Consider the following 54,253-nt stretch of genomic DNA (forward strand, 5'->3'; position numbering starts at 1 on the left):
CACCGCCGCGCCGCGCGCAGACCGGCTCGTATTGCCTGGTGCAGAATTCCGGTTCCGGCCGTGGCGGGCGCGGACGTGGTCCCGGCCCGTCATCGACGACGACGGTGCAGGCCGCAAGAAGACCCGACAGGAAGAGAATAGTAAAACCCTGGCGCGAGAAGATCGTCGCAAGAAATCTCATGAATATGCCTCCCTCGAGACCCCCGTCCCCGGCGCAAAACGCGCCTGTCGATCCTCGCCATTCCCTTGCCAAATGCAACCCCCGTTTGCGGCGCGGGAGCCATGCGATGCCCGGCCCGCGCATTGCTTTGGCCCTGGACCAAACCGCTGGACCATGCGTGGCCGGGCTCTGGCTGATGAACTCTTAAGAACCCAGGTTTATCGAAGCGCCTTCGTTGGGATGCGTCGATGGACGCGGCCCGCGGCGCTATCTTGCAACGATCACGTTTCCGTGCGATAAATTTTGTGTTCGGGCATTTGCGACCCGGAGAGCGGAACGTTTTGGACGACCTTTCCCCGATACTGTGAATCTCTGACGGCCCCATTTTCGGCGGGGGGTTTTACCATGCGCAAATGCAGGACTGCCGAAGCAACCACCGGGACTTGCCCACGATGCCAGGCGGCGGGCAAACCATAAGACTGACACGGGTGAAGGAGTTTCCCCAATGGCCCAGACCGGCACCGTTAAATTCTTCAACGCGACCAAAGGCTTCGGCTTCATCACGCCCGACGGCGGCGCCAAGGATGTGTTCGTCCACATTTCCGCGATCGAGGCCTCGGGCCTGCGTACCCTCGTCGACGGCCAGAAGGTCACCTTCGACGTTGAACCCGACCGCATGGGCAAGGGTCCGAAGGCGGTCAACCTCCGCGCGGCCTGAACCGGCGGTGCCCGCGCGCCCGTCAGGGCGCTCGAAAAAGCACCTAAAGCGTGTTTGAACCGGCTTTGTCAGCCGTCCAGAGTTTCGAAGGCGCGACGTTTCCCGTTGCGCCTTTTTCATGACCGCCGTCGCCGGAGGCAAAGGACGCTTTATCGGTCAATGCCGTGGCTGATCGCCGGAGCAATCGTCTGGCGCGAATTGCCTTCGGTGCCACGATCTATTTGACCAGCCTTCAGCGTTGCCGCCGTCGCCAAAACTTTCTCTTGCCGATAGCGCTAAAATAAAGGACAAATTTCCCTTCGGGCATTTGCCGGCCCGAAACTGGACTTTATGGGATCAAAGGGAGCTTCCCATGCCGCAGACCGGCACCGTCAAATTCTTCAATCATGCCAAAGGCTTCGGCTTCATTACGCCCGACGACGGGCAGAAGGATGTCTTCGTTCATATTTCGGCCGTGCAGGCTTCGGGTCTTTCCGGTCTGGAGGATGGACAAAAAGTGACATTCGACACCGAGCCGGACAAGCGCGGCAAGGGTCCAAAGGCCGTCAACCTGTCGGTCGGCTAAGCCGGCTCAAGACAGTCCGGACGGAGATTGACGAGGCGGAGCGCCTTGCGTACGCGCTTGGTTTTGCCGCAAGAACTGGATCGTATCAGCCAATTCCGTTCAGCCCCCGTTCAGCCACGGTCTTCTATTAATCGTCCCCTAGGCTGGACCGCATCCCCGAAAACTATCCGGGCCGGCACGAAGGAGACCAAAATGAATCGCATTTTCAAGACCGCCATCCTGGGCGCCGCTCTCGCCGCGACCACCCTCGCCACCTTGCCTGCCGCCAATGCCAAGGACTGGAACCGCTGGCATCATGGCCATGGTCGTCATCATAATGGCGACGCGCTTGCGGCCGGTGTCGTCGGCCTTGCGGCCGGCGCTCTGATCGCCGGTGCGCTGAGCAACCCGCAGCCGCGCTACAGCAGCTATGATGACGATTACGACTACCGCGAAGTGCGGCCGGCGCCGGTGCGCCGTTACTATGCCGAACCGCGGGTCGTCTATGCCGACCGCTATGCCGAGCCGTGGACCCGCGACTGGTACGAATACTGCTCGGACCGCTACCGGAGCTTCAATGCCCGCAGCGGCACGTTCACCGGCAATGACGGTGAGCAGCATTTCTGCGTCGCGAATTGAGCTTCCCTGTCCCACAAAAAGCGCTGACCGCAAGGCCAGCGCTTTTTTTTGGCAGAAAGACATCGCTAAGTCAGGAAGGGATTGGTCCGCCTCTCCTCGCCAAAGCGGCCACCCGGGCCGTGGCCGCAGATGAAGCCGATCTCGTCACCGAGCGGCAAAAGCTTGTTCTTAATCGAGGCGATCAGCGCCGCATGGTCGCCGCCCGGCAGGTCGGTGCGCCCGACCGAGCCGCGAAACAGCACGTCGCCGACATGAGCGAACTTCGCCGCGCGATTGTAGTATACGACATGGCCGGGCGCATGGCCGGGGCAGTGCAGCACCTCGAACATATGTGAGCCGAACGAAACCGTCTCGCCCTCTGCGAGAAACCGGTCGGGCACGCAGTTGCGCGCCCCGGCAATGCCGTAGCGCTGGCCCTGGTTCTCGAGATTGTCGAGCAATAGCTTGTCGGCTTCGTGCGGGCCGATGATCTCGATGCCGAGTGCTTCCTTCAGCTCCATGGCGCCGCCGGCGTGATCGATGTGGCCATGGGTGATCCAGATCGCAGCGGCGGTGATCGCATTGTCCTTCAGCACCGCCAGCACCTTGTCGATGTCGCCGCCCGGATCGACGACGACGCCATGCTTGTCATCCATGTCGAACAGGATGGTGCAGTTCTGCTGGAAAGGCGTGACCGGCACGATGCCGGCATTGAGCTGACCCATGATTGTCCTTTCGCTGTTCCAGCGTGATGTAGAGGCGCGGGCGAAGGCCGTCCACTGCTGAAAGGCAAACAGTCCGTCCTAAAACAGAAATGGGCGGCCCAACGGCCGCCCATTTGACGAAGCCTCAGTCTCAAGCAATTCCAGGAAAAGTGTAAAGCGGTTTTCCGTCCGGAATTGCGTAAAACAACAAACTAGATCATTCGCCGTGAAACGGTGAATGATCTAGTTGGCTTACTTCTTCATCGCGCCCATGACCGCACCGATGATGCCGGTCAGGATGGCGCCGCCGCCGGCGCCGCCGAGCAGGTTTTTGAGGTTCAGCGTATCGCCCAATCCGCCCGCTGCCGTTGCAGCCGCTGCCGGGTCGGCCGTGCCGCCGAGCAGGCTGCCGAGGATCGCCGCCCCGCCAACGCCGCCAACCGCGCCGCCGAGGATTTTGGTCAACTGGCCCATCGCCGCATTCTTCAGCGCAACGCCGACCGCCTGACCACCGACAACACCTGCAATTACCTGTACAACGAGCGCAATGAGCGTATTCGTATCCATGTACCTAGTCCCTCCATAGCTGCCAGCCTCCCGGGCCGACACCATCATGAGACGCTGAATTGTACGAAAGTCAAATGCACAGATGCTGAAATAAAGGGGCCGGCCTCAAAACCGCCCCTGCTTGCGAAAAAAGCTGTGACTTTCGTTATTCTGCGGCTATCGCATGCTTAGGTTGCACCGCAGCAGAATAGTCGTTCATCAAAGTCTTGTCGATCTCGCCGACCTCGAATCGGTACGGACCGATCTCGGAGACCGGCGTCACTTCCGCTGCCGTTCCGGTGAGGAAGCACTGTTCGAAGCCTTCGAGTTCCTCAGGCATGATGGCGCGCTCGACGACTTCAAGGCCGCGGTCCTTGGCGAGGCCGATGACGGTGCGGCGGGTGATGCCGTCGAGGAAGCAATCGGGCTTCGGCGTGTGGATCTTGCCATCCTTGACGAAGAAGATGTTGGCGCCCGTTGCTTCGGCGACCTGGCCGCGCCAGTCGAGCATCATGGCATCGGCATAGCCCTTGGCCTCGGCGGCATGCTTGGACATGGTGCAGATCATGTAGAGGCCGGCGGCCTTCGACTTCGACGGCGCGGTGCGCGGATCGGGCCGGCGCCATTCCGCCAGATCGAGACGGATGCCCTTGAGCTTCTGCGCCGGGTCGAAATAGCTCGGCCATTGCCAGATGGCGATGGCGCAGTTGATGCGGCTGTTCTGCGCCGACACCCCCATCTGTTCGCTGCCGCGCCAGGCGATCGGCCTGACATAGGCGTCCTGGAAACCCTGCTTCTTCAGAAGCGTGGTCGAGGCGTCATTGAGCTCGGCCACGGAATAGGGAATATTGAAGCCGAGCAGGCGCGCCGATTCATGCAGACGCTCGGTGTGCTCATTGAGCTTGAAGATGGCGCCGCCATAGGCGCGCTCGCCCTCGAAGACGGCGCTGGCATAGTGCAGGCCGTGGGTCAGCACGTGGATCTTGGCGTCGGCCCATTTGACGAACTCGCCGTTGATCCAGATGAAGCCGTCCAGTTGGTCGAAGGGAACGGATGCCATGGAAACCTCCCGCGGGCGGCGACCCGCACATCATTAGTGTTGTTTTTTGTTGCGCGACAGCCGCGTCGGGCGGCCCTTGAAGCGTAAGCGGAGAATCGAACTCTGGCAAACTCAGGAAGTTCCGGAAAAACCGCACTCCCTTGCCTTTTCGTTCGCATTCACCCGAAAAGCTTGTCAAAAATTACCATTGCGGGGAAATTACGTCAATAGTACTGACATAATTTCCCTCTATGGACGGAGAAATGATGACGGATCGAAGCCCAGCTGCCGGAAAACCGATCAAGACGCCGATCACCGACGAGGACGGCATCGACTTCGCCATCATCGAACTGTTCTTCTTTGCGTATCGCGATTTCACTTCCGATCCGGACCAAATCCTGGCCGATTACGGCTTTGGCCGCGCCCATCACCGTGTGCTGCATTTCGTCAACCGCCGGCCGGGACTGACGGTCGCCGAACTGCTCGACGTGCTCAAGATCACCAAGCAGAGCCTGGCGCGGGTGCTCAAGCAGCTGATCGACACCGACCATGTCGTCCAATTGCAGGGTCCGCGCGACCGCCGCCAGCGGGAGCTCTATCCGACAGCCAAGGGCCGCGCCTTGGCGCTGGCCCTGGCGCGGCCACAGTCACGCCGCATCCGTGCTGCATTGGAAGATTCCGGAGCCAGCGAGCGTCCCTTGATCGAACGATTCCTGGAAGCCATGGTCAATCCGGAACTAAGGGCGCAGATCGACATTGTGCCTGCAAACATGTCAGGGAAAAGCCATGGAGACCATTGAGAGGGTGGACCAGCCGACGGCGCCGGACGATGACGCGCCGCATCTGCTTGTGGTCGACGACGACACCCGCATCCGCAATTTGCTCAAGCAGTATCTGACCGAAAATGGCTTTCGCGTCACTGTCGCCGGAAATGCCGGCGAGGCCAGGCGCAAGCTCGCCGGGCTCGACTTCGACCTCCTTGTCCTCGACGTCATGATGCCCGGAGAGACCGGCGTCGACCTCACCAAGGCGCTGCGGGCGGAGAAGAACGTGCCGATCCTGATGCTCACCGCGCTATCGGAAACCGACAGCCGCATCACCGGGCTCGAGGCCGGCGCCGACGACTATCTGCCCAAGCCCTTCGACCCGCGCGAACTGATCCTGCGCATCAACAACATCCTGCGCCGCGGCGGCCCGGCGACGACGCCCAAGGTCGAGCAGCTGGTCTTCGGCCCCTACACCTTCCAGATCGCCAGGCGCGAGCTGAAGCGGGGCGGCGAGGCTCTGAAGCTGACCGACCGCGAGCAGGAGATCCTGGCGATCTTTGCCGCGCGGGCCGGCGAAACCATCCCGCGCCATGAGCTTGTCGGTGACGATTCGGAAGTCGGCGAGCGCACCATCGACGTTCAGATCAACCGGCTGCGCCGCAAGATCGAGCGCGATCCGTCCAATCCGGTCTGGCTGCAGACGGTGCGCGGTATTGGGTATCGGCTCAGCGTGGAATAGAATGCCGCTGACGGCCGCCTTTGGCCATAGATATGTGGCCATCGACCAGCGGCGATTGACCCAGCGGAAGGACAAATGGCGACCACGCAACTGGAACGGCCGGAACAGGGCGGCTTTGGCGCGCGCGTATCACGGGCGCTGAAAGCAATGCCGCGTGCCTGGAAGCGGTTCTGGCGGCTGGTTGCGTTCTATATGCCCAAGCGGCTTTATGCCCGCTCGCTGATCATCGTCATCGCGCCGATGATCCTTCTGCAGTCGGTCGTCGCCTTCGACTTCATGGAACGCCACTGGGCAACCGTGACGCAGCGCCTGTCGCAGGCCACCGTGCGCGACATCGCCGCGATCATCGACATGATCGAGACCTATCCGCACGATGGCGACTACGCGAACATCATCCGCATCGCCCAGGACCGCATGCAGTTGAAGGTCGACCTCTTGCCGCCCGACCCGTTGCCGGCGCCTGGACCCAAGCCCTTCTTCTCGATCCTTGACGACGTCCTTTCCACCGAGATCACCCGCCAGATCAACCGCCCGTTCTGGATCGACACGGTCGGCAATTCCAACATCGTCGAGGTTCGCATCCAGCTCGAGGGCAAGGTGCTGCGCGTCTTCGTGCGCCGCAGCCAGGCCTATGCCTCCAACACCCACATCTTCCTGATCTGGATGGTCGGGACGTCACTGGTGCTGCTGACGATTGCCATCCCCTTCCTTCGCAACCAGATCCGGCCGATCCTGTCTCTGGCCGAGGCCGCCGAAAGCTTCGGCAAGGGCCGGCCGATGCCGCGCGATTTCCGCCCACGCGGCGCCGAGGAGGTTCGCCGGGCCGGCTTTGCCTTCATCCAGATGCGCGAGCGCATCGAACGCCAGCTGGAACAGCGCACCGCCATGCTGACCGGCGTCAGCCACGATCTCAGAACCATCCTCACCCGCTTCAAGCTGCAGCTGGCGCTGGCCGGCGGCAAGCCCGAGACCAAGGCCGCGCTCAACCAGGACATCGACGACATGCAGTCGATGCTGGAAGGCTATATCGCCTTTGCCCGCGGCGAAGCGTCGGAAGATGCCGGCCATTTCGATCTCGAGGCCTATTTCCAAAAGCTCGGCGAGGAGGCGTCGCTGCACAAGCGCAAGCTATCGACCGTGCTTGCCGGTGATCCGGACGTGCATGTGCGCCCGCACGCTTTCGCCCGGCTGTTGTCCAATGTCGCCGGCAATGCCTTGCGCTATGCCAAGACGGTGGAGATCAGCGCCGATCACGGCCGCGGCTCACTCGTCGTCACCATCGACGATGACGGTCCGGGCATTCCGCTGGAAAAGCGCGAGGACGTGTTCAAACCGTTCGTGCGGCTCGACGAANGACGATGACGGTCCGGGCATTCCGCTGGAAAAGCGCGAGGACGTGTTCAAACCGTTCGTGCGGCTCGACGAAGCGCGCAACCTCGACGCCAGCGGCACCGGCCTTGGCCTCTCCATCGCCCGCGACATCGCCCGCAGCCATGGCGGCGACATCACGCTGGAAGACAGCCCGCTCGGCGGCCTGCGGGCGGTGATCAAGGTGCCCGCCTGACCAAAGCATGATCTGAAAGGCGGGTTCAGCCAAAACCACCTTCATCCGCCCGTCATGAAACCATGGTCAAGAGCGCGCATGAAGCGCGCGACCTCAGTTGATTCAGCTCAGCCGGCTCACTTCGACCTCGTGCCTGCCCGGGTGCGCTGGAGCGAAGCGAGGGCAGCCGGGCCGTACCGCTATCGCATCAAGGCAACTGTCGACCCGAGCAAAGGACCGCCATGCGCATCCTGATGGTCACCGACGCCTGGCGGCCGCAAGTCAACGGCGTCGTCCACACGCTGGAGCGGCTCACCGAAACGCTGAAAACCTTCGACGTTGCGGTCGACTTCCTGACCCCGAACATCTTTCGCACCTTGCCGTTGCCGACCTACCCCGACATCAGGCTGGCGCTGACCACGCCCGGCCATGTCGCGCGGCTGATCGAGGCTCGCAAGGCCGACCATATCCATATCGTCACCGAAGGCCCGCTCGGCATCATGGCGCGGCGCTATTGCCGCAATGCTGGCCGTCCCTTTACCACCAGCTATCACACCCGCTTTCCCGAATATCTCAGCGCCCGCCTGCCGGTGCCGGAGAGGTGGGCCTATCGCTGGCTGCGTGATTTCCACAATTCCGGACAAGGCACGCTGGTCGCCACCCAGTCGCTGGCGGAGGACCTTGCGTCGCGAGGCTTCACCAAGCTCAGGCCGTGGACGCGGGGCGTCGACACCGATCACTTCCGCCCGGACAAGAAGAAGGACCTCGGCTTTCCCGGCCCGGTATTCCTGTGCGTCGGCCGCGTCGCCATCGAGAAGAACCTGAGCGCCTTCCTCGATCTCGACCTGCCCGGCAGCAAGGTGATCGTCGGCGAAGGACCGGAACTGGCCAGGCTCAGGGCGAAATACCCGCAGGCGCATTTCCTCGGCCATCGCCCGAACGATGAGCTGGCCGAGATCTACGCCTCGGCTGATGTTTTCGTTTTCCCCAGCCGCACCGACACGTTCGGCAACGTGATCATCGAGGCGCTGGCCAGCGGCACGCCGGTGGCCGCCTATCCGGTCACCGGACCGATCGACATTGTCGGCGACGGCATCGGCGGCGCGGTGTCGACCGATCTGCGCGAGGCCTCGCTCGCCGCGCTCAATGTCGACCGCGCCGAGGCGCGCGAACGCGCCATGCGCTACAGTTGGAAAGCCTGCGCCGAAATGTTCATGGACACGGTCGAAGAGGCGCTGAGCACAAGGCGCAAGCTGGCCGCCTGACGCAATCTTCCTAAAACAACCTGCCGCCGTCCGGCACCTTGCGCTCGATGGCGCCAAGGACCACGGCGCCTTCCTCATCAGGGAAGCCGAGCGTGAGCACTTCCGACATGAACGGACCGATCTGGCGCGGCGGGAAATTCACCACCGCAAACACCTGCCGTCCCACCAGCGTTTCCGGCGCATAGTATTTCGTGATCTGTGCCGAGGATTTCTTCACGCCGATCTCAGGGCCGAAATCGATCTTCAGCTTGAACGCGGGTTTGCGCGCCTCGGGGAAAGGCTCGGCCTCGACGATCGTGCCGGCACGGATGTCGACACGATCAAAATCGGCAAAGCTGATCTCGGGCTTGCGCGCGCTGCTCGAACTCATGGAAGCTCAGGCGTTGCCATAGGTCTCGAACAGGACACCGGCCAGCGCATCCTTGGCCGAGGTTCCCGACCAGACAACGAACTGGAAGGCCTGGAAATAGCACTCGCAGGCTTCAAGCGCCGACGACAAAAGCACCTCGACCTGCTGGCTCGACGGTTCGACCCCGCCGGCAAGCAGCAGCGACTGGCGAAACATGATCGCGCCCTCCTGCTCCCAGAGATCGAAATGGCCAAACAGCATCTGCTCGTTGATCAGCGACAACAGCCGCATTACTTCCAGCGCGCGGGCTTCCGGCACCTTGATGTCGAAAGCACAGGCCAGATGCAGCGCCTCGAAATCCTCCATCCATGAGAAGGAGACGTGATAGTCGGTCCAGCTACCGGCAACCGAGATCGAGATTTCGTCGTCGCCGGCCCGTTCGAAGGACCAGTCATTGTTATGGGCGACCTGCTCGATGACATCCACCGGATGGATTTCGCGGGAGAATTCGAGTTCGAGAAGTTCCATGGAATGCTTCCTGTGTTCAGGGGAGCGCCACACGCTCCGCGGGGCACACACGACGAACAATCTTGTCTTGAACTCGGACGGCCAGGACTTCACGACACAAAGACCCCGGACCGGACCCCACCGCCCGGCCGCATGACCCTGCTCCGAATCATGCAACAAATTCAGTCTATTGATCGGGAGTCGCGTGAACAGCCTAATTTTTCGCACTGCGTCATCAGCATGTGGAAAGGCGCTGTCACAAAGATTCATGCATTGCCGGTAAACGATTCACGGCAAAGCATTTTTTCGGATTGTGCTTTGTGGAAAAGTTCAAATTTTATTTTTTTGCTTTGGGCTTTGCCGCAGCCGCAGGTGCGGCCTGTCCGGTCAATTCGGCAAGCCTGGCCTCGAGCGCGTCGATGCGGGCGGCCAGCCTGGTGTTTTCTTCGCGGGCCTTGGCAGCCATGTCGCGGGCAGCCTCGAACTCCTCGCGCTGCACCACATCCATGGTGTTGAGGATGCGCTCGGCCTGCCCCTTGAAGGCAGTCTCCACCTCGCGGCGCACGCCTTGTGCGGCACCCGCAGCATCGGTCATCAGCTTGGCGAATTCATCGAGAATGCGGTTCGGTCCGGTCGACATGGCAAATCCTCGCTTGCTGGAATTGACGTAGTGACACTGCCTGCGGAATGCAAGAACGTTGAAGCTGGTGCGGCTTCATGTCGGACGCGATTTGGCTCACGGTCCGGCCGACAGATTGCTATTATCGCAAATGGATTCTTGGAACGACGGTTGCCGTGACGGACAGTGCGGACTTGGAGAAGCGCTTTGCAGCACTCGATGCAGCACTCGCAAAGGGCATTTCGGATGCCAGTGCTGGCCGGGTCTAGCCTGGCGACGAGGTGCTGGACAGGCTTGAAGCCAAATACAGGGCAATGGCAGAGAGAACCAAGTGAAGTTACTGGTCTTCACAGACCAGCGGCCTAGTTTTCCTCACGACTTGCTCCAGGCAAGAGTCACTCTCATTCAGGATCAACCAATGGCAACGCCCCCGCGCCGACCGACCAATCCGATGGAAGCCGCTGAAGCGGCCTTCAAGCCGGTCAAGAAACCCGCGCCTCCCATTCGCGAACCCTCCGCCGCACCAAACGTTCGCGAGCTTGTCTCGATCAGGATCGATCGCGCCGTGCTCGACCATTTCCAGGAAGATGGCCCCGGCTGGCATGACAGGATCAACGATGCGCTCAGGCAATTGGTCGCCGGCAAGCCGCAGGGTTGAGCCCATTATCTCTGACGATCAGGCTGTCGTCACCTTGCCTTGACCCCGCCAAAACCCTGCCGCATGGTCCGCGCCCTAACGCGAGCCCTCCCAGGAGATCCTGTTGAACGACTATTTCCCGCTGCCGATGGCGTCGCTGTCCTTCCCCAACATCGACCCGATCCTGGTTCAGATCGGTCCGCTGGCGGTGCACTGGTACGGCATCGGCTATATCGTCGGCATCCTGTTCGCCTGGTGGTACGCCAAGCGGCTCGTCACCAACACAAGGCTGTGGCCTGATGGCGTCTTGCCGATGAAGCCGATCGACCTCGACGATTTCATCGTCTGGGCTGCCGTCGGCGTCGTGCTTGGCGGACGCACCGGCTATGTGCTTTTCTACGATTTAAAGCGCTATATCGACCACCCGCTCGACATCTTCGCCGTCTGGCAGGGCGGCATGTCGTTCCATGGCGGCCTGCTTGGCGTCATCCTCGCCATGACGCTGTTTTCCCTCAAGCGCGGCATCCGCACCTGGACGCTGTTCGACGTGGTGGCAGCCGGCGTGCCGGTCGGGCTCGGCCTCGTCCGCATCGCGAACTTCGTCAATGCCGAACTCTGGGGTCGCGTGACCGACGTGTCGTGGGCCGTCGTCTTCTGCAACGAGCGTCTCCAGCAGACCGTGGCGGGTTGTGTCGCGGGCCTGGAGCCTCGCCATCCGAGCCAGCTCTACGAAGCGCTGCTCGAGGGCGCGGTGCTGTTCCTGGTCCTGCGCTTCCTCACCCATTCGCGGCTGAAGCTGAAGACGCCGCGCTTCGTCGGCGGCGCCTTCATCTGCGGCTACGGCCTGTCGCGCATCTTCGTCGAGTTCTTCCGCGAGCCTGACCAGCAACTCGGCTACCTCCTTGGCGGCTGGCTCACAATGGGCATGGTGCTGTCGCTGCCGATGGTGCTGGCCGGCATCTGGGCGATGGCCACCGCCAAGCCGGCGCCGCAGCCACAGCCGGCATGACACGGCTGAAAACCCGCATCGTCGACCTGATCGGCGCGCTTGGCCCCCTCCCCGTCAACGAGTATATGGCGCTCTGCCTGTTCGACCCCAGCGACGGCTACTACACGACGCGCGAGGCATTCGGCGCCGCCGGCGACTTCGTCACCGCGCCGGAGATCAGCCAGATGTTCGGCGAACTCGTCGCCGTCTGGTTGTATCAGGCCTGGCAGGCGATCTGCCGGCCGCTGCCGGTCACCGTCGCCGAGATCGGCCCCGGTCGCGGCACGCTGATGAACGACATGCTGCGCACCCTGGCGCGGCTCGATCCGGCGCTTGCCGAAGGCGCGTCGTTCGCCCTGATCGAGACCAGCCCGAGGTTGACCAAAATCCAGAAACAGACGCTTGCCGAAAGTTCAGCCGATGTCGGCTGGCACGAAACCATCGCCACGTTGCCGCAGGCGCCGTTGCTGATTGTCGGCAACGAATTGTTCGACGCTGTGCCGATCCGCCAGTTCATCCGCGCCGGCGCCGGCTGGCGCGAACGGGTGATCGGCCTCGATGTCTCAGACGAGTTGAGCTTCTTCGCCGGCGCCGGCTCGGTCGAGGCGATGCTGCTGCCGGAAGACGCCGCCGAGGCGCCACAAGGCTCTATTTTCGAAATAGCACCGGCCCGCGCGGCACTGATGGCGACCATTGTCGAACGCATAGCCGACCACGGCGGCGCCGGGCTGTTCCCTGATTACGGCCATCTCCAGCCCGGTTTCGGCGACACATTGCAGGCCGTGCGCAGGCACGCCCCCGAAGATGTGCTGGCCAATCCCGGCGAAGCCGATCTCACCGCCCATGTCGACTTCGCGGCACTGGCCGCCGTCGTGCGGGCGCATGGCCTCGATGTGGAATTGGCGACGCAGGGCGACTTTCTGCTTGGCATGGGATTGCTTGAGCGAGCTGGCCAGTTGGGCAGCCAGGCAAGCCAAGAGGCACGACAAACCATTGCCGATGCCGTCGAGCGCCTGGCCGGACCCGACGGCATGGGCACGCTGTTCAAAATCCTGAAAATCCTGCCGCATCAGCCAGTCTGACCCTCAGAGATCGTTACAAGCCGTCCCGCCATGTCGCTTGTGGTCGCATGCCTGCTTTTGGCCAATGCAAAGTCGACGCGGCAGCACTGTCGCAATCACTCGGCCGAACTTCGCCTTGACGAAAACGCCGGCGCGGACAACAAACCCATCCATGCTGAATCAGACCAAACCGGATCCTGTTCGCTCGCCGCTGCTGGAAGCGGCCAAGCCACGAGGTATCCGCCATGGCTATTTCACCCGTATCGGCGGCGTCTCCGGCGGCATCTATCAGGGACTTAACATCGGCACCGGGTCGGATGACGATCAGATGCTGGTCGCCGAGAACCGCCGCCGCGTCGCTGCCTGGATGGGTGTGCCGGCCAGCCATCTCCTGACCGCGCATCAGGTCCACTCGCCCGATGTCGTTATTGCCAGGGAACCCTTTCCCGGCCCGCGGCCCAAGGCCGACGCCATCGTCACCGACCGGCCGGGCATCGCCATCGGCGCCTCGACGGCCGATTGCGGCCCGGTGCTGTTCGCCGATGCGCAAGCGCGCATCATTGGCGCTGCACACGCCGGCTGGAAGGGTGCTTTCACCGGTGTGCTTGAAAACACCATTGCCGCGATGGAAAGCCTCGGCGCCCGCCGTGAGCGCATCATTGCGGTTCTCGGTCCTTCGATCGGCCCCGACAATTACGAGGTCGGGCCGGAATTCGTCGCCCGTTTCGTCGAAGCCGATGCCGAAAACATCGGCTATTTCGCGCCTTCGGCCAATCCGGCGCATGCAATGTTCGATCTCAACCTCTATACGGTCGACCGGCTGAAGAAGGCTGGCGTGACCGCCGAGGGGCTTGGCCGCTGCACCTATGCCGAGGAGGATCTCTTCTTTTCCTACCGGCGCGCGACGCATCGCAAGGAACCGGACTACGGTCGGCAGGTTTCGGCAATTGTTTTGGAGAACGGATAATGGCGCTGCATTTCGAACGGTCGGAATTTGACGCCCGGCGTGACCGGTTGATGATCGAGATGACGGAAAAGAAGCTCGATGCTGTACTGCTTTTCGCCCAGGAGAGCATGTACTGGCTAACCGGCTACGACACGTTCGGCTTCTGTTTCTTCCAGTGCCTGGTTGTGAAGGCTGACGGCTCGATGGTGCTGCTCACCCGCTCGGCCGATTTGCGCCAGGCGCGCCACACATCGATCATCGACAACATCGTGCTGTGGACCGACCGCGACGGCGCCAACCCGGCGGTCGACCTGCGCAACCTGCTCAACGACCTCAATCTCCTCGGCGCCCGCATCGGCGTCGAATACGACACCCATGGCCTGACCGCCTTCAATGGCCGCCGCGTCGACGAGCAGCTGCAGACCTTCGGCCAGATCGCCGACGCCTCCGGTATTGTCGGCCGTCTGCGCCTGTTCAAGAGCCCGGCTGAAATCGCCAAGGCCGAAAAGGCCGCCAACCTTTCCGACGACGCGCTCGACGCGGCCCTGCCGCTGATCAAGCAGGGCGGCGACGAAGCGCTGATCCTTGCCGCCATGCAGGGCGCGGTGTTTGCCGGCGGCGGCGACTATCCGGCCAATGAATTCATCATCGGCTCGGGCATCGACGCGCTGCTCTGCCGCTACAAGGCCGGGCGCCGCAAGCTGACCAAGAACGATCAGCTGACGCTCGAATGGGCCGGCGTGTTCCATCACTATCACGCGCCGATGATGCGCACCGTGCTGACCGGCAAGGCGTCGAAGCGCCATCAGGAGCTGTTCGACGCCGCCCGCGCGGCTCTTCTGGCGGTCGAGAAGGCGATGACGCCCGGCAACACCTTCGGCGACGTCTTCGACGCGCATGCCCGCACGCTGGAGGCGCACAGCCTGACCAAGCATCGGTTGAACGCCTGCGGCTATTCCGTCGGCGCCCGCTTCACCCCGTCCTGGATGGATATGCCGATGTTCTACCAGGGCAATCCCGAGCCGATCGCGCCCAACATGACATTGTTCGCGCACATGATCATCATGGACTCCGAAACCGAGACGGCGATGACGCTTGGCCGCACCTACCTGACCACCGAATCCCAGCCGAAGCCGCTTTCACGCCATGATCTCGACTTGATCGTACAGTGAATCCATAATGGTTGGTCCACGCGGGGGCGTTCGCGACTAAGGAGTTTTCGGGCAGATGAGACGATCGCATGTGACGACCGTGTCATTGCTCGCAGCGCTTGTGCTGGCCGCTTGCACCAATGCCAAGGACGTCCTTGAGCCGTCCGCCATCACGCCGCCGGCAGCCTCGGCCCAACCGGCTCAGCCCTTCACTGCCCCGGGCATCGCGCCCGCCGCCACACCAGCGCCGGCCGTCGGCGCCACGACACCCGCCAACCCCGCGCAGAGCGCCGCCGCTTTGTCGAAGACCCGGCTGCAGATCGCGCCGATCGTCGGCGCCTCCGTGGAAGCGGCAACGCCGCTGACGGCCGAACTGCAGACACGCGCCAAGCAGCGCGGCATCACCCTTGCCGGCAGCGCCGACCAGGCCGCCACCCATGTGCTGAAGGGCTACTTCTCGACCATGACGGAAGGCAAGGATACCACCGTTATCTATGTCTGGGACGTCTATGACCCCGCTGGCAACCGGCTACACCGCATCAATGGCCAGCAGAAGGCGCCCTCGGTCAATGCCGCCGAAGGCTGGCCCGCGGTTGCACCCGCTACCATGCAGGCGATCGCCGACCAGACGATCGACCAGTTCGCGGCCTGGCTCGGCGGCAGCGCCGGCTGATCCGCCTGTTACCGGCTTCCGTTCACTGTTGACGTTTTTGAGATTAGCCGGCGGATTCCCGTCAACGAGGCTTGCAATACCGGCACGGCTCGCTACAAGCCCGATTAAGAGGACCTCCCCATCCTTCGCCAGGAACGGTGCATGAAGCTTTTCGCGGGCAATTCCAACCGGGTGCTGGCCGAAGCGGTCGCCCGCTATCTCAATGTCCCGCTGGGCAAGGCCAGCGTCAGACGCTTCGCCGATCAGGAAATCTTCGTCGAAATCCAGGAAAACGTGCGCGGCGAGGATGTCTTCATCCTGCAGTCGACCTCGTTCCCGACCAACGATCATCTGATGGAACTGCTCATCATGATCGATGCCTTCATGCGCTCCTCGGCCAAGCGCATCACCGCGGTCATCCCCTATTTCGGTTACGCCAGGCAGGATCGCCGGGCCTCGGGCCGCACACCGATCTCGGCCAAGCTGGTCGCCAACATGATCACCCGCGCTGGCGTCGACCGCGTCTTGACGCTCGACCTCCATGCCGGCCAGATCCAGGGTTTTTTCGACATTCCGACCGACAATCTGTTCTCGGTGCCGGTGATGGCCCGCGACGTGAAGGCAAAATACAAACAGCTTGCCAATGTCGTCGTCGTCTCGCCCGATATTGGCGGCGTGGTGCGCGCCCGCGCGCTCGCCAAACGCTTCGACGCACAACTGGCCATCGTCGACAAGCGCCGCGAACGTCCCGGTGAATCCGAAGTGATGAACATCATCGGCGCGGTCGCCGGCAAGGATTGCCTGCTGATCGACGACATCGTCGATTCCGGCGGCACGCTGTGCAACGCCGCCGATGCGCTGCTCGCCAACGGCGCTACCAGCGTCACCGCCTATATCACCCACGGCGTGCTGTCGGGCGGTGCGGTCGCCCGGATCAGCGGCTCGAAGCTGCAGGAACTGGTGATCACCGATTCCATCCAGCCGACGCAAGGCGTGCTCGACGCCCCGAATATCCGCGTCATCTCCATCGCCGACCTGATGGGCGAGGCGATTTCGCGCACGGCGACCGAAGAGTCCGTGTCGAGCCTGTTCGATTAATCCATGTTGCCCAAAAGCGTGCCCACGGGCCTGGCTCGGGGGTAATCTCCTTTTTGGAATCTGCCCCAAACCGTCGTGAAAGGAGCCAGCTGATGCGCAATCGAATCAAGGCTGCAGGCATCGCAGGAATGCTTCTCGCAATCGGCATCGCCAGCGCGGCCTATGCGCCGACAATCGCTCCGGTTTCGACCGCGCAGGCGCAAACGGAATATCTTCCCACCGAAAAGGATTTCATCGGCAAATGGAGCATCGCAGGGTCCGCAATCCGGCCACCGCGTGATCTGAAAGAGCCGGCGAAGCCCGACCAGGAAGCGTCTGCGACCGAATTTCAGCAGACTGTGACCGCCTTTTATGGCGCCTTCGACTATCTGGAGATCACGGCGGACGGCCGCTACAATTTTCACCAACCGGGTGACCCGGCATCGGGGCCTTGCGTCTGGTGCGGGACATGGTCGTTCAAGAACGATTCCCTGTGGCTCGAACTGGACACGGCGCCCAGGCTCGACATCTACGCCGAGGGCGGCGACATGCAGATGACCTACACGGCCGAGCCTGAAGAGACGTCACGATACAAATGGCTTGTTTTCAGCTGGACCAAGGCTGATTGAACTGAGGGGTGAGGCGTTCTCGCGCACGCCAACCGAAGCATCGGTGTCAAGCCCGATCTCCTGAGGCGGGCAGTCAGTCCATGGTTGCATTGTGCGAGGAGTTCACCATGGCCATACTGCCCCTCCAATCAACGGAGGAGTAGCAGATGCGGCGTAGGACTTTGCTCGGGCTCGCGGTTTCCATCGCAGCCACCCTTTCAGCACCGGCGGCCTGGGCCGCCGATTTTCCGGACCGGACCATCACCATGGTTGTCCCCTTTTCCGCCGGTGGCTCGACGGATCTGGTCGCGCGCCTGGTCGCCAACAAGATGTCCGAAAAGCTGGGCCAGCAGATTGTCGTCGAAAATGTCGGCGGCGCCGGGGGCAGCATCGGCGCTGCCCAGGTCGCCCGAGCCGAACCGGACGGCTACACGATCCTGATGGGCACGGTCGCAACCCACGCGCTCAACCCGCTGATCCTGAAGACAAAGCCCTACGACGCGGAGAAGGATTTTGCGCCGATATCGTTGCTCGTGCTGGTGCCAAACGTCCTGGTCGTAAACCCTGAATTCCCCGCCAAGGACGTCAAGGAACTGATCGAGATGCTGAAGAAGGACCCGGACAAATATGCCTACGCCTCATCAGGCAATGGCACCCCGCTGCATCTCTCCGGCGAGCTTTTCAAGACGATGGCCGGCGTCAGTATGCAGCACATTCCCTACAAGGGCGCCGGACCGGCCTTGAACGACGTTATCGGCAATCAGGTGCCGATGATGTTCGACAACCTCCCCTCTTCATCGGGCCATATCAAGAGCGGGACGCTGAGAGCGCTTGGCGTCACCACCAAGGAGCGCGTTCCCTCCTTCCCCGACATACCGGCCATTGCCGAAACCATTCCCGGCTATGAAACCTACAGCTGGAACGCTCTGTTCGCGCCCGCAGGCACGCCGCCGGAGGTCGTCGCCGTTCTTCAGAAGGCGGCAGTTGAAGCCCTGAAAGACCCTGATGTGATCGCCCGCATGGCCCAGTTCAGCGCCTCGATCGTGGCCTCCACCCCGGAAGAGCTTGGAGTGCATGTGAAGGCCGAACTCGCCAAATGGGAACCGATCGTCAAGGCCAGCGGCGTTCAGCTGGACTAGGGCCTACGGCAAAGTACTGCGGGCTTTTCCTGGCGCTACGGCGCCGGGGCCTCAAGTCGAGGCTGAGCCCGCCGCATGCCTTCGTCGCGGGCGCCGCGCATATAGCCGCGCGGCGAGGCGCCGAGCATGCGCTTGAACATGGTTATGAATGCCGGCACGCTGTCATAACCGAGGTCGAGCGCCACCCTGGTGATCGGCTCGCCATCGGCGAGCCTGGGCAGGGCCGCAAACAGGCAGGCCTGCTGGCGCCAAGTCGACAAGGACAGTCCGGTCTGGCGCTGGAAGGCGCGGGTGAACGAACGGCGGCTCATGCCTGCGGCATCCGCCCACTCGTCGATCGTGGCGTGCGGCGAAGGTGCCGCGACAAAGCGTCGGCAGAGCGCCGCCAGCTTCGGGTCGGACGGGAACGGCAGCCCGAGCGGCCGTTCCGGCAAGGTCGGGATCTCGTGCAGCAACAGGTTCATGATCAGCCCGCCGCGGCCTTCCAGTTCGCCGCCTTGCGGCAGCTTTTCCGATTCGACGATCAGGCTGTGCATCAGCTCGGTGATGCCGACGACGCGCAAACCTTCCGGCAGGCCGGGGATAGCGCCCGGCATGACATAGACCGAGCGCATCGAGACATCGCCCAGCATTTCGACAGAATGCTCGGTGCCGGCCGGTATCCACATTGCGTGGTCGGGCGGCACCATCCAGCGCCCGTACCTGGTCGTCACCAGCACGACACCGACCAGCGCATGCAGCAGCTGGCTGCGGCTGTGGCGGTGTTGCGGCACGAGGTAACCGTCGGGATATTCGGTCGGCAAAGCCACCGCCGGCCCGGAAACCTCCTCCAGCCACTGCCAGCGGCTTTCGTGCAATCGGCCGAGATCGGCATTGCCGGCGCGGAAGATGTCCCTGCCATGTGGCATCGGCTATGGCCCACTTGCGAAACTATTGGACCAAACCACGAAAGAAGTCGCCTCGCAAGCGGCTTATAAGGCAGCCATCCCCAAGGCGCTCCGCAGGGGCGTCGCCCAAGCGCTTCAGACGAGCGTCCTTAAGGCGGTCCGCGGGAGCGGCCGCCAAGCCTGCCCGCGGGCAAACACCCGCCAAAAAGACCTCGGAGCCTGCCTTGACCGATACGACAGCCACCAGCATTGCACCGCAGCCAAGCGCCAGCCTCCCTTCAGCCCAGGCGACCGCCTTCACCGTCATCCTGGCGGTGAGCTTTTGCCACGGCATCAACGACATCATGCAATCGCTGCTGCCGGCGATCTATCCGCTGCTGAAAGAGAATTACGGTCTCGATTTCTGGCAGATCGGTCTTCTGACCTTCACCTTCCAGGTCACGGCGTCGCTGCTGCAGCCGGTCATCGGCATGATCACCGACAAGCGGCCAATGCCCTATTCGCTGCCCTACGGCATGGCGTCCTCGCTGATTGGCCTGATCGTTCTGGCCTATGCCGGCCACTATGCGCTGCTTCTGGTCGGCGCCTCGCTGATCGGAATCGGCTCGGCGATCTTCCATCCGGAATCCTCGCGCATTGCCCGCTTTGCCTCCGGCGGCCGCTTTGGCCTGGCGCAATCTTTGTTCCAGGTCGGCGGCAATTTCGGCCAGTCGATGGGGCCGCTGCTCGCTGCCTTCATCGTTGTGCCCTTCGGCCAGACCAGCATTTCATGGTTCGCCGTCGGGTCTCTGACCGGCATCATCGTTTTGTCGCGGGTCGGCGGCTGGTACAGCCGGATGCGCGCCGCGCAGGGCAATCGCAAGGCGGCAAGCTTCGTCTCCCCCTTCCCGCGCAAGAAGGTGATGGGAGCGCTGGCGGTGCTGACGCTGCTGGTGCTGACCAAGAACGCCTACATCGCCTCGCTCTCCAGCTACTACACCTTTTATTCCATCCATAAGTTCGGCGTGTCGGTGCAGATGAGCCAGGTCATGCTGTTCCTGTTCCTCGGCGCCTCGGCGCTGGGCATCCTGCTCGGCGGACCGTTCGGCGACCGCTACGGCCAGAAGGCGATGATCTGGTTCTCGATCGTCGGCGTGCTGCCGTTCACGCTGGCGCTGCCCTACGCCAATTTCGAATGGACGATGGTGCTGACGGTGCTGATCGGCCTGATCCTGTCCTCGGCCTTCTCCAACATCGTCGTGTTTGCGCAGGAGTTGGTGCCGGGACGTGTCGGCACCATCGCCGGGATCTTCTTCGGCTTCGCCTTCGGCATGGGCGGCATTGCAGCCGCCGTGCTCGGCGTCGTCGCCGACATGAAGGGCATCGATTTCGTCTTCCAGATCTGCTCGTATCTGCCGCTGCTCGGCCTGCTGACGGTGTTCCTGCCCAACATGAAGGAAGCCAGGAAGGCGCAAGCGGCGGCCAGATAAAAACCGGTCGATTTTGCGGATTTGACGCAGGGCGCGGCATTGCTGCGCCCTCTGTGATTCTTTCACCATGCGCTGGTTGAAAAGCCTGCTAGAGATAGTCATCAACGAAGGCTTGGGGCCTTCGACGTCTCTGGGGGATGACATGCGCAAGATCGTATTGGCCGTATTGGGTGTGCTTCTTGTTACCTTGCCGGCGACGGCACGCATCGTTCCCTTTCCGCCGGGTTTCAAGACGCAGTCCGTCGAAACCAACGGCACCAAACTCTATGTGCGCGTTGGCGGCAAGGGTCCCGCCGTCGTGCTGCTGCACGGCTTTGCCGATACCGGAGACATGTGGGGCGCCGCGGCCATCGCCCTCGCAAAGGACCACACCGTCATCGTGCCGGACCTGCGCGGCATGGGTCTGTCGGCCCACCCGGAAGCGGGCTACGCCAAGAAGAACCAGGCCGTCGACATCGCCGGCGTGTTGGATGCCCTGAAGATCGACAAGGCAGATCTCGTCACCCACGACATCGGCAACATGGTCGGCTATGCGCTCGCCGCTCAGTATCCCAAGCGCATCACCAAATGGGTTATCATCGACGCGCCGCTGCCCGGCATAGGCGACTGGGAAAAGATCAAGCAAAGCCCGCTGCTTTGGCACTTCAACTTCCGCGGCCCTGATATGGAGCGGCTGGTCGCGGGGCGCGAGCGCATCTATCTCGACCGCTTCTACAACGAGTTGTCGGCTGACCCCAAGAAGATCGACGAGGCGACGCGCAGGCACTACGCCAAACTCTATGCCCGCCCGCATGCGATGCATGACGCCTTCGAGCAGTTCAAGGCGTTTGACCAGGACGCGATCGACAACCAGGCGATGCTTGCCGCCGGCGGCAAACTGACCATGCCGGTACTGGCTGTCGGCGGTGAAAAATCCGCTGGCACTACGCAGGCCGATCTCCTGCGGCTTGTTGCGACCGATGTCACGGGCGGCATCGTGCCCGCTTCCGGACACTGGATCATGGAGGAAAACCCCGACGACACCGTCAAACTGATCACTGGTTTTCTCGATAAATAGGCACTGTCCCGCTGACATTTCGACGAAAGCAAATGCACCCGCCCGGCGGCGGGTGCCTTGCCTATCCAACTGGACGATGTCTATTCAACTGAACGATTCTACGCCTTGAAGAACGCCAGCAGGTCGGCGTTGATCACATCGGCGTGGGTGGTCGCCATGCCGTGCGGAAAACCCTTGTAGACCTTGAGCTCGCCCTTCTTGAGGAGCTTGACAGCCAGCAGCGCGGAGTCGGTGATCGGAACGATCTGGTCGTCGTCGCCATGCATGACCAGCACCGGCACGTCGATGGCCTTCAGATCGTCGGTGAAGTCGGTTTCCGAGAACGCCTTGATGCAATCATAATGCGCCTTGGTGCCGCCCATCATGCCCTGGCGCCACCAATTCTCGACGACAGCCTGCGATACCTGGGAGCCGGGGCGGTTGAAGCCGTAGAACGGGCCGGCCGCAATATCGTGGAAAAACTGGGCGCGGTTGGCTGCCTGGGCGGAGCGGAAACCATCGAACACCTCGATCGGCAGGCCACCCGGATTGGCCGCCGTCTTCAGCATGACCGGCGGCACCGCGCCGAGCAGTGCGGCCTTGGCGACACGGCCACCGGAACCGTACTTCGCGACATAGCGGGCCACTTCGCCGCCACCGGTGGAATGGCCGACATGGATCGCGTCCTTGAGGTCGAGATGCGCCGCAAGCTCCGCGACATCAGCGGCGTAGGTGTCCATCTCGTTGCCGGTATCGGTCTGGGTGGAGCGGCCATGGCCGCGCCGGTCATGGGCAATGACGCGATAGCCCTTGGACAGGAAGAACAGCATCTGGGCGTCCCAGTCGTCGCTGCTCAGCGGCCAGCCGTGATGGAAGACGATGGGTTGTCCCGTTCCCCAATCCTTGTAGAAAATTTCGGTGCCGTCCTTGGTGGTGATCGTGCTGCTGCCGGGCTTGGTCATCTCGCTCTCCATTGATTGCTTCCGCGATAATCAATATCGCGATAACCATACGACTAGCGCAGGTCCAAATCCTTGTCTACAGAAAATATGTATCGCGATATCATTTTTCGTGGTACATATTGATGTGCTCAGTCGGCAAAGGAATGCCTCGTGCCTCTCCCGTTGGACAACCAGCTCTGCTTCACGCTTTACGCCACCAGCATGGCAATCAATCGCACCTACAAGCCCATGCTGGACGAGATGGGCATCACCTATCCGCAATATCTCGTGCTGAACGCACTTGCCGAAGCCGGCGGGATGTCGGTCGGCTCGATTGCGCACAGGCTCGCTTTGGAATCGAGCACCATCACGCCGCTGGTGAAGCGCATGGAACAGGCCGGTCTCGTCACCCGCCAGCGCAGCCAGACGGACGAGCGCCAAGTGCAGGTCGACCTGACGCCTGCCGGCCGCGCGCTGCTCGTCCAGTGCAACTGCCTCAACGAAACCCTGATCGAACGCTCGGGCATGACGATGGCTGATCTCGATGCCTTGAATCGGCGGATCCAGGCGCTGCGCGAAGCGTTGAGCAGCAAGCCGGACTAGCTGCCCTACAAACACGCCAGGCTTAATCCTTGCCGGCCAGCCAGCGCATGATGTTGGCCATCAATATGCCGTAGAGCGGCCATCCCAAAAAATCCTGCGACAGCCAGTGCGGGCCGATGTCTGTCGCCCACGCGACGGTGCGGCCACGGCCATGCTCACGAACCGCCAGCAGCGGCCAGTCCGTGCCACGATAATGGCAGGTCGCCAGAAGCTGGGACGAGCCGTCGCGCCTGAAATCGAGTTTGTTCATGCCGAGGATCGGCGGCAACGGACCCGCGACACCGGCAAGGATCGGATGCGACGCCTGAAGGATCGACGGCTGCAGGCCTTGCGGCACTTCCAGCCCGTCCGAGAATGGCAGGCAGCGCACGGGCAGCACGTCCTCGACCGGGGTGTCGTGGAAACGCGCCGTGCCGAACATGCCTTGGAACCCCATATAGCCGCCGGCCAGCATCAGCCCGCCGCCGCTTTCGACATAGGCCTTGAGGACGTCGAGGCGGTTGACGCCGATGCGCCCGGCGCGGGCCTCCGGCGTGACCAGCAAGGTCAGCGCGCCGACATCGGAGATCACCACCGCCTGGTATTCGGCCAGCGCGTCGAGGTCATACGGAAATTCGGCCGCGCAGCGATCGCCACCGATCTGCGTCACCGCTATGCCCTCTGCGGCAAGTGCGGCATTGAAGGCCGTCGCGCCGTTTACCCACGTCGCACTCGTCAGCACATCGCCGCCGGCGGCGACCGAGGTCGTCGCCGCGAAGGTCTCGCCTGCCAGCAAGAGTTTCATCGTCGCCCTCACGCTTTTCGACTGACAATTGAACGAGCGGGCGCCGGCTTGAACCGGCGCCCGCCGGGCCTTGGGAGGCTTAGAACTTAAACTCGGCCAGGTTTTCCGGCGTCACGATCTTGGCCGGGCCAAGGATCAGTTCGCCGCTGGCCCCGATCGTGTATTCGCCGAGCCTGCCCGCCGTGAACTTCTCACCTTCCTTGCCGGTGATCTTGCACTGCGCCAGCGCCTGGGCCGCCTGATAGGTCAGGTAGCCGAGATCGGTGACATTCCACCAGATATCCTGGGCAGAGCCATCCTTGATGTATTTCGAAATCAAAGTGGCCGGCGCAAGGCCGGTCAGCTTGACCTTGCCGATCATGCCGGCTTCCTCGAGTGCGCGCGCGGCCGCCGGAAGGCCAATGCCTGCCGGCACGATGATCACCTTGAGATCCGGAAACGCCTGCACCAGCGCCAAGGCCTGCTGCTGGTTGACCTGCTCGCTCTCCTCGCCATAGGCGACCTGCACCAGTTTCATCTTGGCGTATTTCGGCTCTGCCGCCATCTTCGCCTTCATGAAGTCGATCCAGGCGTTCTGGTTGGTCGCCGTCGGCGTCGACGACAGGATGGCGAACTCGCCTTCGCCGCCGCTGAGGTTGAATGCGCTTTCCAGCATCATTTCGGCCAGACTGTCGCCCTTCACCTGGTTCACGAACACCGCGCGCGCATCGGCCGCGACGTCGGAATCGTACGATATCACCCGGACGCCTTGCTGAACGGCGCGCTTCAGCGCAGGCGCAACCGCATTGGCGTCGTTGCCGGCGATAGCGATGACCCCGACCTTCTGCGACACAAGGCTGTTGATGAATTCGATCTGTGCCTCGGCCGTCGCCTGCGACGGGGCGACCTGGGTGGCGGTGCCGCCAATTTCCTTCGCAGCCTCCTCGGCGCCGCCGAAAGCCACCTTGAAGTAGGGATCGGTGTCGAGCTTGGGCAGGAAGCCGACCGTTACAGGTTCCTTGGCGCATTCTTGGCTGTATGCCAGCGAGGCCGGCGCAAGCAGAACCGCGGATGTGAGCAGGGCTATTCTAAACGCTTTCATTGTGTCTCCTCCGTCAGAATTCGGGCTTGAAGAAAGGGGCCCGAGATCACCCCTTGGTTTCGCGCAGGACGCGCGATCTTGACAGCCGCTCCTCCAGGGAGCGCCAGTAATTGCCGACCAGCAGCGAGCCGATCAGAAGCAGGCCGATGATCATGCCTTGAGCGTCGCCGCCGATCTGGTTGAGCGCCAGCACATTTCGGATGATGGCGATCAACAGCAGCGCCAGCATGACCCCCGTGAGCCGCCCCTTACCACCGAAGACGCTGACGCCGCCGAGCAGCACGATGGTGATGACATCGAGCTCCATGCCGAGCGCATTGTTGGCGCGGGCGTTGGAGAGGCGCGCGGTGTAGACGATGCCGGCGATGGCCGCGACGAGGCCCGAAACGACGAAAAGCTTCAGCACCATTTGGCGCGTGTCAATGCCGGAATAGCGCGCCACTTCGGGGCTGCCGCCAAGCGCATAGATGCGCTTGCCGGTCGGCGTCTTCTGCAGCACCACCGCGAAGATCGGCGCCAGCAGCAGGAACGGCACGATGGTCCACGGGATTTGTGTGCCCGGCAGATTGCTGATGCCGAAATCGACAACCGCCGGCGGCAATATGTTGACCGAACCGGTGCCGAGCAGGATGTAGCCAATGCCCCGATACAGCGCCATGGTGCCGAGCGTCACCACCAGCGACTGCAACCCGAGGCCCGACACCAGATAGCCGTTGAAGGCGCCGAGCAGGCCGCCGAAGACGAGCGTCAGCGGAATGGCGGCCAGCGTCGGCACGCCGGCCTGGACAAGCAGGCCAAAAATCACGGATGTCAACGCCAGCACCGAGGCGATCGACAGGTCGATCTCGCGGGTGATGATGAGCAGCGTCATCGGCAGGATCAGCAACGCCTTTTCCGAGGCGCTCGCCCCCAGCTGAGAAAGGTTAAAGCCGGAAACGAAATTCGGCACGAAGACCGCCGCATAGATAAAGACGGCGAGGCAGGCGGTCGCCAGCAGCAGATCCCAGAAGTCGATCGAGCGGATAAACTTTCTCATCTCGCCCTCGCCTGTCTTGCCTGTTCGGCACGCCGCACGATGAAGGTGTCGATGCCGATGGCAACCAGGATCACCAGGCCATAGACGCCCTGCAGCCAGAGCGGGTCGACACGCACCAGCGTCAGCCCGTTCTTGATGACCAAGAGAGTGAGCGCGCCAAGGATGATGCCGAGCAGCGTGCCCGAGCCGCCGCGGATGGCGACGCCGCCGACCACTGCAGAGGCGATCACCGTGAGTTCGAAGCCGAGCGCGACGCGGGCATCGATGGTGGCATAGCGCGATGCCCACAGCGCCCCGCACAGACCGCCGAGCAGGCCGGCCATGCCGAAGGCCAGCAGGATGCGCCGGTCGACCGGGATGCCGATCAGCCGTGCGCCGTCGGGATTGGAGCCGGTGGCAAACAGCTCGCGCCCGGTTGCGGTGCGATAGAGCAGCACATAGCCGGCGCACAGGATGACAATAGCGATGATGACGATCAGCGGCACGCCTGCGATCTTCAGCCCGGTCATGTCGAGCCAGGCTTGCGTGACTTCGTCGGCGCTGACCTGGTCGCCCGCCGCCCAGATCGAGTTGAAACCGCGGAAGATCGACATCGAAGCCAGCGTAACGACGATGGCCGGGATCTTTCCCCTGGTAACGACTAGGCCGTTGAGCAGTCCGGCAAAGCCGCCGACCGCGCAGGCGGTGATCAGGCCGATGCCGATGTCCAATCCGGGATAGGCCTGAACCATGCTGGCCGCCATATAGGCGGAGAGGCCGATCACAGCTGCGATCGACAGGTCGATGTTGCGGGTGATCAGCACCAGCATCTGCGCCAGTGCGGCGACAATCAGCAAGGCCGCGTCCATCGACACAGCGGTGAGGTTCGCCGCGCTCACCATGCGCGGGTTGATGATGGTGACCGGAATGGCGACGGCGAGCATCGCCGCAAGCAGGCCGAATTCCCGCCGCTTCAGAAAATCGAACGGTCCTTTTGCCTTTTCCTCCTCGGCGGCGCGTTCTATCTGCGCTGCCTGGCCGGCACGTTCATCGGTCCTGGTCGCCGCTTCCAGTACCTTTTCCTGCGTGGCTTGCCCGCGCGAAAACTCGGCAGTCTGGCGGCCTTCGCGCAGCACGATAATGCGGTCGCACATGCCGATCAGCTCGGGCATCTCTGACGAGATCAGCAGGATCGCCATGCCTTGCGCGGCAAGGTCAGCGATCATTGCATGCACTTCCGCCTTGGTACCGACATCGATGCCTTGCGTCGGCTCGTCGAGGATGAGCAAGCGCGGCTCGGTGCGCAGCCATTTGGCCAGCACCACCTTCTGCTGGTTGCCGCCGGATAACTCTTTCACCGGCTGCCCATAGCCGGAAAAGCGCAGCTTCATGCGCTTCAGCCAGTCCGCCACCAGACCGATGGCGCGGTCGGTGCCGTAGAGACCGCGAGGCGCGGCCTTGTCGAGGACCGGCAGCACCGCATTGTCGAGGATGGAAAAGTCCATCACCAGGCTCTGGCCCATGCGGTCTTCCGAGACATAGGCGATGCGCGCGTCCATGGCGTCGCGCGCCGAGGCGAAACGCACGGGCTTGCCGTCGATCAGGATTTCGCCGGTGTCGGGCCGGTCGATGCCAAACAGCACGCGTGCAATCTCGGTGCGTCCGCTGCCGACCAGACCGCCAAGGCCGAGCACCTCACCTGCGTGAAGCTTGAGGTCGATGCCGGTAAAGCCGCCGGCGCGCGAAAGTCCCTTCCCCTCCAGCACCAGCGCGTCTGAGGCATGGCGCCGTTCGGGATAGAGGTCGGTGACTTCGCGGCCGACCATCATGCTGATGGCGGCAGCGCGGCCAAGCTCGGCTTTCGGCTTGACGCCGATCAGGCGCCCGTCACGCAGCACCGCGATGCGGTCGGCGATGCGGAAGATTTCATCCATGCGGTGGCCGACGAACATCATCGCCACGCCGTGCAGCCTGAGATCGGCAACGACGGAAAACAGCCGCTCGACCTCGCGTTGCGACAATGCGGCCGTGGGCTCGTCCATGATCAGCACGCGGGCATCCAGCGACAGCGCGCGGGCGATCTCGACCAGTTGTTGTTCAGAGGTACGCAGTGTTCCCAGCCGCGTTGCCGCCGGCACGTCGAGCCCGACGGTGGCCAGCACCTTGCGGGCGCCGGCCAGCATGGCGGCATTGTCGATGCCGCCGAAGCGGTCGCGCGGCATGTGGCCGAGATAGATGTTCTCCGCCACCGACAGATCGGGAAACAGGCCAGGATGCTGGTGCATGACCGCAATGCCGGCCGCTTGCGCGTCATGCGGCGAATGGAAGACGGCTGATTTGCCGTCAACCTCGACATGACCGCTGGTGGGAGAATGCACACCGGCCAGAAGCTTCACGCAGGTGCTCTTGCCGGCGCCGTTTTCGCCAAGCAGCGCCAGCACCTCGCCGGAGCGCAATTCGAAGGAGGCGTCCTTGAGCGCAATCGTGCCGCCGAAAGCCTTCGCCGCCTGAACCAGCGCAACGGGAACAGCCCGCACCACCGCAGCGTCGGCTTCGCTTTGTGTGCCCGAGTGCAGCACGTCTCCTCCCGGTCTAGTTATTTTTTCAATTTGCTATATTAAATAGCGCAAAGGCGCAACGGCAAAAATTGACTTCCATGGTTCCGACGCGCACTGTCGCCGCCAACATAGGCACCGTAGGGTGCGCTCGGCCGCAGGTGGTTTGCGGGCTTCGCGCCGGGAGCGGGACATTTGGGGAGTGCGGGTTTTGTCGGGGAAAGGTAGCAATTCTGTCAAAGTTCGGCACTATAATGAGCGTTTCGTGCTCGACGCCATCCGCCGCCTCAAGGAAGCGTCCAAGTCCGATCTGGCGCGCGCGGCAAGCCTGACGCCGGCGGCGGTCGCTGCCATCGTCGACGGCTTGGAATCCTCCGGTTTCGTAAAGCAAGTGGGGAAAAGGTTCGGGCAACGCGGATCGCCCTCCACGCTTTACCGGCTGACGCCGGAGCGCATCTACAGCGTCGGCATCAAGATCGGCCGGCGTGCGCTTGAAGCCGTTCTGGTCGACTTCGCCGGTGAAATCCGCGCAAGAGAGTCGCACGAATACCGCTTCCCCGATCCTGATTTGGTGCTGAAGGCCGGCAACATGGCGCTGGCCACCTTCGAAAAGCTGGTGGATGGGCTTGGCGATGCCAGCATCGTCGGCGTCGGCATTGCCTCACCCTATTTCCTCGGCGGCTGGAGCGAGGAACTCGGCTTTCCCGACGATCTCGGCAGCCGCTGGGAGGCGATCGACCTGACGACATGCTTTGCCACTCCGGCGAAGACGCCGGTGTTCGTGGAAAACGACGCCACGTCGGCGGCGCTGGCCGAACTTGTCCAGGGCGCCGGCGCCCGCTTTCGCGATTTCATGCACATCTCGATCGACACTTTTGTCGGCGGCGGCCTGGTGCAAGGCGGCAGGGTCCATACCGGGCCGCATGGCAACAGCGCTGCCCTCGGACCCTTGCCGGTCTCGCCCTCAAGCCTCGATTCGGTGGCGGCGAAGCCTGCGCGCTACCAGAGCCTGCTGCATCGCGCCTCGATCTATGTGCTGGTCAATCACCTGAGGTCGCGCGGCGTGGTGATCAATCGTGTGCGGGAACTCGATCCGTTGCCACCCGAAGCGCGCGTGCCGCTGTTCGAATGGATCGACGATTGTGCGAGCGCGCTGGTCGAGGCGATCATCGCCATCACCTCCATCATCGACATCGAGGCCATCGTTCTCGACTCGATCCTGCCCAGGCCGATCCATCTCGAACTGCTGGCAAGGGTGCAGACCCAGTTCAACCAGGCCAGCGCAATCGGCATCGTGGCGCCGGAGATCGTGTCGGGGCAATTCGGCCCTGAGGCCTCCTCGATCGGCGCTGCCATGCTTCCGTTCTCGGCGCTGCTGGCGCCCGACAGCGGCGTGCTCATGATCGGCAAGGACCGGACGAAACTGCTGAGCGCTCTGTCCACGCTCGGTGGCGCCAAGGGAAACGGATCAAATCCGCCCACCGACCTGCCGGCCTGAGCGCAATGCGGCGCGCCCAACGCACGCATCGGCCGCCCTTGCCCGCCATGGCTTGCACCCTTTCCCGCCTTCCGCTATAGAGCCGCCACCCGCGTAGACACCCTTGGAGGCAACGCGGCGGAAGGCTGCCTTCCCTTGTGATCCCGAACAAAGCTCCGCGTATGCGGTTTCTGGCATTCGGACATCCAGGCCTGGCGGCTTTCGACGTTTACGGTCCAGGCACACTGCCACCGCAAACGCTCCATAAAACGCGAAAGGAAATGCCATGAGCCACGATACTTACGAGCTCAAGGCCGAAGCGCGCGAACAGGTCGGTAAGGGGTCCGCCCGTGCAGTTCGCCGCAACGGTAAAGTGCCTGCAGTTATCTACGGCGACAGACAGCCTCCCCTGGCGATTGCGCTGAACTACAAGGACGTCTTCTACAAGATCCATGGCGGCGGGTTTTTGACCACGATCGCCACGATCGATGTCGACGGCAAGAAAATCCAGGTTCTGCCCAAGGATTTCCAGCTCGACCCGGTCAAGGATTTCCCGGTCCATGTCGACTTCCTGCGCATCGGCAAGGACACCGAGGTCAACGTCGACGTGCCTGTCCACTTCATCAATGAAGACAAGTCGCCCGGCATCAAGCGCGGCGGCGTGCTCAACATCGTGCGTCACGAAGTCGAGTTCCACTGCCCGGCCAATGCGATCCCGGAATTCATCACCGTCGATCTCACCGGCGCCGACATTGGCGATTCGATCCACATCTCGGCGGTTACCTTGCCGGCCGGCGTCAAGCCGGTGATCTCCGATCGCGATTTCACCATCGCGACCATTGCCGGCTCCTCGGCGATGAAGCCGGAGACGGAAGAGACGGCGGAAGCGGCAGCCCCCGAAGCGGCGGCTCCTGCTGCCGAAGAGAAGTAATTTTCGGGCCCGGAGTTCACGATGCTTGTCTTTGCAGGCCTCGGCAATCCGGGCGCGAAATACGCTGATAACCGGCACAATGTCGGCTTCATGGCGGCGGACGCAATTGCCCGCCGCCATTCGTTTTCGCCCTGGTCGAAGAAGTTCCAGGGCCTGATCGCCGAAGGCACGATTGCCGGCGAAAAGATTCTTCTGATCAAGCCGCAGACCTTCATGAACCTGTCGGGACAGCCGGTCGGCGAAGCCCTGCGCTTCTACAAGCTCGGCCCCGAGGCGCTGACCGTCTTTTACGACGAGATCGACCTGCCGGCCGGCAAATTGCGGGTCAAGGTCGGCGGTGGCGCCGGCGGACACAACGGCATCCGTTCGCTCGACCAGCATCTCGGCAAGAACTTTCGCCGCGTGCGCATCGGCGTCGGCCATCCCGGCGTCCGGGAAATGGTGCAGTCCCATGTGCTCGGCGATTTCGCCAAGGCCGACCGCGAATGGCTGGACGTGCTGCTCGACACCATCGCCGACGATGCCGGGCTGCTGGCCAAGGGCGACGACAGTTCTTTCATGAACCGGGTGACGCTGGCCTTGCGCGACAAACTAACGCCAACCGGCGACGACGACCGGCCGCCGCCAAAGGCGCCGAAGGCTGAGGGCCCGAAAGCTCAAAGCCACATCCGCCAGGCACGGCCACAGCAGGCGCCGGCCAAGCTGCCGGAAAGCGGCCCTATGGCCGCCATGCTGAAGAAACTGTTCGGCAAGAAGGACTGAGCGTCGATAGGATCGGGACCGCGGGGCTTGACGTTGCTCACTCCTATCGCCCATAGCCCTCATCAAATTTCTAGTTTCCCGATAGGACCGGACACATGGGTTTCAAATGCGGCATCGTTGGCTTGCCCAACGTCGGCAAGTCGACGCTTTTCAACGCGTTGACCAGGACGGCGGCGGCGCAGGCCGCCAACTATCCGTTCTGCACCATCGAACCGAACACCGGCGAGGTGGCGGTGCCTGATCCGCGGCTGCAGAAGATCGCCGCAATCGCCAAGTCTAAGGAGATCATCCCGACCCGCATCTCCTTCGTCGACATCGCCGGCCTGGTGCGCGGCGCCTCCAAGGGCGAAGGGCTGGGCAACCAGTTCCTCGCCAACATCCGTGAGGTCGACGCCATCGTGCATGTGCTGCGCTGCTTCGAGGATGACGACATCACCCATGTCGAGGGCAAGATCGACCCTGTCGCCGACGCCGATACAGTCGAGACCGAGCTGATGCTCGCCGACCTCGACAGCCTCGAGCGCCGCATCGTGCAGATCCGCAAGCGCGCCGGCAGCAAGGACAAGGAAGCAACCACCGTGCTGCCGATGATGGAGGCAGCACTCGAGCTGCTGCAAGCCGGCAAGCCGACCCGCATCCTGCTCAAGGGCATTTCAGCGGAAGACCTGCGCATCCTGCAGGGACTGAACCTCTTGACCTCACACCCCGTACTCTATGTCTGCAACGTCGCCGAAGCCGACGCCGCTACCGGCAATGAGCACACCAAGGCGGTGGAGAAGATGGCGACCGCCCAAGGCGCCGGCACCGTGGTGATCTCAGCCGCGATCGAGGCCGAAGTCGCCCAGCTCTCCGACGACGAAGAGATGGAGTTCCTGTCCTCGCTCGGCCTCGACGAACCTGGCCTCAACAAGGTCATCCGCGCCGGCTACGATCTGTTGCATCTCATCACCTATTTCACCGCCGGGCCGAAGGAGACGCGCGCCTGGACGATCCACAAGGGCGACAAGGCCCCGCAGGCGGCCGGCGTCATCCACACCGATTTCGAGCGCGGCTTCATCCGCGCGCAGACCATCGCCTACAACGACTACATCACGCTAGGCGGCGAAGTGGCGGCCAAGGAAGCCGGCAAGGCGCGCGACGAAGGCAAGGAATATGTCGTCCAGGACGGCGATGTCCTGCTGTTCAAGTTCAATACCTGAGGCGCCGCGGCTGGCGCGCTGACCGCGGCCGATCACGGCTTCGTCAAGTGGAGAGCCGGCATGCCGCGTCGCTTGACTGCCCTTGGCACCGGGTCTATGGCCGTTTGCATGCGACTTGGCCGTCCCCGTGGGAGCGGCGGAGCGTGCAAGACCCATCGCTATCAAACGAAACCTCTTGGGCTCAACCAACGGAGATTCGGCGATGATCAAGGCCTTCGTCGTCGACAATGATCGCCTGCGCCTCGCCGACGATCTCGTGGCCAATGGCGATCACGTCGTCTGGGCCGACCTTCTCAACCCGACCAAGGAAGAAGAAACGACGATCGAGACCTGGCTCGGCGTTGCCATCCCGACGCGCGAGGAGATGGAGGAGATCGAGATTTCGAGCCGCCTCTACATCGAGGACGGCGCCTATTTCATGACCGCCACCCTGCCGGCGCAGACCGAAATCGATGATCCCTTGATGTCGCCGGTTACCTTTGTGCTTGCCGGCCCGAGACTGGTCACCATCCGCTATCATGAGCCGAAGGCGTTCAAGACCTTTCCGCTGCGCGCCGAGAAGGTGGCGACCGGCTGCACCACCGGCAACACCATCCTGATCGGCCTGCTGGAGGCGATCGTCGACCGGCTGGCCGACATTCTCGAACGCGCCGGCCGCGACATCGAGACGATCTCGCGCGATATCTTCGAAGCGCGCTCGACCAAGGTGAACAAGCGCAACCGCGATTTCCAGGAACTGCTCAAGGCCATCGGCCGCAAGGAGGACATCGCCTCCTCGATCCGCGACAGCCTGATCTCGTTGCAGCGCCTCACTGGCTTCCTCGCCCATGTCGCGACCCAGATCAAGATGAGCAAGGACATCCGCGCCCGCATCAAGACCGTGTCGCGCGACGTGCTGTCGCTCGCCGACCACGCCACCTTCCTGTCGCAGAAGATCTCGTTCCTTCTCGACGCCACGCTGGGCATGATCTCGATCGAGCAGAACGCCATCATCAAGATCTTCTCGGTCGCCGCCGTCATCTTCCTGCCGCCGACGCTGGTGGCCTCGATCTACGGCATGAATTTCGACATCATCCCGGAGCTGAAATGGGAGCTCGGCTATCCCTTCGCCATCGGCCTGATGATCCTGTCGGCGATCCTGCCGTTCTGGTATTTCCGCCGCCGCGGCTGGTTGTAGGCCCAATAGAATTCGCTTGACCAAACGCCGCCCGGACGGCATCCGGATGCCCGGTGATCGACAACCGGATTGGGATCATGACCGCAAAAAGCTGGGCCTACGAGGATTTCACCGAGGGCGCATCGATCGACCTCGGCGCCAAGCAGGTGAGTGCGGCCGAAATCATCGAATTCGCCACCGAATTCGACCCGCAGCCGATGCATCTCGACGAAGCCGCCGGCAAGGCCAGCATCCTTGGCGGCTTGGCCGCCTCCGGCTGGCACACCTGCGCGATCTTCATGCGCATGCTGTGCGACGCCTTCCTGCTCGACTCGACCGCGCAAGGCGCGCCCGGCATCGACCAGGTCAAATGGAAGAAGCCGGTGCTGGCCGGCGACACGCTGGCCGGCAGCACCAGCGTGCTCGCCAGGCGCCTGTCGAAATCCAGGCCTCAGCTCGGCCTCGTCACCTTGCGCAGCGAACTGTTCAACCAGCGCGGTGAAAGCGTCTTCGAACTTGAGAACACTGTCATGTTCTTGACCCGCGAGGCCGGCGCATGAGCCTCGACGCGTTCTTCCGCATCGGCGATACCATCAACCTCGGTTCGCACACATTCGAAGCCGAGGCGATCAAGGCGTTCGCCTGCAAATACGATCCACAGGTCTTTCATGTCGACGAGGAGGCGGCGAAGAAAAGCGTGTTCGGCCGCCTCTGCGCCTCAGGCTGGCACACCGCGGCCACGTGGATGAAGCTCAATCTCAAAAATCCTATGGACGCTTCTCAATGGACCGGACCCGGCCCGGTACCAGAATTCGGCCCCTCCCCCGGCTTCAGGAACCTGAAATGGCCAAAGCCGGTCTATGCCGGAGAAACCGTCACCTTCATGCGCACGGCCCTGTCCCACCGCCCGCTTGCCACCCGCCCCGGCTGGCGCCTGCTGGCGCTGCGCTCGGAAGGTTCCGATTCGGCAGGCGACAAGGTGCTGGAGTTCGACAGCGCGGTGCTGGTGAAGGCTGGGTAGGGCTAGGGTTTAGGCAGTAGGGATTAGGCAGCAGTGGGTGCTGCGCCTTGCACGGAATGCGGAGCTTCCCTCCCTACTCCCTACTCCCTACTCCCTACTCCCTACTCCCTACTCCCTACTCCCTACTCCCTACTCCCTACTCCCTACTCCCTACTCCCTTCTCCCTACTCTCTAATGCCCCTCAAACCCGATCAACGTCCGCACCGGCACGCCCAGCGCTTCGAGCTTCGCCCGTCCGCCGAGATCCGGCAGGTCGATGACGAAGCACGCGGCAAGAATATCGGCGCCGATCTGCCTCAGCAGCTTGACCGCCGCCTCCGCCGTGCCGCCGGTCGCGATCAGGTCGTCAACCAGGATCACCTTCTCGCCCGGCGCAACGCCGTCCTTGTGCATCTCCATCTCGTCCAGCCCGTATTCCAGGCTGTAGGCGACGCGTACCGTCTCGTAAGGCAGCTTGCCCTTCTTGCGGATCGGCACGAAGCCGGCCGAAAGCTGGTGCGCGACCGCACCGCCGAGGATGAAGCCGCGTGCCTCGATGCCGGCGATCTTGTCGATCTTCTGCCCGGCATAGGGATGCACCAGCTCGTCGATGGCGCGGCGAAAGGCGCGCGCATTGCCGAGCAAAGTGGTGATGTCGCGAAACAGGATGCCGGGCTTGGGGTAGTCCGGAATGGTGCGGATCGCGGCGAGCAGCGTGTCTTCGAGCGAGGATTTCATGGGTCGAGATTACCTGAAACGGAGGTTGTTGCGCGACAATTGTTCGATCGAACTGCAGCCCATCAGCTTCATGCCGCGCTCGATCTCGATCCGCATCTGCTCCAGCGCCCGCTCGACGCCCGGCTGTCCGGCCGCCGCCAGGGGGAACAGATAATAGCGGCCGACGCCAACAGCCTTGGCGCCGAGCGACAGCGCCTTCAGCACATGGGTGCCGCGCTGCACGCCGCCATCCATGATGATGTCTATTCTGTCGCCGACGGCATCTACGATCTCGGCCAGCTGGTCGAACGCCGCCCGCGAGCCGTCCAGCTGCCGGCCGCCGTGGTTGGACAGCACAATGCCGCTGCAGCCGATCTCGACGGCGCGCTTGGCATCCTCCACCGACATGACGCCCTTGAGGCAGAACGGACCTCCCCACAGTCTGACCATCTCGGCAACATCGTCCCAGGTCATCGACGGATCGAGCATCTCGGTGAAGTAGCGGCTGATCGACATCGTGCCGCCGCCCATGTCGACATGCTCGTCGAGCTGCGGCAGCTTGAATCCCTCATGGGTGAAATAGTTGATCGCCCAGCCCGGCTTCAGCGCGAACTGCAGCATGCCGGCAAGGTTGAGCTTGAAGGGGATGGCAAAGCCGGTGCGCTTGTCGCGCTCGCGGTTGCCTCCGGTGATGCTGTCGACGGTCAGCATCATCACTTCGACTCCAACCGCTTTCGCCCGCTGCATCATCGCCCGGTTGAGGCCGCGATCCCGGTGGAAATAGAACTGGTAGACCTGCGGGCTGCTGCTGATCTTGCGCGCTTCCTCAAGACTGACGGTGCCGAGCGAGGACACGCCAAACATCGTGCCGAATTTGGCCGAAGCCTTGGCCACCGCGCGCTCGCCTTGATGATGGAACAGCCGCTGCAAGGCGGTCGGCGAGCAATAGACGGGCATGGCCAGCTTCTGGCCCATCACCGTCACCGACATGTCGATCTCGCTTACCCCGCGCAGCACGTTGGGAACGAGGTCGCAGCGCTCGAAGCTCTCGGTGTTGCGGCGGTAGGTGACCTCGTCGTCGGCCGCGCCATCGATGTAGTTGAAGATTGGCCCCGGCAACCGCTGCTGGGCCATGCGCCGGAAATCGGAAAAGTTGTGACAGTCGCGTAGCCGCATCATCGATCCCAAATGCCCCTTTAGCCGGCGATCCGCCGGGCGCGCGTGCAATACCAATCGCATGGCGGCGTGCCAACGGACTTCTTACTGGACGGCTGCTGCGCCAAGATGCGAACCATGTCCGGTTTGGCAAGCAAAAAGGGCGTCCGAAGACGCCCTTTCCATTTCCGAGGAATAAGATGCGGCTTAGTGCGCCACGCCTTCCCACACCTTGCGCTTGGTCAGATACATCAGCGCGCCGAACAGAAGCAGAAACACCAGAACGCGGAAGCCGGTCTTCTTGCGGTCTTCCATATGCGGCTCGGCCGCCCACATCAGGAACGCCGAGACGTCGCGCGAATACTGGTCGATCGTCTGCGGCGAACCGTCATCGTAGGTGACCTGGCCGTCGGAGAGCGGCTTGGGCATCTTCAGCGACACGCCGGACATGAAGTATGGATTGTAGTGGGTGCCTTCGGGGATCACCATGCCGGCAGGTGGCGTCTCGTCGTAGCCGGTCAGCAGCGAATGGATGTAGTCCGGGCCGCCCTGCGCATATTGCGTGAAGACGTCGAAGACGAAGCGCGGGAAGCCGCGCTCGACGCCGCGCGCCTTGGCCAGCAGCGACATATCCGGTGGGGCAGCGCCGCCGTTGGAAGCGGCAGCCGCCTCCTCATTGGCGAACGGCGCCGGGAAATGGTCGGACGGCTTGCCCGGGCGGTCGAACATGTCGCCGGCATCGTTGGGTCCATCATGGATGGTGTACTCAGCCGACAGCGACTTGATCTGCGCTTCCGAATAGCCGAGGTCCTCTAGCGTGCGGAACGCCACCAAATTCATCGAGTGGCAGGCCGAGCAGACTTCCTTGTAGACCTTCAAGCCACGCTGCAGCTGCGCCTTGTCGTAGGTGCCGAACGGACCGGCAAAAGTCCAGTCCATCTCCTTCGGCTCGTGGATCGGGAAATGCGTCGGTGCCGCCGCGTTGTGCGCCTCTTCAGCGGCGATCGCCACACTGCCGACGGCTCCGATGCCAGCGGCAAACACGCCTAGCAGGGCGAGCGAGGTGAGAATCTTTTTCATGCCAAATCCCCTTAGATTCTCACTCAGCCTTTGGTTTCCGGCGCCGCGGTCGCACCGGCCGGATGTCCCCCTCCGGCACCCTTGTTCTTCTCCAGCACCGCCTCGGTGATCGAATTCGGCAGTCTGCGTGGCGTCTCGATCAGGCCAAGCACCGGCAGGATGACGAGGAAGAAGGCGAAGTAGAACAGTGTCGCCGCTTGAGCGTAGCCAACGTAGTTGCCCGAGACCTCACCTATCAGGAGGGTCAACAGACCGCCACCTTCCGCCGGCTGCGAGCCAAGCCAGCCAAGCAGGACAGCGTCGGCGACGAACAGCCAGAAGAAAAGCTTGTACCAGGGCCGGTAGACCGCCGAGCGCACCTTGGAGGTGTCGAGCCACGGCACCAGGAACAGCATGACGATGGCGCCGAACATGCACAGCACGCCACCGAGCTTGGAGTTGATCGGCCCGATGTTGAAGGTGATCGCGCGCAGGATCGCGTAGAACGGCAGGAAGTACCATTCCGGCACGATGTGGGCCGGCGTCTTCAGCGGGTTGGCGATCGTGTAATTGTCCGGATGGCCGAGAAAGTTCGGCAGGTAGAAGACGAAATAGGCGAAGAAGAACAGGAACACGATCATGCCGAATGCATCCTTGATGGTCGCATAGGGCGTAAAGGCAACGGTGTCGGTTTTCGATTTCACCTCGATGCCGGTCGGGTTCGACTGGCCGACCACATGCAGCGCCCAGACGTGCAGCACGACGACGCCGGCGATCATGAACGGCAGCAAATAGTGCAGCGCAAAGAAGCGGTTGAGCGTCGGGTTGTCGACGGCGAAACCGCCGAGCAGCAGTTCCTGGATCCAGTTTCCGACCAGCGGAATGGCGCTGAAGAAGCCGGTAATGACGGTGGCGCCCCAGAAGCTCATCTGACCCCAGGGCAGCACATAGCCCATGAAGCCGGTCGCCATCATCAGCAGATAGATGATGCAGCCGAGGATCCACAGCAGCTCGCGCGGCGCCTTGTAGGAGCCGTAATAAAGCCCGCGGAAGATGTGGATGTAGACGGCGACGAAGAAGAACGAGGCGCCGTTGGAATGCATGTAGCGCAACAGCCAACCGGAATTGACGTCGCGCATGATCTTCTCGACCGAATTGAAGGCGAGATTGGTGTCGGCGGTATAGTGCATGGCGAGCACGATACCGGTCAGGATCTGCGCCACCAGCATGATCGTGAGGATGCCGCCGAAGGTCCACGCATAGTTGAGGTTGCGCGGCACCGGATAAGCGATGAAGCTGTCATAGATCATGCGCGGCAGCGGCATGCGGGCGTCGAACCAGCGTTCGATACCGGTCTTGGGCGTATAGGTCGAGTGTCCCTCGCTCATCGAATTATCCCCTGCCTCAACCGATAAGGATTTTGGTATCGGAAATGAACTTGAATACCGGCACGGCCATGTTTTCCGGCGCCGGGCCTTTGCGGATGCGGCCGGCGGTATCGTACACCGAACCGTGGCACGGGCAGAACCAGCCGCCGAAATCGCCTTCCTGGCCAAGCGGAATGCACCCCAGATGCGTGCAGACTTGCACCATCACCATCCAGGCTTCCTTGCCGGGCGTGGTGCGGTTGGCATCGGTCGCCGGCGCATCGGCGGGCAGATTGGCGTTGCGGGCAATAGGATCCTTGAGATCGGCAAGGTTCACGGCTTCGCCGTCCTTCATCTCCTGCTCGGTGCGATTGCGCACCACGACCGGCTTGCCGCGCCATTTGACGATCAGCGACATGCCAGGCGTCAGCGAGGCGACATCAACCTCGACCGAGGCCAGCGCCAGCGTCGAGGCATCAGGGCGCATCTGGTCGATGAAGGGCCAGGCAACGGCGCCTGCGCCAACCACTGCGGCCATGCCGGTGGCGACGTAGAGAAAATCACGACGGTTGGGATCCTGGGTGTCGGTTGCGCTCACGGGTGCCTGATCCTTTCGCCTCTTCCGAGCCGGCGGCCGAGCTTTGTCCCCGCTCCATCGCGCCGGCCCGACAGCGCATGGCGAACAAGCTAGCGAATTCCTCCGGCATTTGGATTTCGGTTTATGCGTGAAGCCCGTTTTTGTCCAGCGGGCTGAGGCCACAAGGGCAGATTGTCGCGGGCGTTCCGCACGAAGAGAAATTTGACGAGCTTGGCCGAATGTAGCAATATGTCTACATCTTCCGGATGGAGGTGTTGATATGAATATCTCGACGAAGACGATAACCATCATGTCGAGCCGTGAATTCAACCAGGACACGGCGCATGCCAAACGGGCAGCCAAGAACGGGCCGGTCATCATTACCGACCGCGGCAAGCCCTCCCATGTGCTGATGTCGATGGAGGAATATCAGCGTTTAGAGAAGAAGCCGAGAAGCCTCGCGGACGCGATTGCCGATGATCGCCCCGAAGCAGATTTCGACTGGGAACCACCTCGCCTGGAAGGACCGTTTTTCAAGATTCCCGAACTCGACTGATGTTCATTCTTGACACCAATGTCGTTTCGAATCTGCGTCGTCGGGACAAGGCCGATCGCAACGTTTTGGCCTGGTCAGAGACCCACGACATCGCCAGCTTTTTCATGTCGGTCATTTCGATCCTGGAACTCGAAATCGGAACATTGCTCTTGTCGAGGAAGGATACTCGCCAGGCCACCATGTACCGTGAGTGGTTGGATCAGACACTCATTCCACAGTTTGACGACCGGATATTGAGCATAGACAAGGCTGTTGTCGTGCGTTGCGCAAACCTCCACGTTCCCGATCCAAAGCCGGAGCGCGACGCCCTCATAGCCGCTACCGCGCTCGTCAAAAACTTGACAGTCGTGACCCGCAACACCAAGGATTTTGAAGGCACCGGCGTGAAGCTTTTCAACCCCTGGATACCGACGAAGGGTTAGAGGCTATGGCACACATCATCGACCGCGAGACCTGGACCAGGACGCCCGGCCGCTGGCAGGGCGAACTGCAATGCGGCGCCTACGACTCCAACTCCTGCCTGATTTTCAACTATCAGGAAGAGATTGGCGGCGGCCCGCGCCTGCACACGCATCCCTATTGTGAAATCTTCATCATCCGGCAAGGCACCGGCCTGTTCACGATCGGCGACCAGCAGATCGAGGCCACGGCCGGCCAGATCCTGATCGTGCCGCCTGATACGCCGCACAAATTCACCAATCTCGGCCCAGGCCCGCTCGAAACGACCGACATCCACGAAAACGGCAGCTTCATCACCGAATGGCTGGAATGATTGTTGCCGGCTGATGACCTCTAGCTTGCACCGAGCCTGACCAGCACGGCCCTTGGGATATCGTATTCGCGGATGACCGACTCATGCCGGCGCAGGCCGCAGAGTTCACGCTGGATGAAATAGGCGTGCACCGCTGCGGCAGCCTCCTTGAGCAGCCGCAGTCGCTGCTCCTCGTCGTCGTTGTTCTGACGGAGCTTGGCCAGCGTTTCCTCGACCCGTTGGCCGGCACGGCCGAGCGCTGCGGCCTTTTCAGCCAGTATCTCATGGCCGAGGGCGTCGAACGCGGCTTCGGCAGCCGAGGCGCCTAGGGATGGCGGACGCAGTGACATCTCAGCCTCCTTTTCTGTCTTGAGAGAGCATCATGCGGTGCGTGACGAATTCTTCGCCCACCACCGGCTGGAAGCCAAGCCGTTCATAGAACCCAAAGGCTTCTTGTGGCGCGCGGGTGTTCAGCACGGCAAAATGCTGACGTGCCCTGTCAATGACGGTCTCGACCAGCATGCGGCCAATGCCGCTGCGGCGATGACGCGCGCTGACGAACAGGTACCTGACCCGGCCGTGGTCCCTGCCTTCGAAATAAGGATCGATGTTCAACCCGCACACACCAGCGAGTTCTCGGCCATGCCATGCACCAAACAGCGCCTCGCCTCGTTTCAGGAACTTGTTGCGGCCGCCCGCCCAGCCATCCGCCAGCCGCACCAGCATCCAGTAGCCTTCCAGCCGGCTCTCCTCCTTCAGCGCATCGAAGGCCGGCGCGGTTGGCCGCAGCCGCTTGAGGACGTAGCCGATATCAGGCGACGCTGCCATGCCCTACTCCGCCGGCCGTGTCTCTTCCAGCACGCTTTCCTCGTGGTAGAGGAAGCCGCCGGACTGCCGCTTCCACAGCCGCGCATAGAGCCCGTCGAGCGCCACCAGCTCGTCATGCGTGCCCTGTTCGACGATGCGGCCTCCGTCCAGCACCACAAGACGGTCGAGCGCGGCGATGGTCGACAGCCGGTGCGCTATGGCGATGACCGTCTTGTTCTCCATCAGCCTGGCCAGATTCTCCTGGATCGCCGCCTCGATGTCGGAATCGAGCGCCGAGGTCGCCTCGTCGAGGATCAGGATCGGCGCATCCTTGAGGAAGACGCGGGCGATCGCGACGCGCTGGCGCTGGCCGCCCGACAGTTTCACGCCGCGCTCGCCGACAAAAGCCTCGTAGCCGGTACGGTCCCGGTTGTCGCGCAGGCCCAATATGAACTCGTGCGCCTCGGCCTTCTTCGCCGCCGCGATCACCTCGGCCTCGGTCGCGTCCGGCATGCCGAGCTTGATGTTGTCGCGCAGCGAGCGGTGGAACAGCGCCGTGTCCTGGCTGACCACGCCGATATTGGCGCGCAGCGAGTTCTGCGTCACCTCGGCGACGTCTTGCCCGTCGATCAGGATTTTGCCGCTCTCGAGGTCGTAGAGGCGCAAGATGAGGTTGGCGAGCGTCGTCTTGCCCGCACCGGACGGCCCGACCAGCCCGACCTTCTCGCCAGGCTTGACCACAAGGTCGATGCCATTCAGCACGCCAAAACCCTTGCCGTAGTGGAACTCGACATTCTTCACCTCGATGCGGCCGCCGGCGACGACAAGCTCTTTCGCATCCGGCGCATCGACAAGGCCAAGCGGCTGCGAGATCAGCGCCTTGGAGTTTTCCAGGACGCCGAGATTTCGCAATATGCCGTTGAGCTGCATCATCACGCGTCCGAGCAGCATGTTGAGCCGCAAGACCAGCGACAGCGTGAACGCGACGGCGCCGACGGTGATCGACCCTTCGACCCAGAGATAGACGGCAAAGCAGCCAATCGCGGTGATCATGATGCCCGACAGCGTCGTCAGCGCCATGCGCACGCCGGTCAGCCGGCGGGTGAAAGGCCGCAGCGCATCGAGATAGATGTCGAAGCCGTTCCGGATGTAGCGGTCGTCGCCGTCGGCCGAGAACAGCTTCAGCGTCTGCACGTTGGAATAGGAATCGATGATGCGCCCATTGATCATCGAGCCCGCTTCAGCCGTGGCCTCGGCATGCCTGCGGATCGAGGGCAGATAGAGCTTGGCCAACCAGGCGAAAGCGAGAATCCAGATCACCACCAGCACGGCCAGGCGCAGATCCAGCCCGGCGACCAGCGCCAAGGTCGTCACCGTATAGATGAGCATGAACCAGATGACCTCGATGAAGCTCTCCATCAGGTCGCCGGTCGCCTGCCCCGCCTGCCAGACTTTTGTCGCGATACGGCCGGCGAAATCGTTCTGGAAGAAAGTGTAGGACTGCCGCGACACATGCCGGTGCGCCTGCCAGCGCACCAGATTGTAGAAGCCCGGCGTGATCGTCTGTTCGTTGACCAGCGCCGACAGGCCGACGACGACGGTGCGGATGACCAGCACCACTGCGATCATGAAAACAAGCTCAGGCCCGGCGGCGGTCCACAGCGCGTGCCAGCTGCGCTCGCCAGGAAGCTGGTCGAGAATATCGACCAGCCGCCCGACGAAGTAGAACAGCCCGGCCTCGATCAGCGGCGCGATGCCGCCGATGACCAGCATGGCGAAGAAGGCGAACTTCGCCTGGCCGACATAGTGCCAGAGGAAGCCGCCGACGCTTGACGGCGGCCGAAGGTCCGCCGGCTCCCTGAACGGATAGACCCAGTTCTCGAACCAGCGATAGACGGCTGTCATCATGCTGACGTCATCACTCTGCGGCTTCACCCTTCACGCCGATATCGTTGGCAACAGCGTCATTGGCGGCATCGACCGGACCGTCGTCGAGCAGGAACCCGCCCGACTGGCGCTGCCAGAGCTGCGCGTAGAGCCCGCCGCTGGCGACGAGTTCCTCGTGCGACCCCTCCTCGATGACACGGCCCTTGTCGAGGACGACGAGCCTGTCCATTGCCGCGATGGTCGACAGCCGGTGCGCAATGGCGATGACGGTCTTGCCTTGCATGAGCTTGTAGAGATTCTCCTGGATGGCGGCCTCGGCTTCGGAATCCAGCGCCGACGTCGCTTCGTCAAGGATAAGTATCGGTGCGTCCTTCAACATAACGCGAGCAATGGCGATGCGTTGCCGCTGGCCGCCGGACAATTTGACGCCGCGGTCGCCGACATGAGCGTCGAGCCCTTTACGTCCGGTGTGATCCGAAAGCCTGCCGATAAACTCCAGCGCCTCGGCCCGCCCGGCTGCCTCGACAAGCATTTCCTCCGTCGCATCGGGCCGCCCGTAAAGAATGTTGTCGCGCACCGAACGATGCAGCAGCGAAGTGTCCTGCGTCACCATGCCGATCTGCGCGCGCAGCGAATCCTGCGTCACCGAAGCGATCTCCTGGCCGTCGATCAGGATCCGGCCGTTCTCGAGGTCGTAGAACCGCAACAGGAGATTGACCAGCGTCGACTTGCCCGCACCCGAGCGCCCGACAATGCCGACTTTCTCGCCGGGCTTCACCGTCAGCGACAGGTTCTCGATGACGCCCTTCTGCTTGCCATAGTGGAAACGAATGTCGTCGAAGCGGATCTCGCCCTTGGTGACGGCAATGTCCTTCGCCCCCGGCCGGTCTTCGACCAGGCGCGGCAGCGAGATCGAGGCGATGCCGTCTTGCACCGTGCCGATGTTCTCGAACAGGCTCGACATTTCCCACATGATCCACTGCGACATGCCCCACATACGGAGCACGAGGCCGATGACCACGGCGACGGCGCCGATCGTCACCGCCTGGCCGAGCCACAGCCACAGCGCCGTCGCCGTCACCGAAAACAGGAGCAGCGCGTTGAGGATATAGAGCAGGCCGTAAAGCACCGTCACCAGCCGCATCGACCGGTAGACCGTGTCGAGGAAGCCTGCCATGCCTTCTCTCGCGAACGTTGCTTCGCGCCGTGCATGGGAAAACAACTTGACCGTCTGGATGTTGGTGTAGCTGTCAACGACGCGGCCGGTCATAGTCGAGCGCGCATTGGCCTGCGCCTCGCCGACCTTGCCCAGCTTCGGGATGATATAGCGCAACAACCCGATATAGCCGAGCAGCCAGACGCCGAGAGGTGCCGCCAGCCGCAAGTCGGCCGAGCCGACGATGAACAGCATGCCGAGGAAATAGACGATGACGTAATTGAGCACCTCGATCACCTTGATGACGCATTCGCGCACGGCGAGTGCCGTCTGCATCAGCTTGGTGGCGATGCGGCCGGCAAATTCGTCCTGGTAGAAGCTCATCGACTGCTTCAAGAGATAACGATGCACCTGCCATCGGATGCGCATGGGGTAGTTGCCCATCAGCGTCTGCTGGTTGAGCAAAGAATGCAGCCATACCGTACCCGGCAGCGCGAACAGCACGACGAAGGCCATGCCGGCAAGCTTCCAGCTCTCGGTCTGCAGGAAGGTTTCGCGGTTCTGCCTGGACAGCCAGTCGACGATGTGGCCCATGAAGCCGAACATCCACACTTCCGTGATGGCAATCGCCGTCACCAGCACCGCGTCGACGATGATGTATGGCCAGGCGCCGCGCGTATAATGCACGCAGAAGGCAACCAGCGTCTTCGGCGGCTCGACCGGTTCCGCTGCGGGGAACGGATCGAGCCTTCTTTCAAACCAGCTAAACATAGTGATGCTCACAAAACTGTTGTCCGCTCATGCTGCGCGGGAAAAATCCCCGGGGCGCTCCGCTTCCCCAGACCGTACGTCGGCGGGGACTGACGGCCCGGAATCACCCGGGCCATCGGTCCTGCTTCGCGCAATATAGGGACTTGCGGGCTTTTCACCGACAGAAGCCTTCGACTGAGCTGACGGCACGCCGCCGCCAGTCCGGTTTTTCGCGCCCGGCCGGATCAGCCGGATGATCCGGCGCACCAGCGACGGCCGGCTGTGGTCGGGAACCGCACGCGAGAAATCGACATCCGGCAACATGCCGCGATGCGGACGCCGGCGCGTCTCGGCATGAACCGCCGACGAATAGGTCTCGCCGACCAGCAACGCCCAGGTCGCCGTCTTGCGTTCGTGCAGGCTTCTTGAACCAGGTATCTTATAGGGATCGAACATCGGTCCGTCCTCCGTGTGAAAATAGACATAAAAAGGCGAAGCAATGTCGTGCGCCGGCCTTCGGCCGGAGGCACGGATTGCATCCGTCGGGACACGAGGATAGGCCTCGGTCGCGACATGCTCAGCTGGGGCTCTAGGCCCCTTTAACCGGTTGAAAAACATCGCAGGATTCCTTCAAGAGCCGAAAATTGGGTTCGGCGGGAATCGGTGCGATCAGATCTAAGAAATCAGGTAAATCGTCGTACCGAAACCGCCGGCAGGCAGGTAAGCCCACGGGAGGGGCGCAGGATGTGCATGGTCAGCATGAAATACCCCTCCATCGGTTCGGGTTGACAATGCCTGCGGTATAATCGACTTCGCAGAAAATGGCCACCCGCAGGTCCAGCAATTTCCAAAACCAGCCACCCGCTGTGGCCGATCTGCCACTTATTAGAAAGACGCGGAAATGAACCACCGTCTCCGCATCGCCCTCTACCAGCCTGACATCGCCGGCAACACCGGAACAATCCTGCGCTTCGCCGCCTGCCTCGGCCTTGGCGTCGACATCATCGAACCAGCCGGCTTTCCGCTCTCCGACAAAGCGCTCAAGCGCGCCGGGATGGACTACCTCGAAATGGCTGCCCTGACCCGGCATGTCGACTGGAACGCCTTCGAGGATTGGCGCAAGGGCCAAGCCTGCCGGCTGGTGCTGCTCACCACCAAAGCCGCGACCCCCTATACGGGCTTCAGCTTCGCCCAAGGCGACATCCTGCTGTTCGGCCGCGAATCCGCCGGCGTGCCGGATCCTGTCCATCATGCGGCGGATGCGCGGCTGACGATCCCGATGCAGCCGGGCACGCGCAGCATCAACGTCGCGCTGTCCGTCGCCATGGTCGCCGGTGAAGCCATCCGGCAACTCGGCTAGAACCTTCAACGCGTTGTCGTCATCGCCAACGGCCCTTGCGTCTTGCATCATTCTCACCCAGGCGCACATCGCCTTCTCCTCAATTGCCCTATCGACATTTCCTGGCTACAAGCTCAACTTAAGTTGAGGTCAAGCGGAAAATCGAGATGGCTCCGGTAAAGGAATTGACGGTCGGCCAGTTGGCCATGCGCAGCGGCGTGGCGGTGTCGGCGCTGCATTTCTACGAGGCGCGCGGGCTGATCCGCAGCCACCGCACGTCGGGCAACCAGCGGCGCTATGGCCGCGACGTGCTGCGGCGGGTGGCGATCATCCGGATCGCCCAGGAGGTCGGCATCTCGCTGGCCGAGATCGGCGCCGCACTTGAATCGCTGCCAGAAGGCCGTACCCCGACGCGCGAGGACTGGAACCTGTTGTCGACCGGCTGGCGCGACGACCTCGATCGCAAGATCACTCAGCTAAAGAAGCTGCGCGACGGCCTTACCGACTGCATCGGCTGCGGCTGCATGTCGATCGACAAATGCCCGCTGCGAAACAGGGAAGATCGCTTGAGTGCGCAAGGGCCGGGCGCAAGGCGACTGCTTGTGGAATTCTAATCTGCCGCAGGCAGCCGCCGTATCGTGAATTCGATGACGTCGCCTGGCCGTTCGAACCAGCTTTCGATCTCGGTCCAGTAGGCCTGCTTGGGAAAGCGTTCGAACCATTCCTTGGCCTTGAGCCGCGCATCGGGGCGCGGCAAGACAAAGGTCTCCCGCAAAAACCCGTCACGCGGCATGCGCTCGCGCTCGGCGCGTGAACGATCGAGCCTTTTCTTCAGGCCATGCAGCGGCGGTCTTGCCGGCGTGCGCATGAAAGAACTCCTGGGCCGAACCAGATGACACTTGACCCTTGCCCCTAAGAGATTAGGGATCGCGCCCGGAAAAGGCTAGTGCTCCGATTCCAACATTCGCCTTCCTAATCCCCAGTCGCCGTTGCGAACGTTGGAATCACAAGGACCACTAGCAAGTTCATGTTTCTGGTGGAGTTTTCGAATTTGACATTTGCGCCATGCCCTGCGCCACGCTGTGTGCAAATCTCAAATTCACTCCACTAGGTCCTTTGTCGGCTGCGACCGGAGACAGCATTTTGGAACGACCAGAAATACCGGCAGGCCTGCCAGCCGACATCGAACAGAAGAAAATGAAGGCCAGGCTCTGGTTCGAGACGCTGCGGGAGCGCATCTGCACCACCTTCGAGCAGATCGAGCAGGACTTGACCGGTCCGCTGGCCGAATGGTCGCCCGGCCGCTTCGAAAAGACGCCGTGGGAACGAGACCATGGCAAGGGCGGCGGCGGCGCCATGTCGATGATGCGCGGCCGCGTCTTCGAGAAGGTCGGCGTCCATACTTCGACCGTCTATGGCGAATTCTCGCCCGAATTCAGGAAGCAGATGCCCGGCGCCGAGGAAGACCCGAGCTTCTGGGCATCAGGCATTTCGTTGATCGCGCATCCCTGGAACCCCAACGTGCCGGCCGTGCACATGAACACCCGCATGGTCGTGACGTCGCGCCACTGGTTTGGCGGCGGCGCCGATCTGACGCCGGTGCTCGACCGCAACCGCACGGAAGATCACCCCGACACGGTCGCCTTCCATCGAGCCATGCAGTTTGCCTGCGAGAAGAACGCTGCGATCGCCGACCACCCCAAATTCAAGGCCTGGTGCGACGAGTATTTCTATCTGCCGCACCGCCACGAGCCGCGCGGCGTCGGCGGCATCTTTTTCGACTGGCTGCATTCGGGGGAGGAGAAAGGCGGCTGGAATGCCGATTTGAACTTCGTCCAGGATGTAGGGCGTTCTTTCCTTGTCGTCTACGGACACCTGGTTCGCGCCCATTTCAACGAGAACTGGACCGACGACGACCGCGACGAGCAGCTCATTCGCCGCGGCCGTTACGTCGAATTCAACCTTCTTCACGATCGCGGCACCATCTTCGGCCTGAAGACCGGCGGCAATGTCGCTTCGATCCTGTCCAGCCTGCCGCCGGAGGTCAGGTGGCCGTAAAAAATCGGTGAGCGAAACGTGAGCCGCATTGACGTCCCATTCGCCGAATCTGGGCAGCCAATGTGGCATCGCCATTATCTTTTTCGTCTAATAGGCAATTGAAATAAAACGGCTATTTGTCGTTTCGGGCCGGGAAGCGCCGGCGGTTCAGTCCCGAACCGCGACACGACGCTACCGGACGGCCCTGAACAAGGCGGAGCATTTTCCAAACGGATGCCCGCATTTCCAGGAGTATTACATGCGAAAGCTCATTGTTTCGGCAGCCGCCGCTGCCCTTCTCGCTTCCGGCTCGATTGCCTTTGCCGCGGTCAAGCACACCACGGGCACGGTCAAGACCTATGATGGCACGGCCATGAGCCTCGTTCTGGACGATGGATCGACCTTTACGCTGCCCAAGACCTTCAAGGATCCTGGCCTGAAGGCCGGCGAAAAGGTCCGCGTTTCCTGGGACATGAGCGGCAAGAACAAGGTTGCCGAGTCCGTCAAGATCGTGAAGTGACCGGGACAAGACCGAACGTTCTCGCCTTGGCTTAGCCTGGCAAGAGGGGGCGGAGCAGCGCTGCTCCGCCTTTTTCGCCCCCACGGCAACCAAACTCGTGGAACCGTGTTATGCTAACTCCCCCGTGCGCGCCCCCGAAACCGACTGCTGTGACAGGGCGCGGAACAGAGATGGCGGAGCTTCGTGTGCCCATGAGAGGCACAGGCTCCAAGGAGGAAAAGGAGAAAATCCCATGAAGGAATTCCATTGCGGCTCGCTGGTTCCCGGCTGTGAGTGGCACACGCGTGCCGGTGAGGAAGCCGAGGTCATGCGCCGCGCCGTCGACCATATGCGCGAGACACATGGCGAAACGGTCATTCGCGAGACGATGATCGAGGCGATCCGCTCGCGCATCGAGAAAGTTCGCGACGCGGCCTGAGCAGTCCTATCTGGCCTTCAAGGCTTCCGCGGCGCGCTCCAGCAGCGCGTCGCGATCGAGCGCAAAGCCGGACCCGATCCATTCCTTTTCCAGGTTTTTCAGAATCGCACCGAGCATTGGCCCCGGCGACGCGCCAAGCGCCGTCAGATCGCCGCCCTTGACTGGGAACACCGGTTTTTCCCATTTCAGCGCAAAAGCGAGCAGGCGCGAAAACCCGCCGGCCTGAACCAGCGCGTCATTGTCCTCGAGAGCCCGCGCTCGCGCCGACGCCAGCGACAGCCGTAGGCGATCGAGAAAACCCTGGCGCTCGCCGGAATAGAGTTTCTTGGCCAGTTCCGCTTCGCTTGTCTTGGGCTCGACGGCAGCCGTCAGCGCCCAGTGGCGCAGGCGCTCCGCCTCAGTGGTCGAAAGTTTCAGCCGCTTGGCCAGTGTCTTCATCCTCTCCGCATCGGGCGGCACGATCGCCTCCAGCCTGAGCAGCGGGTCCGGCGCCCAGCCCAGATCCTTTTCTGTCTTGGTCAGCCCATGAATGGCATCGATGCCCCATTTCTCGCTTTCCGGGAGGGCGCTGGTGAGCACGCCGGCCTGGCGCATCCACAGCAAGGCGCGCGACGGATCTGGGGCCGATAACAACTTCTTCAGCTCGGACCAGATGCGTTCGGCCGAGAGATGGGCGAGACCGTCCTTGAGCCGGGCGCAGGCCTTCAATCCCTCGGCATCGGGCCGACCCTCGCCATACCAGGCAAAAAAACGGAAGAAACGCAGGATGCGCAGATAGTCTTCGCGGATCCGCTGCTCGGCATCGCCAATGAAGCGCAGCCTTCGTGCCTCGATATCGCCGACGCCGCCGACCAGGTCGACGACCGTCCCGTCAGCCTCCGCATAGAGCGCGTTGATGGTGAAATCGCGCCGTTCGGCGTCGGCCTTCCAGTCGCGGCCGAACGACACTTTAGCGCGGCGGCCATCGGTCTCGATGTCGGCGCGCAGCGTGGTGACCTCATAGGGCGCGCCGCCGGCAATCACCGTGATCGTGCCGTGCTCGATGCCGGTCGGCACCGCCTTGAAGCCCGCCGCCTCGGCGCGGCGAACGGTTTCCTCGGGCAGGCAAGTGGTAGCAAGATCGATATCGGCGACCGGCTGCCCAATCAGCGCATTGCGCACCGCACCGCCGGCGATGCGGGCTTCCTCGCCGCCCTGCGCTAGCACGGCAAGCAGCCGCTGGAGATGCTTTTCACCCAGCCAGTCGGCTCTGCGCGCCAGCGACACCGGATCACTCAAGCATAGAGCCTTTCATAGAGGGTGCGGATGATGCCGGCGGTGACGCCCCAGATGCGCTGGCCGCCATAGGGCATATCGTAGAAGAACCATTCCAGATCGTTCCACATGCGGCTGTCCCTGGTGTGGTTGGCCGGATCCATCAGGAACGAAAGCGGCACTTCGAAGGCGGCGTCGACCTCGTCGGAATTGAGCGACAGCGTAAAACCGGGCTCGACGATCGCCAGCACCGGCGCGATGCGATAGCCGCTGCCGGCGACATAATCGGGCATGCGGCCGATGATCTCGATGCGGTCCTGGCCGAGNCGCCGTGCGGGCAACGCCGCCGAGCCCGCCGGTGATCGCCGTGCCGCCGGGAAAAGCCACCTGCCCGGAATGGCTGCGCAGTTTTTCCGCCCGCTTGGTCAAAAGCACGGTCGCATCGCGTCCATGATCGACGACCGGGATCAGCACCGCGGCGTCGCGCAGCGCTTTGAGCTGCGTCAACCGTGGATGGCCGGGGTTGAAGCGATGATCGCCATAATCGTCGCCGGCATGGACTTCAGCTTGCGCCGCGACCCGCGCGCGAAAATCCGCTGTGGAAAACGGCGGCGGCCTCACCTGATCCATCATGCGCTCAGCCGCTTCAGTTTTTCCGCCGGCATGATCGGATAGATTTCGCCTTTCGAGCGCACGGCAAACATCGTCTTGCCGCCGATATCGATCTCCTCGCCATGCTCGACCAGTTCGTACATCACCGGCCGCGCCACCAGCGCTTCCAGCCGCCCGCGCACCAGCACATAGGGTTTCAGGCCGCCGGTCTCGTTCTCGTCGACGAAGCGCAGCGGATGGCCAGGCCCGGCCTCGACGACATCGCCGACATTGGTGCGGAAGGTGATGGTCTGCTCGGCGCCGGCGCCGGAAACATCCATTTCAACCGCGATGAAAGGCGCGTCCACGACGCGGATGCCGACCCGTTCGACCGGCGTCACCAGATAGGTCCTGCCATCCTCGTCCTTGCGCAGCACGCTGGAAAACAGCTGCACCAGCGGCATGCGGCCGATCGGCGTGCCGAGATAGAACCACGTTCCGTCTTGTTTGATCTCCATGTCGAGATCGCCGCAGAAGTCGGGATTCCAGCGCTCCACCGGCGCCGCGCCCTTGCCGGCGCGAGCCGCACGCGAGATCAACGCTTCGAGACCGCGCGCCTCGGTTGCGGCAGCAAGGCTGTGTTCGCGATGTTCGGAGCGTTCCGTCATGGTCACGAAATAGTCACTGTTGTTCCGCTTGTCAGCCTAAGTCTGTGATTTAAATTCATTCGTAGGCGCCAGGCGAAGCCGAATCGCGGCATTCTAAGGCACACTGCAGTGCAAGCCGGTACTTCCAGCACAAGGATCGATGCGGCATGAGCGTAATGGTCAAGGAAAGCCCAATCAGCGAAAAGGACATGATCGCCCAGGCCGAGACTGCGCTGGCCGATATTTCCAGGGTGCGCGACGGCGTCGGCCGCGTCATTTTCGGCCAGGAAGTGGTGGTCGAGCGCACGCTGGTGGCGCTGCTTGCCGGCGGCCATGCGCTGCTGGTCGGCGTGCCCGGCCTTGCCAAGACCAAGCTGGTCGAAACGCTCGGTGTCGTGCTCGGCCTCGATTCGCGCCGCATCCAGTTCACACCCGACCTGATGCCGTCGGACATTCTCGGCTCAGAGGTGATGGAACAGGACGAGGCCGGCAAGCGCTCCTTCCGCTTCATCTCCGGCCCGATCTTCGCGCAATTGCTGATGGCCGACGAGATCAACCGCGCCTCGCCGCGCACCCAGTCGGCGCTGCTGCAGGCGATGCAGGAATATCACGTCACCATCGCCGGCATTCGCCACGACCTGCCCGCGCCCTTCCATGTACTGGCGACGCAAAACCCGCTGGAGCAGGAAGGCACCTATCCCCTGCCCGAAGCACAGCTCGACCGCTTCCTGATGCAGGTCGACATCCTTTATCCCGAAATCGAGGCCGAGCGGCGCATCCTGCTCGAAACCACCGGCATCGAGGACGCCAAGGCGCAAAACGTCCTGCAGCCGGCGCGGCTGAGGGAAATCCAGACGCTGATCCGCCGTATGCCGGTGCCCGAAAGCGTCGTCGACGCCATCCTCAAACTGGTGCGTTCGGCGCGTCCCGGCCAGGGCAATGCCGAGACCGACAAGCATGTCGCCTGGGGTCCCGGCCCGCGCGCCAGCCAGGCGCTGACGCTGTGCGCCCGTGCGCGCGCGCTTTATGACGGGCGGCTGGCGCCGTCGGTGGACGACATCCGCGCGCTGGCCGAACCGGTGCTGCAGCACCGCATGGCGCTGACCTTTGCCGCCCGCGCCGAGGGCACGACCGTGCGCGACGTGGTAGCGAAACTGGCCAAAGGAATCTGATGGCGCGTATCGGCGAAGTCCAGGCACCGGCAGCGACGCGCGACGCGCTCGCCAGGGGCCGGTTGCGGGCTTCGCTGGTGCCGGACCTGCTGGTCGAGGCACGCCGTATCGTCAATACGGTAATTGCCGGCTGGCATGGCCGCCGCAAGCGCGGCATCGGCGAGAATTTCTGGCAGTTCCGCCCCTATGTCGAAGGCGATTCCTCGCGCATCGACTGGCG

General features: G+C 62.7%; 61 protein-coding genes and 2 pseudogenes (2 of these 63 cut by a window edge). 36 read left to right on the forward strand and 27 right to left on the reverse strand.

The genetic code is table 11. The annotated features are described in order from the left end of the window. Window positions 1-181, reverse strand: partial view of a Kazal-type serine protease inhibitor domain-containing protein gene (locus X728_RS154595; RefSeq protein WP_023672018.1) — the 5' end (the start) only. The gene continues 233 nt to the left of window position 1, outside the view; only the first 181 of its 414 coding nucleotides appear in the window; it begins with the start codon at window positions 179-181; its stop codon lies off the left edge, out of view. Window positions 182-665: 484 nt separating this feature from the next. On the opposite strand from X728_RS154595, the gene X728_RS154590 reads away from it, so the two are divergent. From X728_RS154590 to X728_RS154580, 3 genes are all read left to right on the forward strand, one after another. Then, window positions 666-878, forward strand: a complete 213-nt coding sequence (locus X728_RS154590; protein ID WP_006202520.1) for a cold-shock protein — start codon at window positions 666-668, stop codon at window positions 876-878. A 352-nt stretch (window positions 879-1,230) separates the two neighbouring features. After that, window positions 1,231-1,443 carry a cold-shock protein gene (locus tag X728_RS154585; RefSeq protein ID WP_023672019.1) on the forward strand — a complete coding sequence of 71 codons (213 nt, stop codon included), beginning with the start codon at window positions 1,231-1,233 and terminating at the stop codon, window positions 1,441-1,443. A 192-nt stretch (window positions 1,444-1,635) separates the two neighbouring features. Continuing rightward, window positions 1,636-2,061, forward strand: coding sequence for a BA14K family protein (locus X728_RS154580; protein ID WP_023672020.1), 426 nt, complete (start codon window positions 1,636-1,638; stop codon window positions 2,059-2,061). A gap of 65 nt (window positions 2,062-2,126) precedes the next feature. Here the strand turns inward: X728_RS154580 and X728_RS154575 are convergent, their stop codons facing one another. From X728_RS154575 to X728_RS154565, 3 genes are all read right to left on the reverse strand, one after another. Then, on the reverse strand, window positions 2,127-2,765 hold the full coding sequence (locus tag X728_RS154575; protein WP_023695789.1) for an MBL fold metallo-hydrolase: 639 nt from the start codon (window positions 2,763-2,765) through the stop codon (window positions 2,127-2,129). 231 nt (window positions 2,766-2,996) lie between these two features. Beyond that, complete coding sequence (locus X728_RS154570) at window positions 2,997-3,311, reverse strand: hypothetical protein (RefSeq protein ID WP_023672022.1); 315 nt, start codon at window positions 3,309-3,311, stop codon at window positions 2,997-2,999. 145 nt (window positions 3,312-3,456) lie between these two features. Continuing rightward, complete coding sequence (locus X728_RS154565) at window positions 3,457-4,350, reverse strand: branched-chain amino acid aminotransferase (RefSeq protein WP_023701589.1); 894 nt, start codon at window positions 4,348-4,350, stop codon at window positions 3,457-3,459. A gap of 245 nt (window positions 4,351-4,595) precedes the next feature. Between X728_RS154565 and X728_RS154560 the strand changes: the two genes are divergently transcribed. The 4 genes and pseudogenes from X728_RS154560 to X728_RS154550 all read left to right on the forward strand — a co-directional run bounded on the left by X728_RS154560 (window position 4,596) and on the right by X728_RS154550 (window position 8,643). After that, entirely contained in the window at window positions 4,596-5,129 is a 534-nt protein-coding gene (locus tag X728_RS154560; RefSeq protein ID WP_023734975.1) for a MarR family transcriptional regulator, read from the forward strand. Beyond that, window positions 5,116-5,835 carry a response regulator transcription factor gene (locus tag X728_RS154555; protein ID WP_023672025.1) on the forward strand — a complete coding sequence of 240 codons (720 nt, stop codon included), beginning with the start codon at window positions 5,116-5,118 and terminating at the stop codon, window positions 5,833-5,835. Before X728_RS154560 ends, X728_RS154555 begins: the two co-directional genes overlap by 14 nt. 75 nt (window positions 5,836-5,910) lie before the next feature. Continuing rightward, window positions 5,911-7,399: pseudogene (locus tag X728_RS01000000166660) on the forward strand (ATP-binding protein). Between the two features lie 221 nt (window positions 7,400-7,620). Next, the gene (locus X728_RS154550) at window positions 7,621-8,643 is read left to right on the forward strand and encodes a glycosyltransferase family 1 protein (protein ID WP_023831417.1); all 1,023 of its coding nucleotides are present in this window, start codon (window positions 7,621-7,623) and stop codon (window positions 8,641-8,643) included. 10 nt (window positions 8,644-8,653) lie between these two features. Here the strand turns inward: X728_RS154550 and X728_RS154545 are convergent, their stop codons facing one another. From X728_RS154545 to X728_RS154535, 3 genes are all read right to left on the reverse strand, one after another. Further along, complete coding sequence (locus X728_RS154545; RefSeq protein ID WP_023672028.1) at window positions 8,654-9,013, reverse strand: tRNA-binding protein; 360 nt, start codon at window positions 9,011-9,013, stop codon at window positions 8,654-8,656. A 6-nt stretch (window positions 9,014-9,019) separates the two neighbouring features. After that, window positions 9,020-9,520 carry a YbjN domain-containing protein gene (locus tag X728_RS154540; RefSeq protein ID WP_006202532.1) on the reverse strand — a complete coding sequence of 167 codons (501 nt, stop codon included), beginning with the start codon at window positions 9,518-9,520 and terminating at the stop codon, window positions 9,020-9,022. A gap of 316 nt (window positions 9,521-9,836) precedes the next feature. After that, a complete protein-coding gene (locus tag X728_RS154535) occupies window positions 9,837-10,139 on the reverse strand; it encodes an accessory factor UbiK family protein (protein ID WP_023711152.1) in 303 nt (100 codons plus the stop codon). A gap of 397 nt (window positions 10,140-10,536) precedes the next feature. Here X728_RS154535 and X728_RS154530 point away from each other — a divergent pair, with 397 nt between their 5' ends. The 9 genes from X728_RS154530 to X728_RS154495 all read left to right on the forward strand — a co-directional run bounded on the left by X728_RS154530 (window position 10,537) and on the right by X728_RS154495 (window position 18,377). Beyond that, window positions 10,537-10,776 (forward strand): BrnA antitoxin family protein, encoded by a 240-nt coding sequence (locus X728_RS154530; RefSeq protein ID WP_023831418.1) that lies wholly within the window; start codon window positions 10,537-10,539, stop codon window positions 10,774-10,776. A gap of 103 nt (window positions 10,777-10,879) precedes the next feature. Next, window positions 10,880-11,764, forward strand: a complete 885-nt coding sequence (lgt, locus tag X728_RS154525; RefSeq protein WP_023831419.1) for a prolipoprotein diacylglyceryl transferase — start codon at window positions 10,880-10,882, stop codon at window positions 11,762-11,764. Continuing rightward, the gene (locus X728_RS0134930) at window positions 11,761-12,825 is read left to right on the forward strand and encodes a class I SAM-dependent methyltransferase (RefSeq protein ID WP_031195367.1); all 1,065 of its coding nucleotides are present in this window, start codon (window positions 11,761-11,763) and stop codon (window positions 12,823-12,825) included. The genes lgt and X728_RS0134930 overlap by 4 nt, the downstream gene beginning before the upstream one ends. Window positions 12,826-12,976: 151 nt before the next feature. Continuing rightward, window positions 12,977-13,771, forward strand: coding sequence for a peptidoglycan editing factor PgeF (pgeF, locus tag X728_RS154520; RefSeq protein ID WP_023705898.1), 795 nt, complete (start codon window positions 12,977-12,979; stop codon window positions 13,769-13,771). Next, window positions 13,771-14,922: a Xaa-Pro peptidase family protein gene (locus tag X728_RS154515; protein WP_023683716.1), complete on the forward strand. Its 1,152-nt coding sequence runs from the start codon at window positions 13,771-13,773 to the stop codon at window positions 14,920-14,922. The genes pgeF and X728_RS154515 overlap by 1 nt, the downstream gene beginning before the upstream one ends. Window positions 14,923-14,977: 55 nt before the next feature. Next, entirely contained in the window at window positions 14,978-15,574 is a 597-nt protein-coding gene (locus tag X728_RS154510) for a hypothetical protein (RefSeq protein ID WP_023831420.1), read from the forward strand. Between the two features lie 141 nt (window positions 15,575-15,715). Then, complete coding sequence (locus X728_RS154505) at window positions 15,716-16,651, forward strand: ribose-phosphate pyrophosphokinase (protein WP_023686119.1); 936 nt, start codon at window positions 15,716-15,718, stop codon at window positions 16,649-16,651. A 92-nt stretch (window positions 16,652-16,743) separates the two neighbouring features. Beyond that, on the forward strand, window positions 16,744-17,259 hold the full coding sequence (locus X728_RS154500) for a hypothetical protein (protein ID WP_023686120.1): 516 nt from the start codon (window positions 16,744-16,746) through the stop codon (window positions 17,257-17,259). 146 nt (window positions 17,260-17,405) lie between these two features. Then, entirely contained in the window at window positions 17,406-18,377 is a 972-nt protein-coding gene (locus X728_RS154495) for a tripartite tricarboxylate transporter substrate binding protein (protein WP_023683714.1), read from the forward strand. A 35-nt stretch (window positions 18,378-18,412) separates the two neighbouring features. Here the strand turns inward: X728_RS154495 and X728_RS154490 are convergent, their stop codons facing one another. Next, a complete protein-coding gene (locus tag X728_RS154490) occupies window positions 18,413-19,285 on the reverse strand; it encodes a helix-turn-helix transcriptional regulator (RefSeq protein WP_023733350.1) in 873 nt (290 codons plus the stop codon). Window positions 19,286-19,488: 203 nt separating this feature from the next. Here X728_RS154490 and X728_RS154485 point away from each other — a divergent pair, with 203 nt between their 5' ends. Continuing rightward, window positions 19,489-20,733, forward strand: coding sequence for an MFS transporter (locus X728_RS154485; RefSeq protein ID WP_023744301.1), 1,245 nt, complete (start codon window positions 19,489-19,491; stop codon window positions 20,731-20,733). A gap of 142 nt (window positions 20,734-20,875) precedes the next feature. Further along, window positions 20,876-21,790, forward strand: a complete 915-nt coding sequence (locus X728_RS154480) for an alpha/beta hydrolase (protein WP_023817450.1) — start codon at window positions 20,876-20,878, stop codon at window positions 21,788-21,790. A gap of 98 nt (window positions 21,791-21,888) precedes the next feature. Here X728_RS154480 and X728_RS154475 read toward each other — a convergent pair whose 3' ends face one another. Beyond that, window positions 21,889-22,731: an alpha/beta hydrolase gene (locus X728_RS154475; RefSeq protein ID WP_155923963.1), complete on the reverse strand. Its 843-nt coding sequence runs from the start codon at window positions 22,729-22,731 to the stop codon at window positions 21,889-21,891. 150 nt (window positions 22,732-22,881) lie between these two features. Here X728_RS154475 and X728_RS154470 point away from each other — a divergent pair, with 150 nt between their 5' ends. Next, window positions 22,882-23,313, forward strand: coding sequence for a MarR family transcriptional regulator (locus X728_RS154470; RefSeq protein ID WP_023670043.1), 432 nt, complete (start codon window positions 22,882-22,884; stop codon window positions 23,311-23,313). A gap of 22 nt (window positions 23,314-23,335) precedes the next feature. Here X728_RS154470 and X728_RS154465 read toward each other — a convergent pair whose 3' ends face one another. The 4 genes from X728_RS154465 to X728_RS1000000168750 all read right to left on the reverse strand — a co-directional run bounded on the left by X728_RS154465 (window position 23,336) and on the right by X728_RS1000000168750 (window position 28,772). Further along, complete coding sequence (locus X728_RS154465; protein ID WP_023831422.1) at window positions 23,336-24,097, reverse strand: glutamine amidotransferase; 762 nt, start codon at window positions 24,095-24,097, stop codon at window positions 23,336-23,338. Window positions 24,098-24,176: 79 nt separating this feature from the next. Continuing rightward, on the reverse strand, window positions 24,177-25,178 hold the full coding sequence (locus X728_RS154460; RefSeq protein WP_023831423.1) for a rhamnose ABC transporter substrate-binding protein: 1,002 nt from the start codon (window positions 25,176-25,178) through the stop codon (window positions 24,177-24,179). Between the two features lie 46 nt (window positions 25,179-25,224). Continuing rightward, a complete protein-coding gene (locus tag X728_RS154455) occupies window positions 25,225-26,214 on the reverse strand; it encodes an ABC transporter permease (protein ID WP_023831424.1) in 990 nt (329 codons plus the stop codon). Further along, a complete protein-coding gene (locus X728_RS1000000168750) occupies window positions 26,211-28,772 on the reverse strand; it encodes an ATP-binding cassette domain-containing protein (protein ID WP_023831425.1) in 2,562 nt (853 codons plus the stop codon). Before X728_RS1000000168750 ends, X728_RS154455 begins: the two co-directional genes overlap by 4 nt. A 241-nt stretch (window positions 28,773-29,013) precedes the next feature. Between X728_RS1000000168750 and X728_RS154450 the strand changes: the two genes are divergently transcribed. The 7 genes from X728_RS154450 (at window position 29,014) to X728_RS154420 (ending at window position 35,294) form a co-directional block, all read left to right on the forward strand. After that, window positions 29,014-30,246 (forward strand): ROK family transcriptional regulator, encoded by a 1,233-nt coding sequence (locus X728_RS154450; protein ID WP_245266130.1) that lies wholly within the window; start codon window positions 29,014-29,016, stop codon window positions 30,244-30,246. A gap of 265 nt (window positions 30,247-30,511) precedes the next feature. Beyond that, window positions 30,512-31,156: a 50S ribosomal protein L25/general stress protein Ctc gene (locus X728_RS154445; RefSeq protein ID WP_023686131.1), complete on the forward strand. Its 645-nt coding sequence runs from the start codon at window positions 30,512-30,514 to the stop codon at window positions 31,154-31,156. Between the two features lie 21 nt (window positions 31,157-31,177). Further along, entirely contained in the window at window positions 31,178-31,918 is a 741-nt protein-coding gene (gene pth / locus X728_RS154440; protein WP_023724958.1) for an aminoacyl-tRNA hydrolase, read from the forward strand. A 95-nt stretch (window positions 31,919-32,013) separates the two neighbouring features. Then, a complete protein-coding gene (gene ychF, locus X728_RS154435) occupies window positions 32,014-33,117 on the forward strand; it encodes a redox-regulated ATPase YchF (protein ID WP_023806003.1) in 1,104 nt (367 codons plus the stop codon). Window positions 33,118-33,319: 202 nt separating this feature from the next. After that, window positions 33,320-34,294, forward strand: a complete 975-nt coding sequence (gene corA / locus X728_RS154430; RefSeq protein ID WP_023806004.1) for a magnesium/cobalt transporter CorA — start codon at window positions 33,320-33,322, stop codon at window positions 34,292-34,294. Between the two features lie 77 nt (window positions 34,295-34,371). After that, a complete protein-coding gene (locus X728_RS154425; protein ID WP_023670033.1) occupies window positions 34,372-34,833 on the forward strand; it encodes a MaoC family dehydratase in 462 nt (153 codons plus the stop codon). Continuing rightward, a complete protein-coding gene (locus tag X728_RS154420) occupies window positions 34,830-35,294 on the forward strand; it encodes a MaoC family dehydratase (protein ID WP_023733357.1) in 465 nt (154 codons plus the stop codon). Before X728_RS154425 ends, X728_RS154420 begins: the two co-directional genes overlap by 4 nt. A gap of 171 nt (window positions 35,295-35,465) precedes the next feature. Here X728_RS154420 and X728_RS154415 read toward each other — a convergent pair whose 3' ends face one another. The 5 genes from X728_RS154415 to petA all read right to left on the reverse strand — a co-directional run bounded on the left by X728_RS154415 (window position 35,466) and on the right by petA (window position 40,169). Continuing rightward, window positions 35,466-36,011, reverse strand: coding sequence for an adenine phosphoribosyltransferase (locus tag X728_RS154415; RefSeq protein WP_013529989.1), 546 nt, complete (start codon window positions 36,009-36,011; stop codon window positions 35,466-35,468). 9 nt (window positions 36,012-36,020) lie between these two features. Next, complete coding sequence (locus X728_RS154410) at window positions 36,021-37,166, reverse strand: alpha-hydroxy acid oxidase (RefSeq protein WP_023686136.1); 1,146 nt, start codon at window positions 37,164-37,166, stop codon at window positions 36,021-36,023. Between the two features lie 186 nt (window positions 37,167-37,352). Then, entirely contained in the window at window positions 37,353-38,225 is an 873-nt protein-coding gene (locus X728_RS154405) for a cytochrome c1 (protein ID WP_023831426.1), read from the reverse strand. A 23-nt stretch (window positions 38,226-38,248) separates the two neighbouring features. Next, the gene (locus tag X728_RS154400) at window positions 38,249-39,592 is read right to left on the reverse strand and encodes a cytochrome b N-terminal domain-containing protein (protein ID WP_023683697.1); all 1,344 of its coding nucleotides are present in this window, start codon (window positions 39,590-39,592) and stop codon (window positions 38,249-38,251) included. Window positions 39,593-39,608: 16 nt separating this feature from the next. Then, window positions 39,609-40,169 (reverse strand): ubiquinol-cytochrome c reductase iron-sulfur subunit, encoded by a 561-nt coding sequence (gene petA, locus X728_RS154395; RefSeq protein ID WP_023670027.1) that lies wholly within the window; start codon window positions 40,167-40,169, stop codon window positions 39,609-39,611. 259 nt (window positions 40,170-40,428) lie between these two features. On the opposite strand from petA, the gene X728_RS154390 reads away from it, so the two are divergent. Genes X728_RS154390 through X728_RS154380 form a run of 3 tightly spaced genes read left to right on the forward strand, consistent with a single transcriptional unit; the run spans window position 40,429 to window position 41,476 of the window. Then, on the forward strand, window positions 40,429-40,704 hold the full coding sequence (locus tag X728_RS154390) for a type II toxin-antitoxin system Phd/YefM family antitoxin (protein ID WP_023701566.1): 276 nt from the start codon (window positions 40,429-40,431) through the stop codon (window positions 40,702-40,704). Next, window positions 40,704-41,126: a type II toxin-antitoxin system VapC family toxin gene (locus X728_RS154385; RefSeq protein WP_023691588.1), complete on the forward strand. Its 423-nt coding sequence runs from the start codon at window positions 40,704-40,706 to the stop codon at window positions 41,124-41,126. Before X728_RS154390 ends, X728_RS154385 begins: the two co-directional genes overlap by 1 nt. Window positions 41,127-41,131: 5 nt before the next feature. Beyond that, window positions 41,132-41,476 (forward strand): cupin domain-containing protein, encoded by a 345-nt coding sequence (locus X728_RS154380; protein WP_023683696.1) that lies wholly within the window; start codon window positions 41,132-41,134, stop codon window positions 41,474-41,476. A 20-nt stretch (window positions 41,477-41,496) separates the two neighbouring features. Here X728_RS154380 and X728_RS154375 read toward each other — a convergent pair whose 3' ends face one another. The 5 genes from X728_RS154375 to X728_RS0134940 are packed head-to-tail and all read right to left on the reverse strand — an operon-like array spanning window position 41,497 to window position 46,511. Then, window positions 41,497-41,805, reverse strand: coding sequence for a DUF6665 family protein (locus X728_RS154375; protein WP_023691589.1), 309 nt, complete (start codon window positions 41,803-41,805; stop codon window positions 41,497-41,499). Window position 41,806: 1 nt separating this feature from the next. Beyond that, window positions 41,807-42,283: a GNAT family N-acetyltransferase gene (locus X728_RS154370; protein ID WP_023831427.1), complete on the reverse strand. Its 477-nt coding sequence runs from the start codon at window positions 42,281-42,283 to the stop codon at window positions 41,807-41,809. 3 nt (window positions 42,284-42,286) lie between these two features. Continuing rightward, on the reverse strand, window positions 42,287-44,170 hold the full coding sequence (locus X728_RS154365) for an ABC transporter ATP-binding protein (protein ID WP_023831428.1): 1,884 nt from the start codon (window positions 44,168-44,170) through the stop codon (window positions 42,287-42,289). A 10-nt stretch (window positions 44,171-44,180) separates the two neighbouring features. Beyond that, a complete protein-coding gene (locus tag X728_RS154360; RefSeq protein ID WP_023831429.1) occupies window positions 44,181-46,076 on the reverse strand; it encodes an ABC transporter ATP-binding protein in 1,896 nt (631 codons plus the stop codon). A 27-nt stretch (window positions 46,077-46,103) separates the two neighbouring features. Continuing rightward, window positions 46,104-46,511, reverse strand: a complete 408-nt coding sequence (locus X728_RS0134940) for a hypothetical protein (RefSeq protein WP_023821607.1) — start codon at window positions 46,509-46,511, stop codon at window positions 46,104-46,106. A gap of 445 nt (window positions 46,512-46,956) precedes the next feature. On the opposite strand from X728_RS0134940, the gene X728_RS154355 reads away from it, so the two are divergent. Continuing rightward, the gene (locus X728_RS154355) at window positions 46,957-47,415 is read left to right on the forward strand and encodes a tRNA (cytidine(34)-2'-O)-methyltransferase (protein WP_023831430.1); all 459 of its coding nucleotides are present in this window, start codon (window positions 46,957-46,959) and stop codon (window positions 47,413-47,415) included. A 146-nt stretch (window positions 47,416-47,561) separates the two neighbouring features. Beyond that, a complete protein-coding gene (gene soxR, locus X728_RS154350) occupies window positions 47,562-48,008 on the forward strand; it encodes a redox-sensitive transcriptional activator SoxR (RefSeq protein ID WP_023831431.1) in 447 nt (148 codons plus the stop codon). On the opposite strand, the gene X728_RS154345 is transcribed toward soxR, so the two are convergent. Next, on the reverse strand, window positions 48,005-48,262 hold the full coding sequence (locus tag X728_RS154345) for a hypothetical protein (protein WP_023683688.1): 258 nt from the start codon (window positions 48,260-48,262) through the stop codon (window positions 48,005-48,007). The genes soxR and X728_RS154345 overlap by 4 nt on opposite strands. Before the next feature lie 275 nt (window positions 48,263-48,537). Here X728_RS154345 and hemF point away from each other — a divergent pair, with 275 nt between their 5' ends. The 3 genes from hemF to X728_RS154330 all read left to right on the forward strand — a co-directional run bounded on the left by hemF (window position 48,538) and on the right by X728_RS154330 (window position 50,369). Continuing rightward, window positions 48,538-49,452, forward strand: coding sequence for an oxygen-dependent coproporphyrinogen oxidase (hemF, locus tag X728_RS154340; protein WP_023670015.1), 915 nt, complete (start codon window positions 48,538-48,540; stop codon window positions 49,450-49,452). Between the two features lie 238 nt (window positions 49,453-49,690). Next, window positions 49,691-49,951, forward strand: a complete 261-nt coding sequence (locus X728_RS154335; RefSeq protein WP_023670014.1) for a DUF1344 domain-containing protein — start codon at window positions 49,691-49,693, stop codon at window positions 49,949-49,951. A gap of 232 nt (window positions 49,952-50,183) precedes the next feature. Beyond that, the gene (locus tag X728_RS154330) at window positions 50,184-50,369 is read left to right on the forward strand and encodes a DUF1059 domain-containing protein (RefSeq protein WP_023670013.1); all 186 of its coding nucleotides are present in this window, start codon (window positions 50,184-50,186) and stop codon (window positions 50,367-50,369) included. Between the two features lie 6 nt (window positions 50,370-50,375). Here X728_RS154330 and X728_RS154325 read toward each other — a convergent pair whose 3' ends face one another. The 3 genes and pseudogenes from X728_RS154325 to X728_RS154320 form a co-directional block, all read right to left on the reverse strand. Further along, window positions 50,376-51,647, reverse strand: coding sequence for a CCA tRNA nucleotidyltransferase (locus X728_RS154325; protein WP_031195382.1), 1,272 nt, complete (start codon window positions 51,645-51,647; stop codon window positions 50,376-50,378). Further along, a pseudogene (locus tag X728_RS01000000166665) lies at window positions 51,644-52,253 on the reverse strand (CoA pyrophosphatase). Before X728_RS01000000166665 ends, X728_RS154325 begins: the two are co-directional and overlap by 4 nt. Next, window positions 52,253-52,882, reverse strand: coding sequence for a DUF1285 domain-containing protein (locus tag X728_RS154320; protein WP_023670010.1), 630 nt, complete (start codon window positions 52,880-52,882; stop codon window positions 52,253-52,255). Before X728_RS154320 ends, X728_RS01000000166665 begins: the two are co-directional and overlap by 1 nt. A 146-nt stretch (window positions 52,883-53,028) precedes the next feature. Between X728_RS154320 and X728_RS154315 the strand changes: the two genes are divergently transcribed. Then, on the forward strand, window positions 53,029-54,033 hold the full coding sequence (locus tag X728_RS154315) for a MoxR family ATPase (protein WP_023670009.1): 1,005 nt from the start codon (window positions 53,029-53,031) through the stop codon (window positions 54,031-54,033). Further along, window positions 54,033-54,253: the 5' portion of a DUF58 domain-containing protein gene (locus tag X728_RS154310; protein WP_023701554.1), read on the forward strand. It continues 694 nt past the right edge of the window; the window shows 221 of its 915 coding nt (coding positions 1-221); it begins with the start codon at window positions 54,033-54,035; its stop codon lies beyond the right edge, outside the window. Before X728_RS154315 ends, X728_RS154310 begins: the two co-directional genes overlap by 1 nt.

Source organism: Mesorhizobium sp. L103C119B0, assembly GCF_000502235.1.
Lineage (GTDB): Bacteria > Pseudomonadota > Alphaproteobacteria > Rhizobiales > Rhizobiaceae > Mesorhizobium.

Excerpts from the sequence above, each read along its gene's own strand:
- pth (WP_023724958.1), top strand. The coding sequence starts at position 31,178 with ATGCTTGTCTTTGCAGGCCTCGGCAATCCGGGCGCGAAATACGCTGAT.
- X728_RS154420 (WP_023733357.1), top strand. The coding sequence starts at position 34,830 with ATGAGCCTCGACGCGTTCTTCCGCATCGGCGATACCATCAACCTCGGT.
- X728_RS154455 (WP_023831424.1), bottom strand. The coding sequence starts at position 26,214 with ATGAGAAAGTTTATCCGCTCGATCGACTTCTGGGATCTGCTGCTGGCG.
- X728_RS154320 (WP_023670010.1), bottom strand. The coding sequence starts at position 52,882 with ATGACGGAACGCTCCGAACATCGCGAACACAGCCTTGCTGCCGCAACC.
- X728_RS154445 (WP_023686131.1), top strand. The coding sequence starts at position 30,512 with ATGAGCCACGATACTTACGAGCTCAAGGCCGAAGCGCGCGAACAGGTC.
- X728_RS154530 (WP_023831418.1), top strand. The coding sequence starts at position 10,537 with ATGGCAACGCCCCCGCGCCGACCGACCAATCCGATGGAAGCCGCTGAA.
- X728_RS154590 (WP_006202520.1), top strand. The coding sequence starts at position 666 with ATGGCCCAGACCGGCACCGTTAAATTCTTCAACGCGACCAAAGGCTTC.
- X728_RS154335 (WP_023670014.1), top strand. The coding sequence starts at position 49,691 with ATGCGAAAGCTCATTGTTTCGGCAGCCGCCGCTGCCCTTCTCGCTTCC.
- X728_RS0134940 (WP_023821607.1), bottom strand. The coding sequence starts at position 46,511 with ATGTTCGATCCCTATAAGATACCTGGTTCAAGAAGCCTGCACGAACGC.
- X728_RS154490 (WP_023733350.1), bottom strand. The coding sequence starts at position 19,285 with ATGCCACATGGCAGGGACATCTTCCGCGCCGGCAATGCCGATCTCGGC.
- X728_RS154575 (WP_023695789.1), bottom strand. The coding sequence starts at position 2,765 with ATGGGTCAGCTCAATGCCGGCATCGTGCCGGTCACGCCTTTCCAGCAG.
- X728_RS154545 (WP_023672028.1), bottom strand. The coding sequence starts at position 9,013 with ATGAGTTCGAGCAGCGCGCGCAAGCCCGAGATCAGCTTTGCCGATTTT.
- X728_RS154460 (WP_023831423.1), bottom strand. The coding sequence starts at position 25,178 with ATGAAAGCGTTTAGAATAGCCCTGCTCACATCCGCGGTTCTGCTTGCG.
- X728_RS154565 (WP_023701589.1), bottom strand. The coding sequence starts at position 4,350 with ATGGCATCCGTTCCCTTCGACCAACTGGACGGCTTCATCTGGATCAAC.
- X728_RS154360 (WP_023831429.1), bottom strand. The coding sequence starts at position 46,076 with ATGTTTAGCTGGTTTGAAAGAAGGCTCGATCCGTTCCCCGCAGCGGAA.
- X728_RS154500 (WP_023686120.1), top strand. The coding sequence starts at position 16,744 with ATGCGCAATCGAATCAAGGCTGCAGGCATCGCAGGAATGCTTCTCGCA.
- X728_RS154480 (WP_023817450.1), top strand. The coding sequence starts at position 20,876 with ATGCGCAAGATCGTATTGGCCGTATTGGGTGTGCTTCTTGTTACCTTG.
- X728_RS154555 (WP_023672025.1), top strand. The coding sequence starts at position 5,116 with ATGGAGACCATTGAGAGGGTGGACCAGCCGACGGCGCCGGACGATGAC.
- X728_RS154515 (WP_023683716.1), top strand. The coding sequence starts at position 13,771 with ATGGCGCTGCATTTCGAACGGTCGGAATTTGACGCCCGGCGTGACCGG.
- X728_RS154570 (WP_023672022.1), bottom strand. The coding sequence starts at position 3,311 with ATGGATACGAATACGCTCATTGCGCTCGTTGTACAGGTAATTGCAGGT.
- X728_RS154345 (WP_023683688.1), bottom strand. The coding sequence starts at position 48,262 with ATGCGCACGCCGGCAAGACCGCCGCTGCATGGCCTGAAGAAAAGGCTC.
- X728_RS154400 (WP_023683697.1), bottom strand. The coding sequence starts at position 39,592 with ATGAGCGAGGGACACTCGACCTATACGCCCAAGACCGGTATCGAACGC.
- X728_RS154405 (WP_023831426.1), bottom strand. The coding sequence starts at position 38,225 with ATGAAAAAGATTCTCACCTCGCTCGCCCTGCTAGGCGTGTTTGCCGCT.
- corA (WP_023806004.1), top strand. The coding sequence starts at position 33,320 with ATGATCAAGGCCTTCGTCGTCGACAATGATCGCCTGCGCCTCGCCGAC.
- X728_RS154495 (WP_023683714.1), top strand. The coding sequence starts at position 17,406 with ATGCGGCGTAGGACTTTGCTCGGGCTCGCGGTTTCCATCGCAGCCACC.
- X728_RS154385 (WP_023691588.1), top strand. The coding sequence starts at position 40,704 with ATGTTCATTCTTGACACCAATGTCGTTTCGAATCTGCGTCGTCGGGAC.
- X728_RS154415 (WP_013529989.1), bottom strand. The coding sequence starts at position 36,011 with ATGAAATCCTCGCTCGAAGACACGCTGCTCGCCGCGATCCGCACCATT.
- X728_RS154475 (WP_155923963.1), bottom strand. The coding sequence starts at position 22,731 with ATGACCAAGCCCGGCAGCAGCACGATCACCACCAAGGACGGCACCGAA.
- X728_RS154550 (WP_023831417.1), top strand. The coding sequence starts at position 7,621 with ATGCGCATCCTGATGGTCACCGACGCCTGGCGGCCGCAAGTCAACGGC.
- X728_RS154390 (WP_023701566.1), top strand. The coding sequence starts at position 40,429 with ATGAATATCTCGACGAAGACGATAACCATCATGTCGAGCCGTGAATTC.
- X728_RS154465 (WP_023831422.1), bottom strand. The coding sequence starts at position 24,097 with ATGAAACTCTTGCTGGCAGGCGAGACCTTCGCGGCGACGACCTCGGTC.
- X728_RS154540 (WP_006202532.1), bottom strand. The coding sequence starts at position 9,520 with ATGGAACTTCTCGAACTCGAATTCTCCCGCGAAATCCATCCGGTGGAT.
- X728_RS154365 (WP_023831428.1), bottom strand. The coding sequence starts at position 44,170 with ATGATGACAGCCGTCTATCGCTGGTTCGAGAACTGGGTCTATCCGTTC.
- X728_RS154510 (WP_023831420.1), top strand. The coding sequence starts at position 14,978 with ATGAGACGATCGCATGTGACGACCGTGTCATTGCTCGCAGCGCTTGTG.
- pgeF (WP_023705898.1), top strand. The coding sequence starts at position 12,977 with ATGCTGAATCAGACCAAACCGGATCCTGTTCGCTCGCCGCTGCTGGAA.
- X728_RS154425 (WP_023670033.1), top strand. The coding sequence starts at position 34,372 with ATGACCGCAAAAAGCTGGGCCTACGAGGATTTCACCGAGGGCGCATCG.
- X728_RS154505 (WP_023686119.1), top strand. The coding sequence starts at position 15,716 with ATGAAGCTTTTCGCGGGCAATTCCAACCGGGTGCTGGCCGAAGCGGTC.
- X728_RS154560 (WP_023734975.1), top strand. The coding sequence starts at position 4,596 with ATGACGGATCGAAGCCCAGCTGCCGGAAAACCGATCAAGACGCCGATC.
- X728_RS0134930 (WP_031195367.1), top strand. The coding sequence starts at position 11,761 with ATGACACGGCTGAAAACCCGCATCGTCGACCTGATCGGCGCGCTTGGC.
- X728_RS154375 (WP_023691589.1), bottom strand. The coding sequence starts at position 41,805 with ATGTCACTGCGTCCGCCATCCCTAGGCGCCTCGGCTGCCGAAGCCGCG.
- X728_RS154355 (WP_023831430.1), top strand. The coding sequence starts at position 46,957 with ATGAACCACCGTCTCCGCATCGCCCTCTACCAGCCTGACATCGCCGGC.
- X728_RS154410 (WP_023686136.1), bottom strand. The coding sequence starts at position 37,166 with ATGCGGCTACGCGACTGTCACAACTTTTCCGATTTCCGGCGCATGGCC.
- X728_RS154580 (WP_023672020.1), top strand. The coding sequence starts at position 1,636 with ATGAATCGCATTTTCAAGACCGCCATCCTGGGCGCCGCTCTCGCCGCG.
- X728_RS154330 (WP_023670013.1), top strand. The coding sequence starts at position 50,184 with ATGAAGGAATTCCATTGCGGCTCGCTGGTTCCCGGCTGTGAGTGGCAC.
- ychF (WP_023806003.1), top strand. The coding sequence starts at position 32,014 with ATGGGTTTCAAATGCGGCATCGTTGGCTTGCCCAACGTCGGCAAGTCG.
- X728_RS154585 (WP_023672019.1), top strand. The coding sequence starts at position 1,231 with ATGCCGCAGACCGGCACCGTCAAATTCTTCAATCATGCCAAAGGCTTC.
- X728_RS154535 (WP_023711152.1), bottom strand. The coding sequence starts at position 10,139 with ATGTCGACCGGACCGAACCGCATTCTCGATGAATTCGCCAAGCTGATG.
- X728_RS154370 (WP_023831427.1), bottom strand. The coding sequence starts at position 42,283 with ATGGCAGCGTCGCCTGATATCGGCTACGTCCTCAAGCGGCTGCGGCCA.
- X728_RS154380 (WP_023683696.1), top strand. The coding sequence starts at position 41,132 with ATGGCACACATCATCGACCGCGAGACCTGGACCAGGACGCCCGGCCGC.
- soxR (WP_023831431.1), top strand. The coding sequence starts at position 47,562 with ATGGCTCCGGTAAAGGAATTGACGGTCGGCCAGTTGGCCATGCGCAGC.
- X728_RS154315 (WP_023670009.1), top strand. The coding sequence starts at position 53,029 with ATGAGCGTAATGGTCAAGGAAAGCCCAATCAGCGAAAAGGACATGATC.